The sequence below is a fragment of the Planococcus sp. TJ-302 genome (genome assembly GCF_058268455.1).
Genome location: NZ_JBZDOI010000001.1, coordinates 2,074,259 through 2,130,176, shown reverse-complemented (window position 1 = coordinate 2,130,176; position 55,918 = coordinate 2,074,259). Strand labels below are relative to the sequence as shown.

At 47.9% G+C, this 55,918-nt stretch carries 65 protein-coding genes and 1 riboswitch (2 of these 66 cut by a window edge); of the genes, 59 read left to right on the top strand and 6 right to left on the bottom strand.

Annotated elements, in window-relative coordinates:
* The 4 genes from AC4EHB_RS10350 to AC4EHB_RS10335 all read left to right on the top strand — a co-directional run.
* Positions 1-261 carry the end of a PP2C family serine/threonine-protein phosphatase gene (locus AC4EHB_RS10350; RefSeq protein WP_490981405.1) on the top strand. It extends 543 nt beyond the left edge of the window, so only the last 261 of its 804 coding nucleotides appear in the window; its start codon lies off the left edge, out of view; it ends in the stop codon at positions 259-261.
* Between the two features lie 16 nt (positions 262-277).
* Positions 278-847, top strand: coding sequence for a GNAT family N-acetyltransferase (locus AC4EHB_RS10345; protein WP_490981404.1), 570 nt, complete (start codon positions 278-280; stop codon positions 845-847).
* 422 nt (positions 848-1,269) lie between these two features.
* Positions 1,270-1,692: an SRPBCC family protein gene (locus AC4EHB_RS10340; RefSeq protein WP_490981403.1), complete on the top strand. Its 423-nt coding sequence runs from the start codon at positions 1,270-1,272 to the stop codon at positions 1,690-1,692.
* A gap of 14 nt (positions 1,693-1,706) precedes the next feature.
* Positions 1,707-1,919: a helix-hairpin-helix domain-containing protein gene (locus AC4EHB_RS10335; RefSeq protein WP_490981402.1), complete on the top strand. Its 213-nt coding sequence runs from the start codon at positions 1,707-1,709 to the stop codon at positions 1,917-1,919.
* 55 nt (positions 1,920-1,974) lie between these two features.
* Here AC4EHB_RS10335 and AC4EHB_RS10330 read toward each other — a convergent pair whose 3' ends face one another.
* A complete protein-coding gene (locus tag AC4EHB_RS10330) occupies positions 1,975-3,204 on the bottom strand; it encodes an MFS transporter (RefSeq protein ID WP_490981401.1) in 1,230 nt (409 codons plus the stop codon).
* A 138-nt stretch (positions 3,205-3,342) separates the two neighbouring features.
* On the opposite strand from AC4EHB_RS10330, the gene AC4EHB_RS10325 reads away from it, so the two are divergent.
* Positions 3,343-3,711 carry a winged helix-turn-helix transcriptional regulator gene (locus AC4EHB_RS10325; protein WP_490975466.1) on the top strand — a complete coding sequence of 123 codons (369 nt, stop codon included), beginning with the start codon at positions 3,343-3,345 and terminating at the stop codon, positions 3,709-3,711.
* Positions 3,712-3,772: 61 nt separating this feature from the next.
* On the opposite strand, the gene AC4EHB_RS10320 is transcribed toward AC4EHB_RS10325, so the two are convergent.
* Complete coding sequence (locus AC4EHB_RS10320; protein ID WP_490975465.1) at positions 3,773-4,624, bottom strand: MurR/RpiR family transcriptional regulator; 852 nt, start codon at positions 4,622-4,624, stop codon at positions 3,773-3,775.
* A gap of 128 nt (positions 4,625-4,752) precedes the next feature.
* Between AC4EHB_RS10320 and gnd the strand changes: the two genes are divergently transcribed.
* From gnd to panB, 13 genes are all read left to right on the top strand, one after another.
* Entirely contained in the window at positions 4,753-5,637 is an 885-nt protein-coding gene (gene gnd, locus AC4EHB_RS10315) for a phosphogluconate dehydrogenase (NAD(+)-dependent, decarboxylating) (protein ID WP_490981400.1), read from the top strand.
* Between the two features lie 40 nt (positions 5,638-5,677).
* Positions 5,678-7,018, top strand: coding sequence for a GntT/GntP/DsdX family permease (locus AC4EHB_RS10310; RefSeq protein ID WP_490975463.1), 1,341 nt, complete (start codon positions 5,678-5,680; stop codon positions 7,016-7,018).
* Positions 7,019-7,720: 702 nt separating this feature from the next.
* Complete coding sequence (gntK, locus tag AC4EHB_RS10305) at positions 7,721-9,265, top strand: gluconokinase (RefSeq protein WP_490975462.1); 1,545 nt, start codon at positions 7,721-7,723, stop codon at positions 9,263-9,265.
* Positions 9,266-9,468: 203 nt separating this feature from the next.
* Entirely contained in the window at positions 9,469-10,875 is a 1,407-nt protein-coding gene (locus AC4EHB_RS10300) for a GGDEF domain-containing protein (protein ID WP_490981399.1), read from the top strand.
* A gap of 260 nt (positions 10,876-11,135) precedes the next feature.
* Positions 11,136-11,456, top strand: a complete 321-nt coding sequence (locus AC4EHB_RS10295) for a hypothetical protein (protein ID WP_490981398.1) — start codon at positions 11,136-11,138, stop codon at positions 11,454-11,456.
* Positions 11,457-11,476: 20 nt separating this feature from the next.
* Positions 11,477-12,091 carry a Type 1 glutamine amidotransferase-like domain-containing protein gene (locus AC4EHB_RS10290; RefSeq protein ID WP_490981397.1) on the top strand — a complete coding sequence of 205 codons (615 nt, stop codon included), beginning with the start codon at positions 11,477-11,479 and terminating at the stop codon, positions 12,089-12,091.
* Between the two features lie 6 nt (positions 12,092-12,097).
* Positions 12,098-12,502 (top strand): GNAT family N-acetyltransferase, encoded by a 405-nt coding sequence (locus AC4EHB_RS10285; RefSeq protein WP_490981396.1) that lies wholly within the window; start codon positions 12,098-12,100, stop codon positions 12,500-12,502.
* Between the two features lie 130 nt (positions 12,503-12,632).
* Positions 12,633-13,553, top strand: a complete 921-nt coding sequence (locus AC4EHB_RS10280) for a DMT family transporter (RefSeq protein ID WP_490981395.1) — start codon at positions 12,633-12,635, stop codon at positions 13,551-13,553.
* A gap of 155 nt (positions 13,554-13,708) precedes the next feature.
* A complete protein-coding gene (locus tag AC4EHB_RS10275; RefSeq protein ID WP_490975456.1) occupies positions 13,709-14,338 on the top strand; it encodes a nitroreductase family protein in 630 nt (209 codons plus the stop codon).
* Positions 14,339-14,484: 146 nt separating this feature from the next.
* Positions 14,485-15,027, top strand: a complete 543-nt coding sequence (locus AC4EHB_RS10270) for a GNAT family N-acetyltransferase (protein ID WP_490981394.1) — start codon at positions 14,485-14,487, stop codon at positions 15,025-15,027.
* A 1-nt stretch (position 15,028) separates the two neighbouring features.
* On the top strand, positions 15,029-15,727 hold the full coding sequence (locus AC4EHB_RS10265; protein ID WP_490981393.1) for a Type 1 glutamine amidotransferase-like domain-containing protein: 699 nt from the start codon (positions 15,029-15,031) through the stop codon (positions 15,725-15,727).
* A 3-nt stretch (positions 15,728-15,730) separates the two neighbouring features.
* The gene (locus AC4EHB_RS10260; protein ID WP_490981392.1) at positions 15,731-16,303 is read left to right on the top strand and encodes a GNAT family N-acetyltransferase; all 573 of its coding nucleotides are present in this window, start codon (positions 15,731-15,733) and stop codon (positions 16,301-16,303) included.
* 241 nt (positions 16,304-16,544) lie between these two features.
* On the top strand, positions 16,545-17,378 hold the full coding sequence (gene panB, locus AC4EHB_RS10255) for a 3-methyl-2-oxobutanoate hydroxymethyltransferase (RefSeq protein WP_490975452.1): 834 nt from the start codon (positions 16,545-16,547) through the stop codon (positions 17,376-17,378).
* Positions 17,379-17,663: 285 nt separating this feature from the next.
* Here panB and AC4EHB_RS10250 read toward each other — a convergent pair whose 3' ends face one another.
* Both AC4EHB_RS10250 and AC4EHB_RS10245 read right to left on the bottom strand, forming a co-directional pair.
* Entirely contained in the window at positions 17,664-19,016 is a 1,353-nt protein-coding gene (locus AC4EHB_RS10250; protein WP_490981391.1) for a murein hydrolase activator EnvC family protein, read from the bottom strand.
* Between the two features lie 269 nt (positions 19,017-19,285).
* Positions 19,286-19,738 (bottom strand): universal stress protein, encoded by a 453-nt coding sequence (locus tag AC4EHB_RS10245; protein WP_490981390.1) that lies wholly within the window; start codon positions 19,736-19,738, stop codon positions 19,286-19,288.
* A 230-nt stretch (positions 19,739-19,968) separates the two neighbouring features.
* On the opposite strand from AC4EHB_RS10245, the gene AC4EHB_RS10240 reads away from it, so the two are divergent.
* From AC4EHB_RS10240 to AC4EHB_RS10190, 11 genes are all read left to right on the top strand, one after another.
* Positions 19,969-20,655, top strand: a complete 687-nt coding sequence (locus tag AC4EHB_RS10240) for a Crp/Fnr family transcriptional regulator (RefSeq protein WP_490975652.1) — start codon at positions 19,969-19,971, stop codon at positions 20,653-20,655.
* A 258-nt stretch (positions 20,656-20,913) separates the two neighbouring features.
* Positions 20,914-23,001 (top strand): heavy metal translocating P-type ATPase, encoded by a 2,088-nt coding sequence (locus AC4EHB_RS10235; RefSeq protein ID WP_490981389.1) that lies wholly within the window; start codon positions 20,914-20,916, stop codon positions 22,999-23,001.
* Positions 23,002-23,119: 118 nt separating this feature from the next.
* The gene (locus tag AC4EHB_RS10230; protein ID WP_490975448.1) at positions 23,120-23,557 is read left to right on the top strand and encodes a hypothetical protein; all 438 of its coding nucleotides are present in this window, start codon (positions 23,120-23,122) and stop codon (positions 23,555-23,557) included.
* Positions 23,558-23,746: 189 nt separating this feature from the next.
* Complete coding sequence (locus tag AC4EHB_RS10225) at positions 23,747-24,070, top strand: ArsR/SmtB family transcription factor (RefSeq protein WP_490975447.1); 324 nt, start codon at positions 23,747-23,749, stop codon at positions 24,068-24,070.
* A 135-nt stretch (positions 24,071-24,205) separates the two neighbouring features.
* A complete protein-coding gene (locus AC4EHB_RS10220; protein WP_490975446.1) occupies positions 24,206-25,438 on the top strand; it encodes an MFS transporter in 1,233 nt (410 codons plus the stop codon).
* A gap of 284 nt (positions 25,439-25,722) precedes the next feature.
* Positions 25,723-26,286, top strand: coding sequence for an NADPH-dependent FMN reductase (locus AC4EHB_RS10215; RefSeq protein WP_490975445.1), 564 nt, complete (start codon positions 25,723-25,725; stop codon positions 26,284-26,286).
* A 248-nt stretch (positions 26,287-26,534) separates the two neighbouring features.
* A complete protein-coding gene (locus AC4EHB_RS10210) occupies positions 26,535-27,518 on the top strand; it encodes a ring-cleaving dioxygenase (RefSeq protein WP_490981388.1) in 984 nt (327 codons plus the stop codon).
* A gap of 180 nt (positions 27,519-27,698) precedes the next feature.
* Positions 27,699-27,881: a hypothetical protein gene (locus tag AC4EHB_RS10205; RefSeq protein WP_490975443.1), complete on the top strand. Its 183-nt coding sequence runs from the start codon at positions 27,699-27,701 to the stop codon at positions 27,879-27,881.
* A gap of 47 nt (positions 27,882-27,928) precedes the next feature.
* On the top strand, positions 27,929-28,396 hold the full coding sequence (locus tag AC4EHB_RS10200; protein WP_490975442.1) for a cytochrome c oxidase subunit II: 468 nt from the start codon (positions 27,929-27,931) through the stop codon (positions 28,394-28,396).
* Between the two features lies 1 nt (position 28,397).
* Positions 28,398-30,050 carry a b(o/a)3-type cytochrome-c oxidase subunit 1 gene (locus AC4EHB_RS10195; protein ID WP_490981387.1) on the top strand — a complete coding sequence of 551 codons (1,653 nt, stop codon included), beginning with the start codon at positions 28,398-28,400 and terminating at the stop codon, positions 30,048-30,050.
* Between the two features lie 228 nt (positions 30,051-30,278).
* A complete protein-coding gene (locus AC4EHB_RS10190) occupies positions 30,279-30,833 on the top strand; it encodes a methyltransferase family protein (RefSeq protein WP_490981386.1) in 555 nt (184 codons plus the stop codon).
* 106 nt (positions 30,834-30,939) lie between these two features.
* On the opposite strand, the gene AC4EHB_RS10185 is transcribed toward AC4EHB_RS10190, so the two are convergent.
* Positions 30,940-31,425 (bottom strand): peptide ABC transporter substrate-binding protein, encoded by a 486-nt coding sequence (locus tag AC4EHB_RS10185; protein WP_490981385.1) that lies wholly within the window; start codon positions 31,423-31,425, stop codon positions 30,940-30,942.
* An 87-nt stretch (positions 31,426-31,512) separates the two neighbouring features.
* Between AC4EHB_RS10185 and AC4EHB_RS10180 the strand changes: the two genes are divergently transcribed.
* The 18 genes from AC4EHB_RS10180 (at position 31,513) to AC4EHB_RS10095 (ending at position 43,881) form a co-directional block, all read left to right on the top strand.
* Entirely contained in the window at positions 31,513-32,025 is a 513-nt protein-coding gene (locus tag AC4EHB_RS10180; RefSeq protein WP_490981384.1) for a GNAT family N-acetyltransferase, read from the top strand.
* Positions 32,003-32,287 (top strand): hypothetical protein, encoded by a 285-nt coding sequence (locus AC4EHB_RS10175; RefSeq protein ID WP_490981383.1) that lies wholly within the window; start codon positions 32,003-32,005, stop codon positions 32,285-32,287. Before AC4EHB_RS10180 ends, AC4EHB_RS10175 begins: the two co-directional genes overlap by 23 nt.
* A 2-nt stretch (positions 32,288-32,289) precedes the next feature.
* Entirely contained in the window at positions 32,290-32,817 is a 528-nt protein-coding gene (locus AC4EHB_RS10170) for a DinB family protein (protein ID WP_490981382.1), read from the top strand.
* A 199-nt stretch (positions 32,818-33,016) separates the two neighbouring features.
* Positions 33,017-33,205 (top strand): DUF3934 family protein, encoded by a 189-nt coding sequence (locus AC4EHB_RS10165; protein WP_490975435.1) that lies wholly within the window; start codon positions 33,017-33,019, stop codon positions 33,203-33,205.
* Between the two features lie 143 nt (positions 33,206-33,348).
* Positions 33,349-33,771, top strand: coding sequence for an organic hydroperoxide resistance protein (locus AC4EHB_RS10160; RefSeq protein ID WP_490981381.1), 423 nt, complete (start codon positions 33,349-33,351; stop codon positions 33,769-33,771).
* Positions 33,772-33,791: 20 nt separating this feature from the next.
* Complete coding sequence (locus tag AC4EHB_RS10155) at positions 33,792-34,232, top strand: MarR family winged helix-turn-helix transcriptional regulator (protein ID WP_490975433.1); 441 nt, start codon at positions 33,792-33,794, stop codon at positions 34,230-34,232.
* Between the two features lie 15 nt (positions 34,233-34,247).
* Positions 34,248-34,724, top strand: coding sequence for a glutathione peroxidase (locus AC4EHB_RS10150; protein WP_490975432.1), 477 nt, complete (start codon positions 34,248-34,250; stop codon positions 34,722-34,724).
* 132 nt (positions 34,725-34,856) lie between these two features.
* A complete protein-coding gene (locus AC4EHB_RS10145; protein WP_490975651.1) occupies positions 34,857-35,447 on the top strand; it encodes a cysteine hydrolase family protein in 591 nt (196 codons plus the stop codon).
* The gene (locus AC4EHB_RS10140) at positions 35,440-36,195 is read left to right on the top strand and encodes a class I SAM-dependent methyltransferase (protein WP_490975431.1); all 756 of its coding nucleotides are present in this window, start codon (positions 35,440-35,442) and stop codon (positions 36,193-36,195) included. Before AC4EHB_RS10145 ends, AC4EHB_RS10140 begins: the two co-directional genes overlap by 8 nt.
* Entirely contained in the window at positions 36,192-36,902 is a 711-nt protein-coding gene (locus AC4EHB_RS10135; protein WP_490981380.1) for an alpha/beta hydrolase, read from the top strand. Before AC4EHB_RS10140 ends, AC4EHB_RS10135 begins: the two co-directional genes overlap by 4 nt.
* A gap of 15 nt (positions 36,903-36,917) precedes the next feature.
* A complete protein-coding gene (locus AC4EHB_RS10130) occupies positions 36,918-37,388 on the top strand; it encodes a GNAT family N-acetyltransferase (RefSeq protein WP_490981379.1) in 471 nt (156 codons plus the stop codon).
* Between the two features lie 4 nt (positions 37,389-37,392).
* The gene (locus AC4EHB_RS10125; protein WP_490981378.1) at positions 37,393-37,800 is read left to right on the top strand and encodes a GNAT family N-acetyltransferase; all 408 of its coding nucleotides are present in this window, start codon (positions 37,393-37,395) and stop codon (positions 37,798-37,800) included.
* A 174-nt stretch (positions 37,801-37,974) separates the two neighbouring features.
* Positions 37,975-38,155, top strand: a riboswitch (cobalamin riboswitch).
* 156 nt (positions 38,156-38,311) lie between these two features.
* Complete coding sequence (locus tag AC4EHB_RS10120) at positions 38,312-38,797, top strand: acyl-CoA thioesterase (protein ID WP_490981377.1); 486 nt, start codon at positions 38,312-38,314, stop codon at positions 38,795-38,797.
* A gap of 1 nt (position 38,798) precedes the next feature.
* Positions 38,799-41,084 (top strand): ribonucleoside-diphosphate reductase subunit alpha, encoded by a 2,286-nt coding sequence (locus tag AC4EHB_RS10115; protein WP_490981376.1) that lies wholly within the window; start codon positions 38,799-38,801, stop codon positions 41,082-41,084.
* A gap of 12 nt (positions 41,085-41,096) precedes the next feature.
* A complete protein-coding gene (locus AC4EHB_RS10110; RefSeq protein WP_490981375.1) occupies positions 41,097-42,143 on the top strand; it encodes a ribonucleotide-diphosphate reductase subunit beta in 1,047 nt (348 codons plus the stop codon).
* Entirely contained in the window at positions 42,124-42,579 is a 456-nt protein-coding gene (locus AC4EHB_RS10105; RefSeq protein ID WP_490981374.1) for a flavodoxin domain-containing protein, read from the top strand. The genes AC4EHB_RS10110 and AC4EHB_RS10105 overlap by 20 nt, the downstream gene beginning before the upstream one ends.
* Positions 42,580-42,923: 344 nt before the next feature.
* Positions 42,924-43,667, top strand: a complete 744-nt coding sequence (locus tag AC4EHB_RS10100) for an SDR family NAD(P)-dependent oxidoreductase (RefSeq protein ID WP_490981373.1) — start codon at positions 42,924-42,926, stop codon at positions 43,665-43,667.
* A 49-nt stretch (positions 43,668-43,716) separates the two neighbouring features.
* A complete protein-coding gene (locus AC4EHB_RS10095; RefSeq protein ID WP_490981372.1) occupies positions 43,717-43,881 on the top strand; it encodes a hypothetical protein in 165 nt (54 codons plus the stop codon).
* Between the two features lie 309 nt (positions 43,882-44,190).
* On the opposite strand, the gene AC4EHB_RS10090 is transcribed toward AC4EHB_RS10095, so the two are convergent.
* A complete protein-coding gene (locus AC4EHB_RS10090) occupies positions 44,191-46,137 on the bottom strand; it encodes a YjhG/YagF family D-xylonate dehydratase (RefSeq protein ID WP_490981512.1) in 1,947 nt (648 codons plus the stop codon).
* A gap of 261 nt (positions 46,138-46,398) precedes the next feature.
* On the opposite strand from AC4EHB_RS10090, the gene AC4EHB_RS10085 reads away from it, so the two are divergent.
* The 12 genes from AC4EHB_RS10085 to AC4EHB_RS10030 form a co-directional block, all read left to right on the top strand.
* On the top strand, positions 46,399-46,761 hold the full coding sequence (locus AC4EHB_RS10085) for an iron chaperone (protein ID WP_490975421.1): 363 nt from the start codon (positions 46,399-46,401) through the stop codon (positions 46,759-46,761).
* A 292-nt stretch (positions 46,762-47,053) separates the two neighbouring features.
* Complete coding sequence (locus AC4EHB_RS10080) at positions 47,054-47,512, top strand: LytTR family DNA-binding domain-containing protein (RefSeq protein ID WP_490975420.1); 459 nt, start codon at positions 47,054-47,056, stop codon at positions 47,510-47,512.
* Complete coding sequence (locus AC4EHB_RS10075; protein ID WP_490981371.1) at positions 47,509-47,916, top strand: DUF3021 domain-containing protein; 408 nt, start codon at positions 47,509-47,511, stop codon at positions 47,914-47,916. The genes AC4EHB_RS10080 and AC4EHB_RS10075 overlap by 4 nt, the downstream gene beginning before the upstream one ends.
* A 224-nt stretch (positions 47,917-48,140) precedes the next feature.
* A complete protein-coding gene (locus tag AC4EHB_RS10070; protein WP_490981370.1) occupies positions 48,141-48,767 on the top strand; it encodes an anthranilate synthase component II in 627 nt (208 codons plus the stop codon).
* On the top strand, positions 48,742-50,484 hold the full coding sequence (gene pabB / locus AC4EHB_RS10065; protein WP_490981369.1) for an aminodeoxychorismate synthase component I: 1,743 nt from the start codon (positions 48,742-48,744) through the stop codon (positions 50,482-50,484). The genes AC4EHB_RS10070 and pabB overlap by 26 nt, the downstream gene beginning before the upstream one ends.
* 310 nt (positions 50,485-50,794) lie before the next feature.
* A complete protein-coding gene (locus AC4EHB_RS10060) occupies positions 50,795-51,211 on the top strand; it encodes a DUF1259 domain-containing protein (RefSeq protein WP_490975416.1) in 417 nt (138 codons plus the stop codon).
* An 83-nt stretch (positions 51,212-51,294) separates the two neighbouring features.
* A complete protein-coding gene (locus tag AC4EHB_RS10055; protein WP_490975415.1) occupies positions 51,295-52,038 on the top strand; it encodes an SDR family NAD(P)-dependent oxidoreductase in 744 nt (247 codons plus the stop codon).
* A 167-nt stretch (positions 52,039-52,205) separates the two neighbouring features.
* A complete protein-coding gene (locus AC4EHB_RS10050) occupies positions 52,206-53,021 on the top strand; it encodes an SDR family NAD(P)-dependent oxidoreductase (protein WP_490975414.1) in 816 nt (271 codons plus the stop codon).
* Between the two features lie 11 nt (positions 53,022-53,032).
* Positions 53,033-54,085, top strand: a complete 1,053-nt coding sequence (locus AC4EHB_RS10045; protein WP_490981368.1) for a ketopantoate reductase family protein — start codon at positions 53,033-53,035, stop codon at positions 54,083-54,085.
* Between the two features lie 11 nt (positions 54,086-54,096).
* Positions 54,097-54,750: a GntR family transcriptional regulator gene (locus tag AC4EHB_RS10040; RefSeq protein WP_490981367.1), complete on the top strand. Its 654-nt coding sequence runs from the start codon at positions 54,097-54,099 to the stop codon at positions 54,748-54,750.
* A gap of 21 nt (positions 54,751-54,771) precedes the next feature.
* On the top strand, positions 54,772-55,788 hold the full coding sequence (locus AC4EHB_RS10035; RefSeq protein ID WP_490981366.1) for an ABC transporter ATP-binding protein: 1,017 nt from the start codon (positions 54,772-54,774) through the stop codon (positions 55,786-55,788).
* Positions 55,742-55,918, top strand: the start of a protein-coding gene (locus AC4EHB_RS10030; RefSeq protein ID WP_490975410.1) for an ABC transporter ATP-binding protein. It continues 780 nt past the right edge of the window; only the first 177 of its 957 coding nucleotides appear in the window; its start codon is at positions 55,742-55,744; the stop codon falls past the right edge of the window. The genes AC4EHB_RS10035 and AC4EHB_RS10030 overlap by 47 nt, the downstream gene beginning before the upstream one ends.

Here is a 55,918-nt window from a genome sequence, read left to right as displayed (position 1 = left end):
CAGCCGATCCCATGTTACTCTGCTGGAACGAGAGAGTTGCGGCAAGGTGTAAATCGCGTGTTCTTGACGACAGATGGGCTGGTCGAATGTCCAGGCGGAGTTTTTAGGGAGCCGGCAAGTATATATGAGGCAAAGACCGGGAAAGTCGGCGTTGAATTGATGCTAAAGAAGATACAGGAACATGGTGTGCGAGACAGTACGACGATTATTTCCTGGGAAATAACGGTCTTTGAACCGGCTGCGATGGCCAGCGATCAATGAAAGGCGGTAAACGAAGATGGAAATAGAAGATATTTATAAAACAATGCCGACTATGGAAACGGAAAGGCTAATTCTCCGCAAACTGATGATGCAAGACGCGGAAGACATGTTCAACTATGCTTGCGAACCGGCTGTTTCCCGTTTCATGCCGTGGGAAGCGCACAAAACAATAAAAGAAACGAAGGAATTCATCGGATTCATTTTAGCGGGTTATGAAGGGCAGCGAAAATTGACATGGGCAATTGAACTGAAGGCCACAGGCGAAATGATTGGCACCATCGATTTCATTAAGTGGCTGCCGAAGCATGGAAGGGCAGAAATTGCCTATGCATTATCGCGTCAGTATTGGGGGATGGGTTATATGCCAGAAGCTGCAAAAGCTTTGATGGCTTTCGGTTTTAACAATATGGAGCTCAACAAGGTTGAAGCTTCCATACTGTTGGGAAATTGCCAGTCACGCAGCGTTTTAGAAAAAATAGGCATGTCTTTCGAAGGCGTCGCCCGTCAACACTTTAAATTAAGGGATGAATTTGTTGATTTGGCGATGTATTCCATACTGCGAAGTGAATTTTTAGCACCCCAATGATAAACCCAGGGTTTCGAATGAAAACCGGCAAGGAAAGAAGCTCCATCTTCCAAGACTTCAATTTCTACTTTCAACTTGTTCTTCCATTTCGTGTATTGCGGGTCTTCCGGATCCGGCATTTTTGGAGCAATTACCTGAAAAGCTGACCCCAGCTCGCCCTCCAAGGACTGCAGCAATCCTGTACTTCCTTGTTTTTCCCCTTGAGGGCCGGCACTGTGGATGAATAAAACCTGCTTCATGGAAGCCGCCTCCTTTAGTGTCACCATAGTCCCTTTGCTGAGAACAAGAAAAGTCTAGCGCTAAGATGTTTTCACTTTATATTTCTCCATTATTTCGCTTTTCAAACATCCCTTTCCACTTCTAATCCTGATAAAATACAATTAACTAAAGAGGCCATGACTTTATTGACAGGAGTGAATTGCATGATGAATAAGACCAAAATGAAAATAGCTAAACCTGCTCATGATGTATTTGAAGCATTTGCAGATCCCGAGAAAATCGGAAACTTCTGGTTTTCCTCAAGTTCCGAACGGTGGCAACCTGGCAGGGCCATCATTTTGCGATATGAAGAATACGATGCTGAAGGAAAAATCGATGTTTTAGATATGGATCCTGATCGGAAAATTGTTTTTCAGGATGAATCCCAGCATCTGGTCACCATTACACTAATTGAAGAATCGCCCTCTTCCACAATCATTGAAGTCACTGAAGAGGGGTTTGATGAATCGGCACCCCAATTTATAGCTGAACTGGTCGACAATAAAGAAGGATGGGTTTACGCCTTAACGTGCTTAAAAGCTTATCTGGAATACGGCGTCAATTTACGGGCAGCACTCGTCAAATAAGAGGAGCGATTCCAATGGAGAAAATACCTTTAGAAGAGGAACATGATTTTCCTAGAAGCATCGGCAAACCGGCGCAGCGTGCGCTTTTGGCTGCAGGCTATCACCGGCTGCAGGACCTGGCTTCAGCCAAAGAGCAGGATTTGCTCGACTTGCATGGCTTTGGCCCGAAAGCATTGAGCATACTGCGCAAAACTCTTGCAGAACAGGGTTTGGGTTTTAAATCCTAAAACAGCCCACATAAAAAGCCATTCCGAAATCAAGTGATTTCGGAATGGCTTTCTTCTATAATGTGGCTTCGTTTATTGCCGATTCTTTGAAAGTTGATTGCTTCGCCTGTGCTTTGTGTTCAAGCACGCGGCTCCATGCACTCAGCAGCACTGCGCCAAAGACCATGATTGCACCTACCCAGGAAGTATGGATAAGGCCAATCGAATCTGCCACCATGCCTCCGATTACAGCACCGATGGCAATCCCTGCATTGAACGCAGCAATATTGATGGCGGAAGCCGTGTCTACAGCGCTTGGCACGTAGCGTTCAGCAAGCATGACCGCATAAACCTGCAGACCGGGAACATTCATGAACGCGAACAAGCCCATTAATAGGATTGTTATCAAGCCGGCAATTTTGAATGGTGCTGTAAATGACAGTACCAGCAAAATGACAGCCTGGATCAAGAACATGTAAAACAACGCTTTGATCGGATTGCGGTTTGCGAGCTTGCCGCCGATGGTATTGCCGGCAGCAATCGCGATGCCGTAGCCCAGCAGAATAAGCGTCACCGTGCCCGCTTTAAAGCCCGTGACTTCCTGAAGCAACGGGGACAGGTACGTGAAGACGACGAATGTTCCGCCATAGCCAAGAGCGGTGATGGCAAATACCAGCAACAGCCGGCCATTCGTCACCAGTTTGGCCTGGTCACGGAATGTGGTGCGCGCCGCTTTCTTCAAATCAGATGGAACCAGCAGGCTGTTGCCGATAAACGCGATGATTCCGATAACGACAATGGCCATGAATGCGAAGCGCCAGCCGAATTGCTGGCCAAGGAAAGTGCCGAAGGGAACGCCGGTGACGGTGGCTACCGTCAAGCCAGTGAACATTAAGGCGATAGCGCTGGCTCTCTTGTTTTCCGGCACAAGGTCCGCCGCAATCGTTGCGCCGATGGCCATGAAGACGCCGTGCGCCAAAGCGGAAACGACCCGGGCAGCTAAAAGAACAGTGACAGTCGAAGCAGTTGCGGCAATAAGATTTCCGATGATAAAGACGACCATGATCCACAGTAGCAAGGTTTTCCGAGGCATGTTCGATGTCATAGAGGTTAGCACCGGTGCACCAACCATTACACCAAGTGCATATAAGGAAACCGTCAAGCCGGCAGTAGTGACAGAGATACCCAAATCAGCAGCGATCATCGGCAGCAAGCCGACACTGATAAATTCAGTCGTGCCGATTGCGAATGCACTAAGGGCTAACGCCAATAGCGCGAAATTACTTCTTCTTTTATTTAAAGACATTTTTTTCTCCTCCAATAAATTTAATATCGATCCATTTTGTTCGATAAATGTTATTATGAGATATGGAGTTTATAAAAGGAAGTACGTACTTTAAAGTGCTATAGATACTTTTTAGTGCCTATGGGAGGACGGATCGATATGGCGAAGAAGTACAATATCTCGGTGGAAGCGACATTGGAAGTGATCGGAGGCAAATGGAAAACGGTGATTCTCTGCCATTTGACGCACGGCACCAAACGGACGAGCGAATTGCGCCGCCTGATGCCGAACATCACGCAAAAAATGCTGACACAGCAATTGCGCGAGCTGGAGGCGGATGGGGTCATCAACCGCATTGTCTATAACCAAGTGCCGCCGAAAGTCGAATACGAATTGAGCGAGTACGGCTGGAGCCTGCAGGGAATTCTGGATTCACTGTGCAATTGGGGCGAGATGCATATTGAAAGAGTCTACGGCGATAAATTCGAAGTTTTAGAAGAAGGCATCCTGAACGATCATTTGAAATAACCGTTATACACACTACTGAAAAAGAGCCAGTCCCCATAATTTGGGGAACTGGCTCTTTTTCTTATAACCGCTTCTGCGACATCGCTTGGCGCATATCCTGCAAAGCGCTTTTGCCTTCGTCTCCGCGGGCGATCATCAAGTTCGTATAAAGGGCATCGATCAAGCTGAGCTGGGCGATGCGGGAAGAGAGGGCTTCTGAACGGAAGTCGGTTTCCTCTGAAATGGTATAAAGGGCGATATCGGCATCCTTTGAAAGCGGTGATTTGGCAAAATTCGTTACACAAATGATCGTGACGCCTTTTTCTTTCAGCACGCGCAAAATATCAAGCACATCGGTCGTAGAACCGGAATGCGAAATGACGATGGCCACATCGCCTTTTAGTAATTGCGACGCTGCCATCAACTGCATATGGGAATCCAAGTTCATCGATACGAGCAGCCCGAGGCGGATGAACTTGTGATAGCCGTCCATGGCAATCATCGCAGAGCCGCCGCTGCCGAAAAACTCGGTTTTGCGGGCTTTCATGATGGCAAGTACAGCGCGTTCCATGGCGGCTGCATCAACAATCTGCAGCGTTTCTTCGAGCGTATTGATATTGGAGCGGAACACTTTTTCGGTGACGCTCCGCACGCTGTCGCCTTCTTCGATTTGTTCGTGGATGTCTTTCAGGGGCGCTACAACTTCGGCTGCGAGCGAAATTTTAAAAGCCTGAAAGCCTTTAAAGCCGATGCGCTGGCAGAAACGGAAAATGGTCGATTCCGCAAGGCCGAGTTCATCAGCAATCTGATTGATCGTCAGATGAATGATGTTTTTTGGGTCGTTCAAAACATAATCGGCGATTTTCTTCTCTTTATCACTGAACCGCTGGTAGCTTCCGCGGATGGCTGCCAGCGCAAATAGCTGCTCTCTCATAATGCGCCCCTCATTTCTCTATCCATTATTTCTCTTTATTATAGAATAACATGTTGCTTACGGAAAAATATTTGATACAATAAAATAAATACGGAAAAATATTCTTTTTTTAATCAGGAGGTTTTATTATGCAAATCGGAGTTATTGGACTTGGCAAGATGGGCTTGAACCTTGCCTTGAACTTAGCAGACCATGGCCACGAAGTCGTCGGCTATGACAGCCATGCGGTAATTGAAGAAAGCGGTTTCACTAAAGTTTCGTCGATAAAAGAATTGGTCGGCAAGCTTTCAGCGCCGCGGACGGTTTGGCTGATGGTGCCAGCTGGGGAAATCACGGAATCGGTGATGGCGGAAGTGGCCGGATTGCTGGATACAGGCGATTCGATTATTGACGGCGGAAACTCGAATTACAAAGACAGTGTTCGCCGCGCGGAAGAATTGAAAGCAGAAGGAATTTTCTTGTTTGACTGTGGCACAAGCGGCGGAACAGAAGGTGCGCGCCACGGCATTTGTTCGATGATCGGCGGCGATGCCGAGAAATTCAAAGACATCGAACCGTTATTCCAAGGTATTTCAGTGAAAGATGGCTATCTTTACACAGGTGAAGCGGGAAGCGGGCATTTCCTAAAAATGGTCCACAACGGCATCGAGTATGGCATGATGCAGTCGATTGCGGAAGGATTCGAAATCCTGAACAAAAGCAAATTCGACTTTGACTACGAAAAAGTGGCAGGCGTTTGGAACAATGGTTCCATCATCCGTTCTTATTTAATGGGGCTTACGCAAAACGCTTTCTCGAAAGACGAGAAATTAGAAGGCATCCGCGGCGTCATGAATTCATCCGGCGAAGGGAAATGGACAGTGGAAACTGCGCTGGACCTGAATGTTCCCGCACCGGTCATCACATTGTCATTGATGATGCGCTACCGTTCGCTTGAAGACGATACGTTCACGGGGAAAGTAGTGGCAGCATTGCGCAATGAATTCGGCGGGCATGCGGTCGAAAAGAAATAACATAAAATTATTTGGGGATGTACATTAAGGGGGAAACGAAATGTCAGGTTCAACATTGATCATGGTGGCGCTAGCCGGTATTTTTCTATTATTGTTTTTGGTTATCCGCACGAAATTACACGCATTCGTAGCACTTTTGCTCGTCAGTTTACTGGTTGGTATCGCCGCTGGCATGCCACTGGGTGAAGTTATCACATCCATTCAAAATGGGATGGGCGGCACATTAGGCTTTGTCGCTGTCGTCGTCGGACTCGGCGCGATGTTCGGAAAAATGCTTGAAGTATCTGGCGGAGCAGAACGTTTGGCTGCTACGATGATCAACAAATTCGGTGAAGATAAAGCGCAATGGGCGCTTGGCATCACCGGCTTCATCGTTGCCATTCCGGTATTCTTCGATGTCGGTTTCATCATTTTGGTGCCGATCGTCTATGGTTTGGCCCGCAAAACAGGCAAATCGCTTTTGCATTACGGGATTCCGCTTTTAGCAGGTCTTGCTGTTACACATAGTTTCATCCCTCCGACACCAGGACCGATTGCGGTCGCTCAGCTGGTGAACGCTGAACTCGGATGGGTCATCTTATTTGGTACAATTGCAGGGATTCCAGCCATGATCTTGGCGGGACCTATATTCGGCCGCTACATCGGCAAAAAGATCCACCTTGAAATTCCAGATTATATGGAAATCGAAGAACGCGAATACGATAAGGATCTTCCAAGCTTCGGTATGATCACATCATTGATTCTTATCCCGCTTGTATTGATCTTGTTGAACACGGTATCGTCAGTGCTGCTTGAAGAAGGCAATATCGTCCGGGACATCTTCGTCTTTCTTGGACATCCGTTCGTTGCTTTGACAATCGCTACGTTGTTGACATTCTACTTATTGGGCACAAAACGCGGCTATTCGCGCCAAGAAGTACAGGACATTGCGACGAAATCGCTTGAACCTGCCGGAATCATCATCCTTGTTACAGGCGCCGGCGGTGTCTTCAAGCAAGTGTTGATCGACTCTGGCGTCGGTGAAGTATTGGGCGACATGATGGGCGACTCGGCATTGCCGCCAATCGTCCTGGCGTTCCTGATCGCGGCAGCTGTCCGCGTAGCACAAGGTTCTGCAACTGTTGCCATGGTAACAGCCGCTGGCCTGATCACACCGCTGCTTGAAATGGTCGGCATGACAGGGCCGGCGCTCGGCCTGATCGTTATCGCCATAGCTTCAGGGGCAACCGTACTTTCACACGTCAACGACTCCGGCTTCTGGCTGGTCAACCGCTACTTCGGCATGGACGTCAAAGACACCTTAAGATCCTGGACGGTCATGGAAACCATCATCGGCCTAACAGGATTCACCGTAGTCTTGATAATCAGCTTCTTTATCTAATAAAACGGGAAAAGCTAAATTATACTTAAATGGTAAGATAGATGATACCGACATTCCGCAAAACAGCTGCGAAGGTATCGACCCAAGAATTGGGGAGGTACCTTCGCGACGAAGCACGAAATGCTGCAGGAGCACATGTTTTTTGCCGCGGGCGGGCGCCAAGCCTCCTCACTCGCTTCGCCCCTTGCGGGGTCTCGGCTGTCTCGTCGCTGCGCTGCCCCGCAGGCAAGACTTACCCGAAGCCTGCGAGGGCAAGTCTTTGCGACGAAGTGCGCAGCACTGCAACGCACTTTAATGTCTCGAAGCTAGCGCAGCGATGCAACGGTTTTTCATGTCCCGAAGCTAGCGAAGCGTTGCAGGGACAGAGACAGGAGCAGTACGTTTTTCTCCGCTGTTTTGCTTCATATCTGGAGTACAGTAACAACTGAAAAAAATGTATCTTTAAAGTACTTCGAAAAAGAAATGTTTTGTTATTAAGAGAGAACTTTGAATGAAGCGGAAGGCGGCGACTCCAGCGGGAGCAGCGAAGCGACCTGAGCTGAAGGCCCCGCAGGAGCGTTATCGACGAGGAGACTGAAGCCAGGCCCGCGGAACGCGTCCGCCGGAAGCGAAATGAAAAGAGCTAACGAGAATTTCTCAACAACCTGAAAAGAAAAAGGACCAACTCCTTTTTCTTTTTCTTGTATCTAAAGGAGGGCTAGCATGCCTGATCAATCGTATTATTTGGGTGTAGATATTGGAACGACGTCGACGAAAGCCGTGCTGTTCGATAAAAAAGGCACGGTTGTGGAATGTGAGACGGTCCTTTATCCGCTTCATACTCCGAACCAGCTGGTGGCGGAACAGGACCCGGAAGAGATTTTCCGCGCGGTCCTGACATCTGTGCGGGAGACGCTGCGCAAAAGCGCAATCCCCGCGCAATCGCTGGCGCTGGTATCGTTCAGTGCAGCGATGCACAGTCTGATCGCCATTGGCAAGAACGGCGAATTGCTGACGCAGAGCATTACCTGGGCAGATACCAGGAGCGCGCAGTATGCCAAAAAAATCAAAGAAGAAATGGATGGCCATGAGATTTACTTGCGCACCGGAACGCCAATCCATGCCATGTCGCCGCTGTCGAAGCTCGTGTGGCTAAAATCGGAGGAACCCGCGATATTCGAAGGGGCCGAAAAATTCATCGGCATCAAAGAATATGTCTTTCATAAACTGTTCGGCGAATACATCATCGACCATTCACTCGCTTCTGCAACCGGCTTGTTCAACCTGCAGAATCTTGATTGGGATGAGGGGGCGCTCGGCGTCGCCGGCATTACCACTGAGAAACTCTCCCGTCCAGTGCCGACGACCCATGTGCAGACTGGGCTTTCTCCGGAATACGCCACGTTCATGGGCATTCGCCAAAATGTACCTTTCGTCATCGGTGCCAGCGACGGCGTGCTGTCGAATCTCGGCGTCAATGCCATTGAACCGGGTGTCATTGCAGTGACAATCGGCACGAGCGGTGCCATCCGCACGGTTTCGCCGGTGCCGAAAACGGATCCAAAAGGACGGACATTCTGCTACGTCTTGACAGAAGACCATTGGGTCGTTGGCGGTCCGGTCAATAATGGCGGAATCGTCCTGCGCTGGCTGCGGGATGAATTCGCAACTTCTGAGACGGAAACGGCGAAACGCCTCGGCATCGATCCGTACGACGTCCTGACGAATATCGCTTCAAATGTTAATACAGGTGCTGATGGCTTGCTGTTCCTGCCATATCTGACAGGGGAGCGTGCTCCCTTGTGGGATGCCAATGCCCGCGGCTCGTTCTTCGGATTGAGCATCCACCACAAAAAACAGCATATGATCCGAGCGGTGCTCGAAGGAATCGTCTTTAATCTCTATACGGTGCTGCTCGCTGTCGAAGAACTGACAGGAGAGCCGGCGCGCATCCAGGCATCGGGCGGCTTTGCACGCTCTGAGATGTGGCGCCAGCTCATGGCAGATGTTTTCGACAAGCCCGTCATTATCCCAGAAAGCTTTGAAAGCTCTTGTCTTGGGGCGATCGTCCTTGGCATGTACGCAATCGGCGAGATTGAAGATTTCAGCATTGTGTCTGACATGATCGGAGAAACGCATACCCATTCTCCAGACCCGGAAGCGTCTGCGATTTACCGCGAACTCTTGCCGATTTACATCCGCTTGTCGCGGCTATTGAAAGATGAATACGAAAGCATCTCAGATTTCCAGCGCAAACACATACACTGATGGCCTTTAACACGAATCTTCTATCAGAAAAACCCGCAGCCTTTTCCTGGCTGCGGGTTTTTCTGAACTTTTATCTGGAATAATTTTTCCATTAAACTTCAATAAACTACTTTAATAAAATGTCTTTTCAAGGTAAACTAAAGAAAAAACTAAAATAGATAAAAATAACTACTCTTTTTTAATTTAGATAGGAAGTGTGGGCTATGCCAAATAGCAGCTTAGAGCTCTTAAAGCGGGAAGTATCCGACAAAAGGGCTGAAGGGAAATACCGTGAAACCATTGAAAAAGGTTATATTTTACTGGAACAGGCAAAGAGGAGCGGCGATTCGAAGGCCATGCTGGCGGCTTACTTAAATATAGCCGCATCGTATTATTTCATTGGCGATATCGAAGAAGCCTTTAGGTGTATTGAGTCCTATAGGGAAGTATGCGACGACCAAGGCGACGAGTCGGATCATTTAAATTTATACCATGTGCTGTTTCTCTTATATGAATACACTAAAGACTACCCACGGGCAAAAGAAACTTTGCGGAAAACCATCCGGACAGGCCAACAATTACAAAAGCATAAGCTCATCCCTGTGGCGTATGGCAATATGAGCCATGTTTACTTGATGGAACAGCGGTTTGCAGAAGCATTAGAAGCTGCCAACAAAGCGCTGGATTATGCAGAACAGAGCGGAGCATTAAAGCCGATTCGCTGGATGAGGATTAAGATGAACGTCATCAAAGCCCAAATCGGCTTAGGAAATTTCAAGGATTCCGGCGAAGGGCTCGATGAATTATTGAATGACCCGATGCTTGATGATTATATGCCGGAAAAATCGCAATGCTTCAGTATCCAAGGCGCTTGGTACGCTGAACAGAAGCGTTATAAAGAAGCTTTTGCGGCATACACTTCCGCAAAAGAGTCGGCAGAAAGCTATAAAGACATGCAATTACTGCAAAGCATTGAAAAAGAACGCTGCCGTTTATGCGAATTGATGGAAGATATCCAATTGGGCTACGCTGTTCAGAAGCAATATATCCAATTGCTCAACGAAGTCCATCACAGTGAGTTGGCGCTTGCCGCGTTAAAGCTTGATATCAAGCACAATATCGTCGAGTACGAACGAAAGGCCAATACGGATTATCTGACAGGGTTGTATAACCGCAGCTACATAGAAATAACCACCAACAAATGGCTCAAGCAAGCGGCCGCGGCACATGAAAAAATATTGTGCCTTGCTTTTGACATTGACGATTTCAAATCCATCAATGACAGCAATGGCCATCTATTCGGAGATGAGGCCATCAAATTGGTCAGCCAAGCCTGCTCAAAAGTGTTCCGGGAAGAAGATTTGATCGGCCGCTATGGAGGGGATGAATTCGTCATCTTGATCCAAGGAGGTTCGCTGGAAATCGGCGAGAAAAAGGCAATGCAACTCCAGGAGGCGTTGGGTGCCATTGAATTTGAGGGCGAGTCGGCAACTAGGCCGCTAACCATCAGCATCGGCATCTCTGATAACTTGAATGGCAAGGTCCAGAGCTTTAAAGAGTTATTCCACATGGCGGATACTTGCCTATACAAAGCAAAGCAGAATGGAAAAAATCAGATTGTCCTTGCGTAAAGGCAGAATGCCGCGTCATTTACCATTACATCACGTCTCTAACTCAGCGTGATGTTTTCTTTCTCTTCAATTTATCAGAAAACATATTTAATTTAGAGAAAGCTTCTGCTAATATGAAGAGAGTTGATCGCGATAAGCAAGATACAAGCAAGTGTTATTGTGTGAAAGAATAGAGCCGGCTTTGATGCCGGCTTTTTGAGAGGACTTTTCTGCTGGATTCCTTGTAGCGGACATCAGCTTTATCGAGAGGGGAAAAGAAAATGGACAGGCGTTTGTATGCAATGTGGTGGACAGCAGCATTTTTAGTCGTTGCCGGCATCATTCTGAGTCTATCCAGTACAGCTTTCGGCCAGGCGCGCGCGAGTGGATGGTTGAACCGCCAGTACGACAGCGTCGGCGATGGAGAAACTTATCAATTGATCATGGAAACCAATACGCTTGTTTTTGTTGTTTTTGGCAGCATCTTGTTCGGGGCAGGGATTTTGCTGGCGCTCGCCAGCATGGGGCTGCATATTTTCGCAGCCAAGCCTAAGCAAACAACAGAGCTTGATGAACCATTCACGGAAGCAGAAATACATTAATCTGGGAAAGGCTGAGGCAGATGGCGCATATCTTTTTAACTTCAAAAGGTTTTTTTACAGAATCAGTAAAAGATGATTTTCTGCAGCTTGTTGACGGCCGGATTGCTGCTCTAAAAGCAGCAATTATCACGACTGCTTCTTCGAAAAAAGAAAAAAATCCATTTGCCGTAAAAACAAAAGAAGATTTTCTGGAGATGGGTCTTATGACGGTGGATTTCCTGGACATTGAATTTGAAGATGCCCGAAATTTATTGGGATACGATGTGTTTTACATATGCGGAGGCAATCCGTTCCGCTTGCTGCGCGAGTTAAAAGAAAGCGCAGCGGAGGGGGTCATTGAAGAACTGATGGGACGCGACGCCATTTTCATAGGAGTCAGCGCCGGAGCCATGATTTTCGGTCCCCACATCGAAATCGTCAATAGCTTTACACCATCGATGAATACCGTGAACTTAAAAGACTTAAAGGCATTGGGCATTTTTCCAAAACCCATTTTCCCGCATTACGGCCGGGAAGATAAATTTCCCGACAGTACCGGTAAAACGGTGGAACAGCGGATTGCTGAATTCGAAGCGGTACATAATCTGCAAGTACAGCGGCTGACTGACAGCGATGTCCTGTTGATAGAAAGGTGATTATTTGTGGAAACAACTGAAAGTATTTTTATCCAAGTTTTTAAAGACAGCGACTTTCCGGCCATCCAGCGCATGAACGAATCGGAAGGATGGACAAACCTTGCATCGAAGCCGGACATCGTGAAAGCTGCATGGCAGCATTCGAATGTGGCGTTCGTTGCAGTACAGCAAGGAGAAATTATTGGCTGCATGCGCGGGCTGACAGACCAATTCATCACGCTGTATATCTGTGAATTGCTGATTGCTGAGAATCGCCGAGGTGAAGGCCTTGGCAAAGCATTATTAGCGCATGTCCACGCGCTTTATCCGGAGACGCGCCTGGAAATGCTGGCAAGCAGCACGTCGCAAAGCTATTACCAAGCGCATGGCTACCGCCCATTTTACGGCTTTCGTAAAACGTTCAATGAATAACAGGGTCTATGTAAGCCCAACAGACGGACAGAAAAGGGGGATCCTCCCATTCCGCTCCGTTTTTATTTTGTCTGAAAAGGGGGTATAATTCAGAAAAGCGCAGTTGGCGGAACATGGATGGGGAATAAGTATGAGCCATTTTAAATTATATATGATCCTGGTGGCAGTGATGTTCGCCTGGGGTATGAATGTGCCGGTCATGAAATACCTGACGGCGCAGATGGGGCCGGTGACGATGACGTCGCTGCGCATTTTCCTTGCAGGGGTCATGGTCTTTGCGATTCTTTCGGTTTTCAAGCTTGTCCGAAAGCCGACGAAAGCGGAATGGCCGTTCATCGCAGTGGGAGCGCTGCTCAATGTCGTTATCCATCATTACCTGATTTCCGTAGGAATTTCACTGACGAGCGGAACGAACTCAGGTTTGATCATTGGCTCGAGCCCGATCATGACAGCAGTCTTGAGTTTGCTGCTGCTGCGGCTGACGCCAACAAAATGGCAATGGCTCGGATTCGTCCTGGGCTTTATCGGAGTAGCTGCCACTGTACTGGCGGGCAACGCGCAGGCAAGCACAGCTTCTGCTGGAGATTTATACATATTGCTCGCTATGGTGGCACAAGTGATGAGCTTCATGGTCATCAGCAAGGCATCACGAACACTGGATCCCCGTTTGTTGACGGCGTATATGTTCATCATCGGCTCCGCGGGGATTTTCCTGATCAGCTTGGTGATGGAACCAGGCGAATGGCGCGCCTTCGCGAACATGGATGCCACGTTTTGGCTGATGCTCTTTGGTTCTGGAATCATTGCGACGGCAATTGGGCATATGCTCTATAACCACGTTCTCGGGAAAGTGGGGCCTTCGAAAGCCGCTATCTTCATTAATTTAAACACTTTTTTCGCGCTTCTTGGTTCGGCTGCATTCTTGGGTGAAACCATTACAGGCTATCATCTGATCGGCTTTGTCGTCATCGTTTTTGGCGTGTTATTAGGTTCAGGTGCGGCGGAAGAGCTATGGCGCATGAAAATCAGGTCATCGAAAAGCCAGCATTAAACCGTTCCCAAGGAGCGGTATTTTTGTTTCACGTGGAACGCCTAATCCACCGACATTTCTATAAGCCGAGCAGGTTCGTTGACGCTGCTTCAAAAGGGTGGTAAGTTATATTTATCTACTTACTAAAAGTAAGTGAATTACAAGGAGGCTACACGATGGCAATTGCTGCAGAATCATCCCTATATAAGGTAATGAAAGAAAGAAAATCAGTGCGCGTTTACGACCCTAGCTTCAAAATATCGACAGAGGAAATCGAGGAGCTATTGACCATGGCGACGAGCGCTCCTTCATCGAGCAACTTGCAAGCATGGAATTTTATCGTTATCCAAGACCAGGAAGTAAAAAAAGAGCTGCGTGCCATTGCCAATAACCAAGCGCAGGTCGAAGATTCTTCGGCGATTATTGCGGTACTCGGCAACATTGACGCGTACAAGAATGTTGAAAAAATCTATACACAAAATGTCGAGGAAGGCCATATCGACGAAGCGATCAAAGAACGCACGATTGCCAATACGTACAAGGTTTATCCGAATGCCCCGGTCGAAGCACGCATGAATATCGCTTCTTATGATGCAGGCCTTGTGTCGATGCAGCTGATGCTGCTTGCCAAAGAACGCGGATATGACACGATTCCGATGGGCGGATTCGACAAAGTGAAGTTTGCCGAACATTTCAGCCTGCCGGAACATCTTTTCCCGATTGTCTTGATTGCCATCGGCAAAGCAGCGGCTCCAGCTTTTGGAACTTCCCGGCTGCCACTGGAAGACGTTGTGCGCTTCATCTAGAATTTTGGTTTTCAGGCCGTCGAAAAACTCTCGGCGGTCTATTTTTTTTTGCGTTTTCCGAGGGCAGGCAGTGTTTTGAGTTGAAAAGGCAGGAGTGCCGGGCCTCTACGGCGAAATGGAATAGGAGAAGAAAAGGGGGATGCAACATGGGATTTACAGCATTGGAAACAGAACGGCTCCAGCTTGCTGAAATTGGACAGCAGCATAAAGAGTGTATTTATAGTATCTTTTCGCATGACGATGTGATGCAGTATTATGGAACTGATAAATTTACGGATCCGGAGCAAGCCGCCGCAATTATTCAGTCATTCAGTAAAGGGTTCGACAGCGGCATGGCGACTCGCTGGGGAATCATCTTGAAAGAAAGTGGTGAACTTGTCGGCACCATCGGCATCCATAACTGGAACAAGCGCGTGGGAAAAGCGGAAATCGGCTATGAATTGCATCCGGATCATTGGCGCAAAGGCATTGCGAAAGAGGCGGTCCATGCAGTATTGGACCATTCTTTCAATGAGTTGGGGATCTTTCGGATGGGCGCGGTCGTTTTTCCGGAGAATGAGATTTCTCTTGGCATGTTGGAAAAGATCGGGTTCCAGAAAGAGGGGCTGCTGCGCGCTTATTTGCGTCAAGGCGGGCGCCCGCACGATAGCTTCATGCTTTCTTTATTGAAAACAGAATGGAAGGTGTAGGATGAAACAGATTATTGCAATGGGCGGCGGCGGGTTCTTGATGGAACCTGAAAATCCGTTGCTCGACAAGTACATATTGGCGCAATCACCGAAAGGGAACCCTAAAATCTGCTTTATCCCGACAGCTAGTGGAGATTCGGATAAAGCCATCAACCAATTCTATGATTTTTTCGGCAATCAAGCATGTGTTCCATCCCATCTGTCGCTGTTCAAGCCGCCGGCAAGGGATTTGGAAGCGTTTGTGCTGGATAAAGACATCATCTATGTAGGCGGAGGCAACACCAAAAATCTGCTGGTGCTTTGGAAGGAATGGGGGCTGGATGTGATTCTTCGCAAAGCCTGGGAGCAAGGCATCGTCCTCTCGGGAATCAGTGCCGGTTCGCTTTGCTGGTTTGAAGATGGCGTGACGGATTCATATGGCGATAAGCTGGAGCCGATTCAGCCGCTCGGTTTTCTGGCAGGCAGCAATTGCCCTCATTATGACGGCGAGGAAGAACGGCGTCCGGCTTATCAGCAATTGGTAGCGTCGAAAGCAGTTAAAGGCGGAGTGGCGGCAGATGACGGAGTAGCACTTCATTACATCGGACAGGAATTGGTGCGGGCTGTCAGCTCACGACCTTCTGCTAAAGCATACCGTGTGGAGTACAAAGGAGAGCTGAAAGAAACGGAATTGCCGGTGGAATTTCTAGGGGAGGACTGACCCATGAAGAGCAGAATAGAGTCGCCTGACAAGGTGCTCCAGACCGAGCGCCTCGACATGCGCATGTACCGGGATGAGGATTTTGAATTTCTCTGTTCGCTTCTTGGTGATCCGCGGGTAGTTCGCTTTATCGGCGACGGTGAAATCCGAAACCGCAGCCAAGCTTACGAATTTCTTTATTGGATTTACCGTTCATACAAAGAAGCGCCGGAAACCGGTTTGCGGCTGCTGGTACGGCGTGAAGACGGAATAGCGGTCGGGCATGCCGGTTTGGTCCGGCAGACGGTTGACGGGGCCGAAGAGCTCGAAATCGGCTATTGGATCGCCCCGCAATATTGGGGGTTGGGCTATGCCAAGGAAGCGGCTGCGTCAATCCGCGATTATGGCATCAAAGGGTTGGGAAGAAAACGGTTTGTGTCGTTGATCCAGACTGAAAATAGCGCTTCCCGAAAAGTGGCGGAATCGATTGGCATGAGCTTTGAGAAAGCAGTGGTTATGGGCGGCAAGGAAGTTTTTGTGTACTCGTTGGATGTGTCAGAAATGGGAAATCAGGAAACTATTCGTAAACGGAATTAAAGGAAGAATTCTGAAATCTGAAGGTCCCCACTCAATTCAGCTTTCTGCTATAGTGGAAATAAGGGCAGTATCCTAATCGAACTGCACCGGTTTCACCTGGAAGACCACAAACAAATAAGTTCGCCTTGATCTTTAAACGACAGGGACGGAGAAAACCAACTGCTCATTTCCTGCCCTCCTGTCCATTTTCATAACAGGAGGGCTTTTAATCGGTTTTCTCCCCGAAAGGAGAGAAAAGTAAATGAAGAATACAGCATCGTTATTGAAAATGAAAAAAGAGGGCGAGAAAATCGCCATGCTGACGGCATATGACTATCCATCGGCCAAACTTGCGGAAGAAGCTGGAGTCGAAGTGATTCTAGTGGGCGACTCACTGGGCATGGTCGTGCTGGGCTACGATTCAACGGTTAAAGTGACGATTGAAGATATGATCCACCACGGTAAAGCTGCTCGTCGCGGCGCACGCGACACATTCCTGGTAGTCGACATGCCATTCGGCTCGTTTCATGGCGATCTTCACCAGACGCTCCAGAATGCCATCCGGATTTTCCAGGAAACAGGAGCGGAAGCGCTGAAACTCGAAGGTGCAGATGAAGTGGTGGATGTCATGCGGCTAATGACGCGCACCGGCATCCCTGTTGTGGCGCATCTTGGGCTATTGCCGCAGACGGCGGGTGTTTTGGGCGGCTTTAAAGTGCAAGGCAAGACTGCGCATGCCGCGCAAAAACTGATTGAAGACGCGAAAGCGTGCGAGGCTGCGGGAGCCTGTCTGCTCGTTCTCGAATGCATTCCATATCAGCTAGCCCGCGAAGTAACTGCGGCTGTCTCGATTCCAGTCATTGGCATCGGGGCAGGGGCCGACACCGATGGCCAAGTGCTTGTCTATCACGATACCTTGAAATACGGTTCGCACCATTTGCCGAAATTCGTCCGTTCATACGCGGAAACCGGCGAAATGATGAAAAACGGCTTAAGTGCCTATGTTGCGGAAGTCAAAGCCGGGGTGTTCCCGGCAGAAGAACATCGCTTCACGATGAAAGAAGAAGAACTGCAGCAATTATACGGCGACAAATAAAAAAAGCGTGTATGTGCCCCTTTAATATATGCGCTTTTGAACTTGGATTGTGGCGTGACGCTGTTTTGTTAGTACCGGTTAAATTTCAAACAGTTCATGTTGACGAACGGTTAATGCATGTTGATTTTCAGCCAATGTATGTTAAATCCGAGTTAACGCCTTTCAAAGAATTTTTAATGCCTGTTAACGAAACAGAATTCTAACACACTGAAGCGCAATGAAAAGGATTGAGTTAATACACTCAAACAAAAAAGCCTGCCCCGAAAGGGACAGGCTTTACTTTATTTATCGGATATAAGGTGATGGGTTAACTGCGTTTGAGCGCGCACCGTTCCAAGATCCAATATGGATTTCAAAGTGAAGGTGAGGACCGGTCGAGCGTCCTGTGCTTCCCATTGCTCCAATGAATTGGCCTTGTGAAACAGCTTGCCCAACAGATACGCCTACAGAATTCATGTGTGCATACGCTGTTGCGTACGAGCGCCCGTTAATCGAGTGCGTCAGGATGACTACGTTGCCGTAGCCGCCCATGTTGCCGGCGAATGATACATAGCCGCCGGCTGCAGCAACGATCGGTGTACCAGTTGCGTTTGCGATATCAAGCCCCAAGTGGGATTCAGCTCCTGCACCGATATCACGTCCACCGTACCCTGATGTAAATCTGCCAGCGGCCGGTTTGATGAAGTTCGCGCTGCCTACTGCAGGCGCTGGTGCTGATGCATATGAAACAGCTGGTGTTGAGCTTTTCGCTGAAGCTGCCGCCGAAGCTGCTGCTTTTGCTGCTGCCGCCGCAGCCTGGGCTTTACGCGCTGCCGCTTCTTCGCGTTGGCGCTTCAACTCAGCTTCTCTTGCCAATTTGGCAAGGCGAGCTTGTTCTTTTTCAATTTTAGATGCGAGACCTGCACCAATAGTCATTTGCTTATCGTGTTCCGATTCCAAAGACGATTTCTCTTTAGCTAATCGCGCTTGTTCTGCTTTCAGGTCCGCTTCAAGCTGGGCCTGCTCTTTTTTCTGGCCGTCCAGTGAAGTTTTCAACTGGACAAGTTCAGCTTTGCGCTGCTCCTGCTCCGCCAATTTCGTTTCTACTTGAGCTTTTTGCTCAGCAAGCAGCTTTTTGTCAGCTGCTTGTTCACGCATGATTTCACGGTCAGCTTCGATTAACGTATTTACTGCTGAAAAACGGTCAATAAAATCAACAAAGCTGTTTGCGCCAAGCAATACATCTACGTAATCTACAGATCCGCCGCTCATTTGAATAGCGCGGGCACGTTCTTGCAATAATTCAGTACGCTCATCGATTTTGCGCTGCAATTCTACGATAGAAGCCTGCAATGCATCGATTTCAGTTTTGGTTTGGTCGATTTGAGCTTGGACATCGGAGATTTTAGCTTCAGTTTCCTGAACTTTTTTGTCCAATTCCATAATTTTTCTCATAATTGTTTCAAGTTTTGTCTCATTTTCCGCGATTTCGTTAGCTTTCTCACGGATCCCAGAGTTCAACTCGCTTTGCTTTTGCTGCACTTCCTGTTGTTTGCTTTTTAGCTCTCCCAATGAATCTGCATTAGCTGCAGGTATGAAAATCGATAGAGCCAACACTGCGGCAGTTGCGCCGGCAGTAAGTTTAGATAGTAAATTCACTTCTTGTTTCCCCTCTCTCATTTCCTCGTGTCTATAGGTAAAAGAATAATCATCTATATTAAAAAAGTAAAAATCTATGATAAAAACCGCTCTAAAAAAGCCAGCAGAAGTATTGTACCATCATAAGGCCTAAATTTTTATTACAATTGCGTATCAAATGTTTTAGGAAAGTATGACAAGGGTAAGAAGAAAAGTTATACCTTTTTGAGAACAATAAAAAAACTCCTTCTTAAAATAAATAAAGAAGGAGTTTTTTAAATATTCAAATGTTATTCTGAAATTGCATCTTCTGATCTTACAATCAGTACGTCTACTTTTGCAGTTCGTACAATCCGTTCAGAAACACTGCCGAGGAAGATGCGTTCCGCAGCACTTACGCCTGTTGCGCCACAGATGATTAAATCCGCTTTCAGGCGGCTAGCAATTTCTCCTGGAATTTTCGCTTTGGCATTGCCCAATTCAACAACAATATTGATGTTCTGGACGCCGTCAGTTACGGCTTCTTTTTTATATTGATCCAGCAATTCATGCGCGGATGCTGTAGCTTTATCTGCGAACTCACGCCCATATGCTTCAAGTGAGCCGAATGATGTGTCGATGATGCTGACCAAGTTCAACGTAGCATTGTTTCTGGCTGCAATTGCCACCGATTTTTTAAAAGCCATTTCGGCTTCCTTCGAGCCGTCTATGGCTACAAGAATATTATGGTATTTCAATGTCATAATGAATTCCTCCTTCTCTGTCTTAACTAATCTTCGCTAAACAGAGGTGCAGTTCCTGCTTATTAAACAAGGTTTTATGCAGAATGTGTCAAGGAGGAAACGCATCTTCAAATAGCAAGCGATGTCAGAAAATTCAGTTCGAAAAAAATGGGTAATTATGTTATGCTAGCAGCAATAGATTAGGGAAAAGGCCGGCCGACAAGGGGGCGTGTTTTTTGGAAGAACGAATGATGGAAGGGAATTTGACTTCTCAATTGACGGAGCTTCATACAATCCGCCACAGCATCAAGGAATATAAAAAAGGGGCTTATCTTTTTCAAGAAGGCGATGCCATCAAAGGCGTCTATATTGTGCAAGCGGGAAAAGTCCAAATTGGAAAAGTGACGCCGAACGGCCGTGAACTGACACTGCGCATTTGCGGGCCCGACCAATTGGTGGGAGAAGTGACCGTTTTTTCGAATCGTTCTATTTATATGCTGGATGCGAAGGCGCTAGAAGATGTTGTCTGCATGAAATTTGCCATTGAAGACTTGGAAGAGGCACTGCTGGAAAACGCCAAACTGGCGGCTGCTTTCATGAGATGGATGGGAGTCGACCAGCAGAAAACACAGACCAAGTTCCGTGATTTAATGCTGCACGGCAAAAAAGGGGCGCTTTACTCCACACTTATTAGGCTCAGCAATAGCTACGGCTTGCCAAAAGATGACGGTGTGCTAGTCGATATGGTTTTGACGAATCAGGAACTGGCGAATTTCTGCGGCATGACGCGGGAAGTAGTCAACCGCATGCTAAATGACTTGAAGAAAAAACAAAAAGTGTCTTTGGTGGAAGGAAAGATATTGATCCATGACATTTCATTTCTAAAAGATGAAATCAATTGCGAAAATTGCCCGATTTCATTCTGCAAGATCGATTGACCATAGAGAACTAGTTCCTCAATGAAACGTTGCCAATATGGAGTACCAAAAAATACTTAAGGGCCCCCGGCTTATTGTTGTGCAGACGACGATAGACGGGGGTGTTTTAATGTGTTCATCTTATAACCACTGCGATGCAGCATTTCTGACGTGAAAAAAACAGAATTTTCTCCATACTTTCTCGATAGTTTCAATTTATATTGAAGAGACAAAAATCAGTATCCACGGTGAAAAAATCTTTCCAAGAGGTGAAACCGAATGGCAAAGCATGGAGAACACCACCGTCCTGAGCAGCATTCTATGGACCAGCACGACATTTCAAAGATGCAGCCGCACAGCGAACCGGCCAGCCACCCCAAAAAAACGCAGCCAGAGCATGGCAATAACGGGCATCATGCCCACCAAGGACACGGCGACATGGTGGAAGACTTCAAGAAACGCTTCTATCTATCGTTGATCCTTACCGTCCCGATTTTGGCATTGTCTCCAATGATTCAGCATTTCATGGGAGTCGATTGGCGCTTCGACAACGATCTCTATATTTTATTCGCGTTATCATCTATCGTCTTCTTTTACGGCGGTTGGCCATTTTTGATTGGCGGAATCAATGAACTGAAAGAAAAGAATCCCGGCATGATGACCTTGATTGCGTTGGCCATCACAATTGCCTACAGCTACAGCACCGTCGTGGTCTTTGGATGGGCAGGCAACCAGCTGTTCTGGGAGCTGGCAACACTCGTCGTCATCATGCTACTGGGGCATTGGATTGAAATGCGTTCGATTTTGGGCGCTTCCAATGCATTGGAGCAGCTCGTTAAGCTGATGCCGAGTGAAGCACATCAATTGGACGAACACGGCCAAGTCCAAGACGTGCCCTTAGCTGAAATCCGAAACCATGATCGGGTGCTGGTCAAACCGGGCGAAAAGATACCAGTTGACGGGTTGATTATGGAAGGAAAATCAACTGTAGATGAATCGATGCTCACAGGGGAATCCATTCCAATTGATAAAGTGGCAGGTGAAGAAGTCATTGGGGGTTCGGTGAACAAGGAAGGCTCGCTAATCATTCGAGTAGAAAAGACGGGGGAAGATTCTTATTTATCCCAAGTGATCAAGATGGTTAAAGAAGCGCAGGAATCCCAATCCAGAACACAGGATTTAACGAATCGCGCCGCTAAATGGCTGTTTTACCTGGCGTTGGCTGCAGGAATTGTGACGCTGTCCGCTTGGCTGGCACTGGGGTATGCGTTTGACATCGCAATTGAACGGATGGTGACTGTCATGGTCATTGCGTGTCCCCATGCGTTAGGGTTGGCAGCACCGCTGGTTGTTGCGGTATCAACTTCTATTTCTGCAAAACAAGGACTGCTGATCCGGAACCGGGCAGATTTCGAAGGAGCGCGGAATTTAGATGCCGTCGTATTTGATAAGACTGGTACTCTGACGCAAGGGGAGTTTGGCGTCACAGATATTGTGCCAGCCGGCAATTATACCGATGAAGAAGTCTTGCAGCTGGCTGCGGCAATCGAACAGAACTCGGAGCATCCGATTGCCACGGGCATCGTGAATTCCGCCAAAGCAAAAGGGCTGTCGATCGGAAAAGTGAGGGATTTTAGATCGATTACCGGAAAAGGAATCCAAGGAAGACTGGACGGCCAGATAGTTAATGTCGTCAGCCCTGGTTATGTGAACAATAATGGGCTTAGCTATAATAAAGAGAAGTTTAATCGGTTGTCGGAAGAAGGAAAAACAGTGGTCTTCGTGCTCGTGGAGGAAGAGCTAGCGGGTATGGTCGCCCTGGCAGATATCGTCCGTGATACGGCCAGAGAAGCAGTGTCCGCATTAAAAGAAAAAGGTATTCATTCAATCATGCTGACAGGCGACAACCAGAAAGTGGCGGACTGGGTAGCGAAACAAGTGGGCATCAACGAAGTATACGCGGAGGTGCTGCCGAACGACAAAGCCCAGCAAATTCAGCGGATCAAAGACAGTGGGCGAAGAGTTGCGATGACTGGAGATGGCGTTAACGATGCACCCGCACTGGCGACAGCCGATCTGGGAATTGCTATCGGTGCGGGTACGGACGTGGCGATGGAGACTGCCGATGTGATACTCGTCAGAAGCAATCCGAACGATGTGGTTGCGCTGATCGATCTTTCGAAAAAGACATATCGGAAACTGGTACAGAATTTATGGTGGGCGACCGGCTATAATATTGTCGCAATCCCTTTGGCAGCAGGGATTCTAGCTCCATGGGGGATTATCATCAGCCCGGCAATTGGTGCTGTCTTTATGAGTTTAAGCACGGTGATTGTCGCAATTAACGCTCAGCTTTTGAAGGCTTAGTGAAAGTGAATTGACACACTAGGTTTATTTCCAAATAAGTGGAACGCTTTGTCTTCCTGTTGCGTATACAAAGGTATAGCAGCTTTTCGGCAACAGGAAAACAAAGGGGGAGACGGTTTTGAAAAGATTTCTATATTATTTCATCTGGACATTAGTGATCGGATTTGTTCTGTACGCGGGGATGCAGTTTCAGCAACAGGTAGCTGAAAGAGCACAAATGACATTTAATCCTTTTCTGCTGCAAACATACATCGCGCTGTTTCCTGTAGTTATGGGTTTGCTGATCCGCACACCCAAATTCATTCTGCAAATGAAAAAAAGAAATCCTTGGAAATTTGACTGGGTTATCTTTGCTGCGATTGGATTGCCAGCACTTTATATTGTATTAATGACTTTCGTGCCCTTCTCGCCAATAGGTGAAGGGTGGCTTCGCATTCCTGATATTATTTACTCGGGCGGAACGACTGTCCCGACGATTGCAGGCTTAGTTTTTGGATTTATGGTATTGGATGGATTCAAGGATACAGGCTCTGTAAGATCTAAAGAGAGTTTGTGAGAGAAAATGCTCCCCATCTTTAAATATACTTGACGTTCAGTTCGATTGTATTGGTGCTTAGAAAATCAGCTTATAGCCTCAAAAACCGACTTTCCTTGCAACCCAGGGATGGCCGGTTTCTTTGTTCAATTCATCCTCTTCGAATCAAACGCTTTGACATATCGAATAAAGCCGATATAAGATAGGCGCATGGATAATTTAAATGTTTTAGATGTTTTCAAAGCGTTGTCAAATGAAACCCGTCTTAATATTTTGAAATGGCTCAGAGAACCGGAAAAGAATTTCCCGGCACAGCAAGCGCATCTGCCGAAGGAGGTAAGCATCGAGGGCGGCGTTTGTGTAGGGGATATTCAAGAAAAGGTGAATTTATCTCAATCGACCGTTTCCCATTATTTGTCGCTCATGCAAAAAGCAGGTTTGCTGGAAGCAGTGCGCTACGGGCAATGGACTTATTACAGACGAAATGAAGAGACATTGGCGAAAGTTGCTAAATTCATCAACGAAGAAATTTAACGCAGCGCCGTGTCTTTTTTTTGATTTCCCATATCGATATTTTTAGATATATCTATATGAATGTGATTCACATTCGAACTTATTGGAAGAATGTTCTTCCACAAGATTTAAAGAAGAAATAGGAGTGAGTTTTTCATGGACACAGCAGTAAAAAAAGAGTCGTTAAGCACGAAACAGAAAATATTAGCTTTTACATTAACACTTTTAACATTTGTCATGGGGACGAGTGAATTTGTAATCGTCGGCCTTCTGACTGAAGTTTCGTCAGATTTAAATATTAGCCTTGCTGTGGCTGGCACCTTGGTATCGGGCTTTGCCATTGCTTATGCAATCGGGACGCCTATAGTTACAGTGTACGTCAGCCGCTTTCCGAAATATCCGCTGATGCTGATTTTGATTTCTTTGTTCATTATCGGTAATGTCATCAGCGCTTTATCGAGCACATATGAGCTTTTGATCTTTTCCCGGGTTATTACGGCTGTAGTCAGTGGTGTATTGGTTGCGCTGTCGATGAGCATTGCCAGCGACATCATGCCGGAAAGCAAGAAAGGTCCCATTATCGCTTTGATTTTTGCCGGATTCACAATTTCCAACGTCATTGGCGTCCCTTTGGGCACGTTAATTGGGCAGCTGGGCAATTGGCAGCTGACGTTCTGGTTCACCACGCTTTTAGGGGTGATTAGTTTGATCATGGCGATCTTTATCCTGCCGAGAAAGCTGAAAGTACAAAAAGGATCGGCTAAGGAACAGCTAAGCTTGCTTGCCAATCCGCGGATGATTCTGGCATTCTTTATCCCGACATTTTCAATTGCCGGAACTTACACGATTTATACGTATATCACGCCGATACTTGAAGAAGGCTTGGGAATTGCGACAAGCTACGTGAGCGTGATTTTATTGGCATACGGCGCATTTTCAATCCTCAGCAATGTACTGGCAGGGAAAATAGCCAGCCATAATGGTGTAAGCAAACTTCGCTATGTGTTTATTGTCCAAGCAGTTATTTTAGGCTCTTTATACTTTACAATGGGATCCACGCTTGCTGGACTCGTCAGCCTAATGGCAATGGCGGTCATGATTTATGCCATGAATGCAACGATCCAAATGTATTTAATGAACTTGGCAACAGTGTATTCACCTGGGGCCAAAGATTTTGCGTCGTCCTTAACCCCAGTAGCCGTTAATATCGGCATTGCGCTGGGTGCCACGCTTGGCGGATATGTGGTCGCGAACGGAGGGTATGTCCATCTTTCGTGGGTCGGCGGCTTAAGCGCATTGATCGCTTCAGGCTTAGCATTTATCAGTTACCGAATGGATGCGAAAGAAGATTTCGCGGGTTCTGGCGTAGAAGAAGGCTTTGAAGTATAGAGTTTGTATTTATATAGAAGAATCAGGAGAGGAGAAACTTGTTATAAAGTTTCCCCTCTCCTTTTATTGTGAATACATTTTTCCAAAATCAATTCGAACTATTTATTGACTGTAATCAATTTATATTGAATGGTTCAACTTTTAAAAAGACCGACCCACTTCATTTCGGACTATTCAGTCTTTTCGGTTGAAACTCTCAATTTTTTCACTTATGATGAAAGTGCATCAAAGAGTGAAAGTCTCGAAATCGAAGCATGATCACAATTTGAGGAGGAATCAGTTATATGACGAAAATCGGCATTATTACTGGCAGTACACGACCAGGGCGCAACAGTCTGCAAGTGGCACAATGGGTCAAAGAAATTGCAGACAAGCGCGGAGATGCAGAGTACGAAATAGTGGATTTGAAAGAATTCAATTTGCCGATGTATGCGGAACCGATTTCGGCTGCGTACAGCCAGGATTACAAAACGCCTGAAGCGATTCCCTGGGCTCAAAAAGTCGCCGAGCTTGACGGCTATGTGTTCATTACTCCTGAATACAACCATGGTGTTACGTCAGCGTTGAAAAACGCCATCGATTACTTGTATATAGAATGGAACAATAAAGCAGCGGGCATTGTCAGCTACGGTTCATCTGGCGGCGTCCGGGCGGCGGAATCGCTGCGTGTCATTCTGGCTGAATTGCAGGTGGCAAGTGTGCGCACGCATCCGGCGATGTCGTTATTCACTGATTTTGTCGATATGCACGACTTCAAACCGGCGGGTGTGCATGAAAAGTCGGTCGCCGTAATGTTGGATCAAGTCAATGCGTGGACAAACGCGCTGCAGCCACTGCGGAATAAATAAAGAAATCGTTAAAACAACCCCCATGCCAGCAAAAGAAGATTCCGGATTTCTGGATTCTTCTTTTTTTCGCTTAAGGATTCAAGTTGTTGACGCTTTGGAAATTACATGGTATTATTATCTCGAATTAAAGATAATTTATTCGCAAAAAAGTTACACCATTCCAAACGATTATTTCGGCTTAAATTTTTTTAATCATATATCTCGAATTCGAGATATTAACCTATACTTTATTTGAAGGAGAGATTTTCATGAATGAATTAAAAGGGATCCACCACGTAACAGCGATCACCAGCAGTGCCGAAAAGAACTATGAGTTTTTCACCTATGTACTGGGCATGCGCCTGGTCAAGAAAACAGTGAACCAAGATGACATCCAGACCTATCATTTGTTCTTTGCGGATGACAAAGGTTCAGCAGGCACTGACATGACGTTTTTCGATTTCCCAGGCATACAGAAAGGGACGCATGGCACGAACGAAATTTACAAAACAGCGTTCCGCGTCCCAACCGATGAAGCTTTGAGCTACTGGATCAAGCGGTTTGATAAATACGAAGTAAAGCATAAAGGAATCCAAGAAGTTTTCGGCAAAAAAACCATTTCGTTCTCGGATTTTGACGATCAGCAATATATGCTTATTTCTGACGAGCATAACGAAGGTGTTGCAGCAGGAACTCCGTGGCAGAATGGACCGGTGCCGCTTGAATTCGCGATTACAGGGCTTGGTCCAATTCACATCCGTATTGCGGAATTCGAACAATTAAAAGAAGTTTTGGAAAAAGCGATGCTGATGCGAGAAATCGCTAAAGAAGGGTCGCTGCACCTTTTCGAGGTAGGCGAAGGCGGCAACGGCGCGCAAGTGATCGTAGAGCACAATAAATTGCTGCCTCCTGGCCGCCAAGGCTTCGGCACCGTCCACCATGCAGCGTTCCGGGTAGAGGATACCAATGTCTTGAAAGAATGGATTGATCGCATGGAAACAATTGGGTTCAACACATCTGGCTATGTTGACCGATTCTTCTTCGAATCGCTGTACGCACGTGTGGCACAGGGCATCCTTTTCGAGTGGGCAACAGACGGACCAGGATTCATGGGCGACGAGCCGTATGAAACGATGGGTGAAAAATTATCCTTGCCGCCATTCCTGGAAACGAAACGCGAAGCAATTGAAAAAATGGTGCGCCCGATCGATACGGTGCGCAGCACAGTTGCTATTGAAAAAGAGTACCTTTAGAAATAAAAAGAATATGCTTTCTGTCTCCAAACAAGCCGATCCTACATGGATCGGCTTGTTTTTTTGTCCAAAATATGAAAATACACCTAAAAAATGATACAGGTGTGATATTTATCACAATGTCTTCGGTGCCAAAGCCTTAATCTGTAAACAAGAGATAAATACAAGAGGTGAGAGCGGATGAGCAAGAATTATGAAGAACATCAGGATATGGATTCAAAAGAGACATTGGTGAGTAAGCTTGTTGTAGACGAAGAACATCAAGGTGTGAATTTAAAAGGGACATTAGTGAGTGTGTTATTTGTAGGCGTCATCATCGTTGTGATGTGGATCGTTGTCTACATGATGTACGTTGCACGATAAGGTGCCAGGCAAGCGGCATAAACGGATGGAAAAAGGAGAAGATGGATATGCATTTACACAAGTACGAAAAAATTTGGCTTATTTTCGGGATTGCTGCGCTCATCGTATTTTTGAGCATTGTAGGCGTCAGTGCCTTTTCCCATGGCCATACCCCTTCAGGCGGAATGGATACGATTGATCCTGAAAAAGTGAATGAAACCGCGCCATTTGATAATCCAGGCGTGTCTCAGCTGGATGACGATACCTATCAAGTGACAATCGTGGCTATGGCTTTCGGCTATAACGCGCCCGAAATGAAGGTGCCAGCCGGTAAAGAAGTGATTTTCAAAGTGACCAGCACAGATGTGGTCCACAGTTTTACAATCGACAACACAAAAGTCAATATGATGGTCGTTCCCGGCCGGATTACGACGAAATCCTACACATTTGATAAACCTGGAAAGTATTTGATTCTTTGCAACGAATACTGCGGTACGGGCCATCACATGATGTTCAGCGAAATAGAGGTGTACTAAGATGATTGCTGTAAAAGACAGAAAAATCGCATTGGCGAATATCGGCGTCGCTTACGCGGCCTTCCTGATCGGGACATTGGCTGGACTGCTGCAGGTGTTTATCCGAAATGACGCATTGCAATTGCCGGCTTGGTTGGATTATTATCAAATTTTAACCGCCCATGGCGTATTATTAGCACTTATATTTACGACATTTTTCATTTTTGCATTCTTTACAACGGGCATGAGCAAAAGCATCGGCACATTCGGACCGAAAGTGCGCTTGTACTCATGGGTCGGCTTTTGGGTGACATTGCTCGGTACGGTCATGGCGACAGTGATGATCGTTTCTGGCAAAGCTTCCGTTCTTTATACATTCTACGCACCATTGAAAGCGAGTGGCTGGTTTTATGTAGGATTAGCGCTCTTCATCGTCGGAACTTGGATCAGCAGCTTTGCATTGATTGGGCATTACATGGTTTGGCGCAGCAAAAACAAAGGGCAGTTCAGCCCATTGTTCGCATTCATGACCATTACGACCATCGTCATGTGGCTCATCTCTTGCTTGGGCGTCGTAGCAACCGTCTTGTTCCAATACATTCCTTGGGCATTTGGCTGGAGGGACACGATCAATGTGGAACTCAGCCGCTCCCTGTTCTGGTATTTTGGCCATCCGCTTGTGTATTTCTGGCTGTTGCCGGCATATATGGCATGGTATTTAATCGTGCCAAAATTGCTTGGCGTCAAAGTATTCAGTGATTCACTGGCGCGGCTGTCCTTCCTTCTGTTCATTCTCTTTTCCATTCCGGTCGGCTTCCACCATCAGCTGACTGAGCCAGGGATCTCGAACTTCTGGAAATTCCTGCAGGTCGTTTTGACGTTCATGGTCATCGTGCCGTCATTGATGACAGCGTTCACGATGTTTGCGAATTTTGAAATTTCAGGCCGCAAAAAAGGCGCGACTGGCTTGTTCGGCTGGTTCCGCCTGCTTCCTTGGAAAGATATCCGTTTTACGTCGATTTTCATCGCGATGGCATTCTTCATCCCCGGCGGTGCCGGAGGTATTATCAATGCTAGCTTCCAGCTGAATGAAGTCGTCCACAACACGCTTTGGATTGTCGGCCATTTCCACATCACTGTCGGCACGCCGGTAGCGATGACGTTCATGGGCTTGACGTTCTGGCTGATTCCATACTTGACTGGGCGCCAGTTCACAAAATCGATGCAACGCCTTGGATTTGTCCAAATTATCACTTGGACGATCGGTATGCTGCTGATGTCAACGTCGCAGCATATCCTGGGGCTGCTAGGGGCGCCTCGACGCACTGCCTATTCCAGTTACAATAACCATCCTTCCGCATTGGAATGGTTCGATGGCATCCTGACCAACCACGTCACAATGGCAATCGGCGGTAGCATCCTGTTCTTGTCGGCAATGATCCTGATGTATATCGTCATCATGACCATGTTCCTGTCGCCGAAAGCAGAACGTCCGGAAGATTTCGTCGAGTTTCCGTTAGCTGAAAGCGATAAAGAAAACACACCGAAGTTTTTGGAGAAATGGACTATCTGGATCGGCATTGCATTTGCACTTATTTTCATCGCGTATGCCATCCCGATTGGCGACATGATTCAAAATGCACCTCCTGGTTCTAAAGGATTCATAACTTGGTAAGGAGTTGAGGGCAATGTTCACAATGGTATTATCATTAATGGCGATTTTCATCGTGTTCACCGCGATGCTGGTTGATTTATCAGCGACTGAAGAATAAAAGACAGGCTTTCTTTCCAACTACTAGGGAAGAAAGCCTGTTTTCTTTTGTACAATGAGGCTGCGATTTGTGTTACATCAAAATCTTCTATATATTTTAGGCAAAGAGACAGAAAGTAAGGAGCTTTGATAATGACATTCATTGATATAATTTTTGGTGCTGTCAGTTTGGTATGGATCGGTGAGTTCGTGTTTTTCCGCAACCGCCGCGCCGGGGCGAGCGACCCATTGGAGAAGCGCTCGTTTTTCCTGATTCTCACCGCGCTCGCCGGCACGATTGTGCTTGCGATGCTGCTTCAGGAGCAGCAAGGCGCCGGTTTCGCGGAGTGGATGAAAGGAGCAGGCGCGCTGTTTTTTGCGGTCGGCGTGTTTTTGCGGATCTGGGGGATTGTCCACTTGAAAAACCAGTTTACACGTTACGTCACAGTTCGGGAAGGCGACCAAATCGTCAGTACCGGACCATACCGACGGCTGCGCCATCCCCTTTATACCGGGCTGTTTTTTATCACGCTTGGCATGGCGCTGTATTTCACCAGCATCATCGCAGCAATTGTTGGTGGGGCTGCAATGGCATGGGCATTGCTGAAGCGCATGGATTATGAGGAAGCGCTCTTGATTGAAAAGTTTGGTGAAGATTATGTACGCTGGATGAAGCGGCGCGCGCGGCTGATTCCTTATTTGTATTGAAATCTTTATGAAAAAGCTTGAAGTAAAAAGCAAAATTGTGAATGTCTAATAGCATAACAAAAGAGCTGATTCCTATCATTGGGGATCCAGCTCTTTTTGCATACGGTCAACTGACCCATGTCTTTTTGGATTCTTGTATTTTCCACAGGCTGCCATCGAATTCCAGCGTGCTTTCAACTCCCACTGCACCCACTCCCGATTTCATTTTGCCGCCAATAAACGTTACCGAGCCGTTAAAATTGTATTTCATTTCTTCGATAGTCAAGAGGATACCATCCAAGCTTCCCGATTCTTCATCGTAGATGCCTTGTGCTTTCAATTCATCGAATGAAGCATCCAGGGCATCGACCCCGTATTTCGTTTCCAATGAACGCAAAATGCTTTTTTTGTCTTCAGCGTCCAACTCGGTGAGCGCCTCCATGTCAACCGCTATATAATCCATCGATTGGTTTAATCCCGGATCGGTTTCAATCATCAACTTGAGCGCAAGGCTATAAGCGCCTTCTAAATGTTCCGCCGTGCCTTCCCTTTGTCCGCAGCCGAAAAGGGAAAAGTAGGAGATAAAAGCCAATGATGCTAAAAAAGTTTTCACACAATTCTCCCCCTTTTATTTTATAGACGGTAAACTATTAATAAAGTTACAATTATTCCCTAATGTTCCAAAAGAGGAGGGGTTTTGGTGGAAGTGACATTAAAAAAAGCAGATGAGTCAGATGCTCCTGCTCTCTTGCTTATGCAAAAAAAGGCTTTCTGGCCGATGCTCGAGAAATACCAAGATTACGGCACCAGTCCGGCTATGGAAACAATCGCGCGAACCCAAAAACGAATTGCCGACCCGTCCGGCGGATTTTTCAAAATTGTAGCGGATAGCAACTGGGCAGGTGCGATGTGCATCCGGCAAGGAAAAGAAGAGGCAGTTTGGATCGGGCCGATCTTTATCGATCCTGCTTTCCAAGGAAAAGGCATCGCCCAGCAAGCGATGATGGCAGCAGAAAAGCTCTTTTCCCATAAGGGAGTTTGGAAGCTGGCGACCTTGTTAGAAGAACAGGGCAATTGCTATCTGTATGAAAAAATGGGCTATTCTCGAATTAGCAGCTGCGTTCCGATAAACGACAAAGCTACGCTGGTTTATTACGAAAAGAATAGACTTTTGGAGGAGAAAGAAAGCCATGGACTACCTGAAACTTTTTAGCTGCCAAATGCTGCTTTTCGCGCTCGGGGCGGCAACGAGCTTTTTATTCGACCATTATATTAGCCCGCCGCTTACAGGCATCGATCTACTGGCTGGCATACTGGCAATTCCATGCTTTTTCCTATACTGGGAAGCGGTCAGAAAAGTGCACGAGCATTTTAGCGGAATCACGCTGCCCGCCAAAATTCTTTTGGCAATTCCGGCTTTTGCAGCTGGGACATTTGCGGCAGGCTGGATCACTTATTTACTTGGGGGGATTTAGAGATGGACTATGCAGTAAAACCGGCTTCTGGATATAAAGGCAAAATAGGGGAGTTGGTGTTCATGCTGGAGCATGTGCGGGAAGGGACGCTGCAGGCAATTTCGGGCTGGGACACGGAACAGCTGGATTTCATCGGACATGATAAGGGCAATTCCACTGGTGCGCTGCTGGCGCATATCGCAGCGATTGAAAAGGTCCATCAGCTCATCTCGTTTGAGAACCGAGATTTCAATGCTGCTGAGCTGAAAGAATGGGGGACGGCAATTGAGCTGGGAGCGAAAGCCCGTGAAGACATCTGCGGTTTTCCGCTGGCCGATTACACCGAAAAGCTGGCGCTGGTCAGGGCTGCTACGCTGCGCGGGCTGAAAGCGAAAGACGACAGCTGGCTTTATGAGGAGCGCCGCTGGCCGAACGGCGTTCCGTATAATATGTATTATTTGTGGTTTCATGTGCTGGAGGATGAAATCAGCCACCGGGGACAGATACGGGCGATCAATGGCCGTTTTATGGAAAAGGGCGGAATATCCTGAAGAGCATCATGCACTTGAGGAGAAAGAGAAGTCTGCCTACGTTTTGAATGTGTTCGTGAAAACGGACTTCCATGCGTATCTGCAAAAGAATGCTCTTCCTGGTCCATTTTAGATGCGCAGGGGGTGTAGAAACCGCCTGAACCTGTTATGATAAGGTGAATTCCCTCGCATTGCTGGGGAAAGTACGGGAGTGATAAACATGAGCAAAGATAAAGCAAAAAGTGGTACTGGAAGAGGCACCGGCAAAAAAGGCTGGACGCGCTGGGAAAAAGGCGCCAACAAAGCCAAAAGCAATAAGCCTTATAAGAGTAAGCAAAATAAGCAAGCTGAAGTGGCGAAGGCCGACAGCACCAATAAAAGCGAACCGTCAGAATGGATTGACGGGTAAGCCGGCATAGATCGAGGCATATCGGGACAATTCCGATATGCCTTTTTTTATTTTTTGGTCCTGGCTGAGTCTTATCATTTTACATCGCTCACGATATAGTTTATTGTACATCGTAAGCGATATAAATTTGGAGGCGAAATGAAATGGCAAAAGCATTATATGAAACGACTATCATCAACACAGGCGGCAGACAAGGTGAGGTATACTCAGAAGACAATATCTTCTTTATGGACGTGGCAAAGCCCGCGGCCCTTGGCGGAAAAGCGACAACTGCGACAAATCCGGAACAATTATTTGCGGCAGGCTACAGTGCATGCTTCAACAGTGCGCTTGAATTGGTGCTTGAACAAGCGAAAGTGGACGTGGAAAAAACTGAAGTAAAAGCGACGATTTCTCTTCTTGGCGACAAAGAGAACGGCGGCGTTAAGCTGGCGGCTAAACTTGAAGTGGACATTACCGGCCTGGATGAAGCACAGAAAGAGCTTTACGTGGAAAAAGCCCACCAGACCTGCCCTTATTCCAAAGCCATTAAAGACTCGATTGACGTCCAAATCATTATTCTATAAGAAAAGCATGGGGTGGATACATGAATAAACCATCAAAATTAGACCAACAATTATGCTTTGAAGTGTATAAGGCGTCCAGCAACTTTATAAAAATGTATGCACGCGTCCTGGATCCTTTTGGGCTGACGTTCACCCAATACTTGGTACTTCTTGTGCTCTGGGAAGAAGACCGGTTGCTGACGAAAGACATCGGCGGGCGACTTGGTTTGGGGATCGGCACGCTCAACCCGACCATCAGCCGCATGCTTGAAAACGGCTGGCTTCTGAAAGAGCAATCGACAGAAGACAAACGCGCCTTCATCATTTCATTGACTGAAAAAGCGAAAAATAACAACAAGCCGATAGAAGCGGCAGTCGCCGAAAAACTGGTGAGCTGCAATTTCCTTGAAGACGTCAATGCCATCGCATTGATGAAAAACTTGAAAGAATTGAACGCATTTTTCAACGAAATGGATTTATAGAAGGAGCGATCGACCATGGGGATATACGATATTGAAGTGACGGATGCAAGCGGTGAAACGCACAAGCTCGAAGAATACGAAGGCAAAGCGATGCTGATAGTCAACACAGCGACGAAATGCGGCTTGCGCGGCCAGTTCGACAGCTTAGAACAATTGTATAAGAATTACAGCGAGGAAGGGCTCGTGGTCCTTGGTTTCCCTTCCGGCCAGTTCGGCCAGGAGCTGGGCGAAGCGGAAGAAGCGGAGCAGTCGTGCCGCATGACTTATGGCGTGACGTTCCCGATGCACGAAATCATCAAGGTCAACGGCACGGATGCGCATCCGCTGTTCAAATACCTGACGGACAACACGAAAGGTTTTCTTAGCAGCGGCATCAAATGGAATTTCACAAAATTCCTGATCGACCGCGAAGGCAATATCGTCAAGCGCTACGCGCCGAAAGACAAGCCGGAGACGTTCGAAGATGATATCCGCAACATCCTGAATAAGTAATGAGAGAACCGCCAATTCAACAAGGATTGGCGGTTTTATTATGCTGCCGTAAGGACGGAGTTGGTGGATAAAAAAGGAATTTCGGCGATGGAAGAAGAAACAATAGAAAACGGCAATTTCAGGAGGGGCTATATGGACTTTAATAATACAGCGTTGGTGATCGTGGATGTGCAAAAAGCATTTGCAGATCCGAAATGGGGGGAGCGCAATAATCCGGATGCGGAAAAGAATATTGAAAAGTTATTACACCATTGGAGGCAAGAAGGCGGCAGCGTCGTGCACATCCAGCACCGTTCGTCGGATCCGGAATCGCTGTTCTATCCGGAAAAGGACAGCTTTGAACTGATCGAAGCGCTGCAGCCCAAAAAGGATGAAGCAGTGATGGAGAAAACGGTGAACAGTGCGTTCATCGGGACAGGGCTGGAAGATTATTTGCGCAGCAAAAGGATCGATGCAGTGGTGATTGCAGGGTTGACGACACCCCATTGTGTATCGACGACAACCCGGATGAGCGGCAACTTGGGCTTCCGGACATATTTGGTGTCTGATGCCACAGCAGCTTTTGCGCTGGTTGGCCCAGACGGTATCCGCTACGATGCCGAAACGGTCCACGCATTAACTTTGGCAACACTGCACGAGGAGTTTGCGGAAGTAGTGACGGCTGCGGAATTGCTAGGGAAGGGTCGGAAGGCAGTTGAACAGGAGGAAACCGGAAGTGGATGAACAGGATTTTTATGAGAAGCTCGGAAAAGCAAACGGTTGGGATTTCAGCGCGGTAAAAAGCGAGTTGGAAGGCGTGGCCTGGGATTTTTACAGTGAGGCCGCCAAATATTCGACACCGTGGAGCATCGTTCTCGATATTGGAAGCGGTGGAGGAGAAAATGTGATGAAGCTGGCGGAATCTTGTGCTTTTGTCGTCGGAATCGATTTGTCTGAAGCGATGGTGGAAACCGCGCGTGCCAATTTGGAAGAAGCAGACTACGAGAATGTCCGTTTTTTGAAGATGGCCGCGGAAAGCCTCCACTTCCCTGTTGGCTTTTTTGACATGGTCACGAGCCGCCACTGCCCTTATGATGCAGCTGAAGCAGCGCGAGTGCTGAAAGCAGGAGGTATATTCCTGAGCCAGCAAGTGAGCGAAAGGGACAAAGAAAACTTGAAGCAGGCATTCGGCCGTGGCCAAGCCTTCGGCCGAACTGATGGAACATTGAAGGAACGATACATAAAAGAACTGAGCGATGCCGGGTTTACGGATATTAAAAGCTACAGTTATGATGCTGCTGAATATTACCAGGAGCCGGAAGACTTGCTGTTTCTGCTGCAGCATACACCGATCATCCCGAATTTCGGGGAAGAGCCGCAAGATCTGGAGAAGTTCAACAAGTTCATCTTACAGAATCAAACTTCAAAAGGCATCTGCACCAATTCCAAGCGTTTTCTGTTAAAGGCGTACAAAAAGGGGCTAGTGGGATGAAAAGAATGATGGCTGGCGAACTTATTTACCATTTAATAGAGCCAACTGAAGAACCGTGGAAGACAGTGATTTTGTTTCACGGCTGGGGCGGAAAGGTCGAGAGCTGCCGGGCCTACGCGGAAACATTATCACGCCAAGGCTTCCGGGTGGTTGTGCCAGAAATCGTCTACAACGATTCCCGAAAACCGGTCAAAAATCCTTTTGAAATGGAAACAGTCCAAACTTATTTCTGGAAAGCAATTTTGGAAAGCATTGAAGAATTCGGCGCGCTTCAGAAAGTCCTCGGTGTGCCCGAAACCGAAATCGTCTTGGTCGGCAACTCGATGGGCGGTTTTATCGCCGCCGGTATTTTTGCGCGCCATCCGCGTGTTGCAGGTTTCGCGAGTATCAATGGATCCGGCGCATTCATACTTACGGAACAGATTTTCCGCGAACGCCAAGGCCGCTCTCCGATGGATCCGGAAATGGCAGCGCTGCTGAAAGGGTTCGATCCCATGGAAGCGCGTCCGGGCCAAGGAGCTGTGCTGCTCATCAATGGAGAACTGGACCGGACAGTGCCGCTTGAAGGACACGCGGCCTATTACCGGTATTTGAAAGAAACGCATGAGCACGAAAATGTGGATAAAAAGATTGTGGAAGGGGCCGGCCACCAGTTTACTCGAGAGATGGAAAAGGACGTAGCCAACTGGCTGGCTGAATTCTGCTAGAGGCGGGGAAGTTAGATGGAATTTACAAAACAGAAAATGGATAAAGCAAGCGCGATGATGATATTGCAGTGGAATTACGAAGAGCCGTATGATTTCTACAATAACGAAACGACAGAAGAATCGCTCAGCGAACTTTTGGACGGTTCATATGAAGCTGTCTTCGCGGACGGAACATTAGTCGGCTTTCTGTGTGCAGGAGGACCCGCTCAAGTTCCGAAAGGCATCGCGGAAAGCGCTTATCCGGAAGGGTTCATCGATATCGGCCTCGGCTTGGATCCCGAACTGACGGGGCAAGGCAATGGGCATCGTTTCTTCGGCTACACGGCATCCGCTATCCAAAGCGAGCATCCGGGGCTTCGCCTGCGGTTGACCGTAGCGGAGTTCAATGCGCGGGCGATTCATCTGTACAAGAAATTTGGCTTCACGGAAGCTCGGAAGTTCAGTACGGATTCCGCTGTCTTCATCACAATGGAACAGCAGGGGTGACCAGATGGAAGACGTGACGGCGTATATGATCCGCGAAGAGGTGGTGCGCTTGCTGTCTTACGCGGCGAGCGCAGAACGGGCTGCGGATGAATACAATCAATACATCGCTTCCCAAACAATGCAGCTTTATGGATTTGCAGACGGCGACAGGGTTGTCGGCTGCGTCGGCATCGCATTTATCCAACCAGGAGAATTAGAAATCAGGCATATCGCTGTTTTGCCGTCCGCCAGAGGCAGAGGCTATGGCAAAGCGATGATCGAAGCAATTCAGGAAAAACTGGATCCCACCTCCATTGTTGCCGAAACCGATTGGGAAGCTGTCGGCTTTTACCACAGCATCGGATTTAGCGTGACAAGCCTCGGAGAAAAGTATCCAGGAGTTGAACGTTTTAGGTGCCGATTGGAAAAATGAACCCGCCAATCTAAACAAGCTTGTGACAGCTTTTTCTTATCAACCATAATGTAACGTGAAGGTTGAGAAGCTTAGAATTCAGCTTTTGAAACAGAGCTTGTAAAAGAGAGGAAAGTGGTTTATAGTGTGAAAATACGATATTTAGTGTATTGTATACATTTAAACACCATATATAGTAACACCAATAATAATGGTGCCTGAAAAGGCTTAATAGGGAATCCGATGAAAAACCGGAGCTGTACCCGCAACTGTAAGTGCTGACGAAAGCTATGGCAATCCACTGTCCAACGGACGGGAAGGACATAGCGGAGGATGACGCACTAGCCAGGAGACCTGCCATTGTTATTAGTTAAGATCTTCTCCGGGAGCTGGGAAGGATAACGAAGAGACTCTGCGCGGTGCAGCCGGCTTTTTCTGCTGTTCCGAAGATTATTCTGCGTTTACAAACCCATCCTCTCCCTGAGAGGATGGGTTTTTTTATTTGGTAAATTGAATTTTGGAGGCATGCCACATGGCGAAACACATTGCAGCAAACATATCGAGGACGATTCAGACCAGACTGGTGCTGCCGCCCGACACAAACCACATGGGTACGATTTTCGGCGGCGCGGTGCTCAGCTATATCGACGAAATCGCGGCGATTGCAGCGATGAGACACAGCGGCAAAGCCGTCGTGACCGCATCTATCGATACCGTCAACTTCCTGTCGTCTGCCCGTGTCGGCGACATCTTGTTGCTTGAAGGCGTCGTCGTATCAACTGGCCGGACATCGATGGAAGTCTATGTCAAAGCCGAATGCCAGAGCGTGGAAAACCGGACGAAAACCTTGACGACAACCGCGATCCTGACAATGGTCGCCGTCGACGAAACCGGCAAGCCGTCGCCGGTCGAAGGTGTCGTGCCGGAAACCGACAGCGAAAAGCAATTGTTCCAGAGCGCCCAAGAACGCAAAGAGCGGCGCATGAAAATCAACGAATTTGCAAAGGAGTTGTGCTGATATGAAAATTGTAGAGGATACAGGATTGGAAGGCGTTTTAGCGGCGCTGGAACGTGCACAGGAGAAGTTCGGGCTGCAGACCGGTGAGCTTGCCGGCAAACTCCCTGCATTGGGCACTGCGAAGGCGAGAAAAGAGCAGGCAATCGGCTATGCATTGGACCGTATCTCAATGGAGGAACCGGATTGGACCTTCGTAGCGGCGCACTTATACCTGAATGACTTATACGAAGCGGCCGCTGCCAGCCGAACCTACGACGCGTCTTCGAAATACGGCGATTTTTATGGCTTGATTCGCCATCTGACGGAAATCGGCATTTATTCCGGCGATTTGCTGGAAAGCTATGCGCAAGAGGAAATCAGCGCGCTCGGCAACGAAATCGATGCGGAGCGGGACCTGCTGTTCACGTATATCGGCTTGTTCCTGCTGGCGGACCGTTATTTGGCGAAGGATTACGAAGGCGCAGTGTTTGAGCTGCCGCAGGAACGTTTTATGGTCATCGCCATGGCGCTGATGCAGAACGAACCGCAAGAAAAACGCCTGGGATTGGTGAAAGAAGCGTATTGGGCGATGAGCAACCTGTATATGACCGTAGCGACACCGACGCTGTCGAATGCCGGCAAGAGCTTTGGCCAGCTGTCGTCGTGCTTTATCGATACGGTCGATGATTCACTCGACGGCATTTACCTGAACAACTGGGACATCGCTCGCCTCAGCAAGGATGGAGGCGGCATCGGCGTTTATTACGGCAAGGTGCGGGCAATGGGGTCCGATATAAAAAAATTCAAAGGCAATTCGTCCGGCGTCATTCCGTGGATCCGGCTCGTCAACGACACCGCAGTAAGCGTCGACCAGCTGGGCCAACGCCAAGGAGCAGTAGCGATTTATCTGGATGTGTTCCACAAAGACATCATGAACGGCTTTTTGGATCTGAAGACGAATAACGGCGACGAGCGCCGGAAAGCGCATGATATTTTCACCGGTGTCGCGATTCCGGATTTGTTCATGGAAAAACTGAAGGAAACCGATGATCAGGGCCGCAGCACCGGCGAATGGCATACGTTCTGCCCGCATCAAGTGAAACAAACGATGGGCTGGCAAGACGAAGCCGGGAATGCGCTCGGGCTGGAAGACTTTTACGACGAGACGGATGTAAAGCATTTCTCCGCGAAATACGAAAAAGCGGCAGCGCATCCGTTATTGCCGCGGAAAACGTACCGGGCAATGGACATCATGGCGCGCATCATGGTGTCTCAGCTTGAAACCGGCACGCCGTATATGTTTTACCGCGACGAAGTCAACCGCCAGAATCCCAATAAGCATTTGCGCGGCAAGGGGCTCACATCGATTTACTGCAGTAATTTGTGCAGCGAAATCACGCAAAACATGTCGGCGACGACGATTACGAAAGAATACACCGATGAAGACGGCAATCTTGTGATGATCCGGAAGCCGGGCGACTTCGTCGTCTGCAATTTGTCGTCGATCAATTTGCCGCGCGCGGTGAAGGCGGAAGTGCTGGAGAGGCTGATTCCGATCCAGATGCGCATGCTCGACAACGTTATCGACTTGAACACAATTTCCGTCGGACAGGCCGAGGCGACGAACAAGAAATATCGCGCGGTAGGAAGCGGAACTTTCGGATGGCATCACCTCTTGGCGCTCGAAGGCATCCACTGGGAAACAGAAGAAGCCGTCGCGTTTGCGGATAAACTATACGAAGAAATCGCCTACCACACCATCCGCTCTTCCATGGAGCTCGCCAAGGAAAAAGGCGCGTACCGCGAATTTAAAGGCTCGGAATGGCAGACGGGGGAGTATTTCGAACGCAAATATTACAGCAGTGACCGGTGGAATCGACTGCAAAGCGACATTACCCAAAATGGCGTCCGCAACGGCTGGATGATGGCGGTTGCGCCGAATTCGTCGACCGCGAAAATCGGCGGCTCGACCGATGGCATCGATCCGCTTTATGCTGTGGAATACGCCGAAGAAAAGAAAAATTTCAAATTCAAAGTGACGGCGCCGGATCTCGACCACCGCACCTACGAGTATTACCGCCGCTCGCGCCACGTGCTCGACCAGAAGTGGAGCATTCGCCAGAACGCCTCCCGCCAACGCCACATCGACCAGTCGATCAGCTTTAATTTCTATGTGCCGCATACGATCAAAGCAAAAGAGCTGCTCGGCCTGCATCTCGAGGCGTGGGAACAAAACTTGAAGACGACGTATTACGTGCGCAGCACATCCCAGGCAGAAATTGAAGAATGTGAAGCTTGCCAAAGCTAAGGAGGAACCGCCATGACGATCCACGCACCGCTGAAAAAAATCAAATTGCTCAATCCCGAGCAGCCCAATAAATCCACCGGCATCCTGAACGGCCAATCGTCCGGCTTGCTCAACTGGAACGACATCGCGTATCCGCAAATGTACGATATGTACCAGACGCTATTGTCGAACTTCTGGAAAGCGCAGGAAATCAATATGCAGGACGACATCAAGCAATGGGATCTGCTCAGTGCGACTGAACAGGATGTCTTCATGCGCATCAATACGCAGCTGGCATCGCTCGACAGCCTGCAGACGCCGACGATGAGCCAGGTCCTCGACTATGTCACGGATTCCAGCTTCAAAGCGATTTTTGCGGTGATTTCCCAGCAGGAAGCGGTCCATAACGAATCGTATTCGTATATATTGAGTTCGCTCGTATCGATCAGCGAACAAAATGCCCGCTTCGACCAGGCGAAAAGCGATCCGATTGTCCGCAAACGCAACGAATTGATTTTGGATGCCTACGAAGCGTTCCGCGAAGACCCGACGCCGCAGAAGCTGTTTCGCCTCAGTGTCAATTCCATCAACTTGGAAGGCATTTATTTCTACGCCGGCTTTGCGTTCTTTTACCATTTGGCGCGCCAGCAGAAAATGCTCAAGACCAGCACAATGATCAGCTATATTCAGCGCGACGAAATGCAGCACGCTTATTTCATCGCACAGTTTATCCGGATTTTATTGACGGAAAACCCGGAACTGAATTCGGACGACAACATTGCCTACGTTTACGAAGCGGTTGGGGAGGCGGTTGAACTTGAAAAGGAATGGGCGCGCTACATCCTGGCCGATATCGAAGGGCTCGACCTTGCCGAATTCGAGGGCTACGTCGAATACTTGGCCAATAAACGCCTGCGCCAACTCGGGCTCGATAACCTCTACGCCGAGCGCGACAATCCGATGCCATGGATTCAAGTGTTCGGGGACGGCATGATGAACGACACGAAATCCGATTTCTTCGAACAAAAATCCCGGACCTACTCGAAAGTGTCGCAGTCGAATGGCTTCGACGAATTATAAACCGAGGATTGCCATCGTCTATGCTTCGGCCACTGGAAACACAAAAGCTGTGGCGGAAATCTTGCAGCAGATTTGTCGTGCAAAGCGCTTGTCCGTAAGCATTTACGCAATAAACGACTTTGCGCTCTCACAACTCTCACGTTACGATGCAGTTATCGTCGGCACTTACACATGGGGCAGCGGCGAGATCCCGAAAGAGCTGCAAGGCCTGTTCACCGCTTTTGAAGAACTCGGCAACAAAAGGCTGGTGACGGCGGTGTTCGGCACAGGCGACAGCTGTTACGCCGAATTCTGCGGCGCGGTGGACCGATTTCGGGATATGCTTTTTGTACATACCGATTTGGCAGCTACGCTAAAAGTGGAGTTGATGCCGCAAGACAAAGACTATGTGCGGTGTGAGAAATTGATAACAAACATTGCAGCCAGAGTGCTTTGACATTTTCTCAGCACAGCATAAGGGGAATAAACAGAGAACCCGCCTCTCTAAAGAAATGCTTAAAAGTGCCTGCTGGTATCCCAAATATGACGATGTTCAAAGAGCTTTAACGAATTATAAAAACAGAAGCATGCATTGCAAAAAGGGTCTTTCATTTGAAAAGCCCTTTTTTTATGGAGATTTCTCCTCAAAAGCATATTGATGAAAGCGCGAAACTGATAAATTGTTTAGCACGTAATGGGAGAATTAATTTAAATAAAAAATCTTCTTTTAAAGTCCGAAAATTCAGATTAATACTGTTAAGATAACTAATATAAGCGAACTTAAACTAAGGAGGGATTGAAATGGATTTAGCAGGAAAGGTGGCAGTTGTTACTGGCTCGGCGTCTGGGATTGGCTTAGCCACCGCAAAAGCGTTCCTTGCAAAAGGTTCTAAAGTGGTTGTCGCTGATATTAATGCGGAAGGTGGAAAGGCTGTTGCAAAGGAACTTCAAGACACTGGCGAAGAAGTGATATTTATCGAATTCGATGCTTCCCAAGAAGATTCCGTAGCAAATCTCATAGCAAAGACGGTAGAAGCGTTTGGACGGATTGATATTATGGTCAATAATGCTGGAGTTCGTGCACTCAGTGAAACGCATATGCTTTCATATGAAGATTACCGGAAAGTAATTGCGGTTAACCAAGATGGAGTCTTCTTTGGTTCGAAACACGCCATCCGCGAAATGCTGAAAACCGGAGGCGGGGTCATTGTCAACACAGCATCTATCTTGGGCACGGTAGGCGAAGCAAGTGCTTTTGCGATCACTGCTTCTAAAGGGGCGGTAAACTTAATGACGAAATCTTTGGCTCTTCAATATGCAGACAAAAACATTCGAGTAAATGCCGTAAGCCCTGGCTATATTGAGACAGCTATGTCAAATCGCAGTACATTAAGTCCTGAAGCTTATGAAAGAGCCGTTGCCAAACATCCGATCGGACGCTTAGGGCGGCCCGAAGAAGTGGCTCACGCCATCATCTTCCTTTGTGAAAATGATTTTGTAACAGGAGCGACAATAATGGTTGATGGTGGATACACAGCTCAGTAATGGGGTAAAGAACTAGTAGCAACTAATCTTCTAATGGGAGGACGAGTTTATGGCAATCGATAAATGGTGGAAAGTCGGTGCAGCGGCATTGCTGTCCGTGAGTATGCTAGCAGCTTGTGGCAATGGTGGCGATTCAGAAAATAATAACAATAACGACTCCGAACAAATGAATGACAACGAAGACGGCGAAGAGGAAGATGATGACGACGATTGAAGTTTCATGGTGAAAAGCAGGAAGCTGATTAATGGCGTCCTGCTTTTTTGTAGGGTGAGGCGACTTTACTTGCAGCAAACAGAAGTTTTTTTTGCATCAAAGCTAAGAAAATCCCAATACATGAAATTAAATTCCTTGAACAGTATTCAAGTATTGGAGAAAGGGAAAGAACACGCTCGTTATTACATTGAAGAAACGATACTTGATAAATAGGCTGCCAATCAAGACAAAGCCCATTTCTATTATAGAAATGGGCTTTTAATGTGCAGTATTTAACTTTTGAAAATGCAGTCCTTGTATTTATTGAAATTAATTGTTCACCAAGCTTTTACGGGCTAAGGCTTCTTCCCCAGCTTTTAGAACTTCGATAATCCGGTCGACGTCATAGACGCTGCCTTTCCATGTTCCGCCGCTGGCGTTTTGAAGGGCAGCCCAGAGGCGTGTGTCGTCCGGCAAGTTTGCTGCTGGCTTAATATCGGGATTTTGTTCGCGTTGTTGGAGAACTTCCGCGCCTTGTTCTGGCGTCAGCTCTGATTCACCGGTTCCGAGAAAATGCAAATGGCCTTCCAGTTTAAGGGCGTCAATCCGGACTTCGATGACATCACCGTCCCGCAATTTGCCGATGGGTCCGCCTGCCAAGCCTTCAGGTCCGATATGGCCGATACAAGCGCCTGTTGAAACGCCTGAGAACCGGGCGTCGGTTAACAAAGTAACATATTTGCCATAAGACAAATGCTTGAGGGCAGAAGTTAACTGATAGGTCTCTTCCATGCCAGTGCCAAGCGGTCCACAGCCGGAAACAACCATGATATCGCCTTTATGGATTTCCCCGTTTTTAATCGCGGCAATTGCTTTTCGTTCACTTGAAAAGACTTTAGCGATATTTTTGTGATAATAAATGCCGTTTTCATCAATCACTTCCGGATCGATGGAAGTGGATTTAATGATGGCGCCTTCTGGTGCAATATTGCCGACCGGGAAAGTGATCGTTGAACTCATGCCGCGGGCTTTTGCCTGCTGAGGGTTCATGATGACTTCTTCCGGTTGAATGCCGTCCGCTTCGATTAAACGCTGTTTCATTTTCACTCGGCGTTCTGATTTTTCCCACCATTCCAGATTTTCACCGAGCGTTTTGCCAGTAACCGTCAGCACGGTCAAATCAAGCAAGCCTAAATCTCTCAAGTGAAGCATAACTTCCGGAACTCCACCTGCAAGAAATGCGCGGATCGTTGGGTGGTAGTCGGGTCCGTTTGGAAGGACACTGACAAGCCGCGGAGTATCCCGGTTCACTTGAATCCAGTCTTGAATTGTCGGAGTGGTGCATTTCGCCGCATGCGCAATTGCTGGAATATGCAATAGCAGGTTCGTCGATCCGCCGAATGCTGCATGGACGACCATAGCGTTGCGGATGGACGCATCGGTAATTATGTCCTTAGTGGTAATTCCGTTGTTTTCCATGTACATGACAGCTCTCGCTGATTGTCTCGCCATTTCTTTCCAAATTTCTTGGCCGGAAGGAGCTAATGCTGCGTGAGGAACGGATAATCCCATTGCTTCGCTGACTACCTGCGCTGTTGCAGCAGTACCAAGAAACTGGCATCCGCCTCCGGAAGTGGCGCATGCTCGGCATCCAAGCTCGGATGCTTCTTTAAGCGTTAATTCGTTATTTGAATAGCGGGCACCGATGGTTTGGATTTTCCCGGCATCTTCGCCGAAAAGCGGTGGCAAAGTAACACCGCCTGGAATGATGACAGTCGGAAGGTCATGCATCGAAGAAAGTGCAAGCATCATCGCCGGGAGCCCTTTATCGCAAGTAGCTATGCCGATAACTGCTTTTCGAGTCGGCAGCGAACGGATCAGCCGGCGAAAGACAATTGCCGCGTCATTGCGGTATGGAAAAGAATCAAACATGCCGTCTGTTCCTTGGGTACGGCCGTCACAAGGATCACTGACATAAGCCGCGAAAGGCATGCCCTGTGCTTTTGTCACTTCGCGGGCAGCTTCTTTCATTAACAAATCCACTTCCCAATGGCCGGTATGATAGCCTAAAGCAATTGGCTCCCCGTTGCTTTCTTTCATGCCGCCTTGCGTACTTAGCAGCAGCACTTCTTTGCCAAGCACTTTACTCGGCTCCCATCCCATCCCGACGTTTTGTGACAAGCCGAACAAATCGCCGCTTGGGGAATTGCGCAGCATTTTATCGGTCAATGGCAGACTGCCCTGAGCGCCTAGTGCTGTTGTTTTAATATCATACATATCGTCAGTAATTTTTAGCAGCACATCGTCTAAAGAATAATCCAATCAAATCTCTCCTCTTTAAAACGCTTACAATACTGAATAGTTATAAGCTGTTTGTAATTTCTTAAAGTATATCGTATTTAGTCAGAAAATTGGAAATTAACTTAAAAATTCATGCTCATTTATTTCCAACAAGCAAGAGTAGAGGAGAATCGGGGAAAAAGAGGTAAAATGCAGATAAGAAGTATCCGAAAATCCAGCAGGAGGAAAGGAGAGCTTATGGGTATCCAGACGATCGACGATTACATCCGGCAAGCACCAGAAGACGTACAGGAAATTTTACGGACGCTGCGGCGCGTCATCCAGGAAGAGGCGCCATCCGCTCAGGAGGCCATCAGTTATCAAATGCCGACATTTGTGCTGAATGGCAATTTGGTACATTTTGCAGCATTTAAGAACCACATCGGATTTTACCCTGTGCCAAGCGGTATCACGGCTTTTGAGCAAGAGCTGGCTTCATACAAGCAAGGAAAAGGGTCAGTCCAGTTTCCGCTTGACCAGCCGATGCCATATGACTTGATTCGCAGCATTGTCCGATTCCGAGTGGCTGAAAATCTTGAAAAAGCAAAAGCGAAAAAATGACTGGGCGAGCTGAAGAACATACACTTCATGAAAATTTTCCACGAACAGACAGGCCAGCTGTATTTCCAGCTTGCCTGTTTTTTATGTGGAAAGCGAGTACACCCTTTATTTCATCTGCGCTCGATTCTCCTGCAGGTGAGTTGCCGTTTTCTGCAGCTTACAACGTAAAATCAGCGTGTAGGCCGAAAAGGCAGGACGCTGAAGGCATTTGGTTTTATTCTTAATGTATAGCGGATGGCTTGAAGACAGCCGGAGGTGGACCGATTAAACTACAGAGAAGGAGGTGCGCCAAATGAAAGTATCATTGGACATCGATAGCCGGTTTGAGGAAACGAAAGTGATCATTGAGTGTAAGGAAATGGATGACTCCATTAAAAGCATCGTCGATTTTATAAAAGGGCAGGATACCCGTTTTTTGCTTGGACGGGACGGCGATATGCAGCATATCCTGAAGCCTGCTGAAATCCATTATTTCCATACGAATAACGATACCGTAGCGGCGGTGACGGCTAAAGGTGAGTTTCGCCTGAAGGAAAAACTGTATGAATTGGAAGAGGTTCTGCCGCCCACCCAGTTTATCCGGCTCTCGAAATCGGTCATTGCCAATCTGGAGGAATTGAGCCGTTTTGAAGCTTCTTTCAACGGGACGCTATGTGTCTATTTTAAATCAGGAGCGAAGGAATACGTTTCCCGGAATTACGTTCATGCCATTAAGGAATCTTTGAAGATGAACAGGAGGAAAGGGCAATGAAAAAATTTTTGATCCGGAGCATGATGGGCATATTTTTTGGTTCTTTTCTCAGCATCATCATGACCTACACAGTTGTTTTGAGCGGGCAGGAAACCTTGGACAGCGGTTTGTTTTTGAAGAACTCGCTGGGCACCATTCTTTGCGGCTGGTTTTTCACAGCCAGCACGCTGTATTTTGAAAACCATAAATGGACGCTTCGGCGCCAAACGGCAATGCATTTTGCGACCGTCACCGTGTTGTACTTCGTTTTGGCGTTCGGCATCGGCTGGTTCCCTTTCACTGTGCCAAGCTTTTTGCTGATGCTCGCAGTATTCCTGATTTTTTATGTATTGTTCTGGACCGCTTTTTATCTATACTTTAAAAACCAGGCGAAAAAACTGAACGCAGAATTGAACAATGAATAAAAGCGAAAACCAGCCGCTGCGGCTGGTTTTTTTGATTGGCGGGCGACTTTACTTGCGGAATCACGGCGATACTTGCGGCAAAATGAAGCATATTTGCAGCAAACCCAGCTTTACTTGCACCACGCGATATCTCGTATTCCTAGCAGTCCGACAATAATAATTCTCTTAACTTTTCGAAGCAGGTATAATAAAAGCACTTGAACTATAGAAAAATGAGGTGCGCCATGATTGTCGTTATCGATAACCACGATTCATTCACATATAATCTTGTCCATTATTTCCACCAGTTCGATCCGGATGTGCGGGTTTTTCAAAATGGCCAAACGGGCGCGGCGCAACTGAAAGAGATGGCACCGGATCTGCTGGTGCTGTCGCCGGGGCCGGGACGCCCTGTCCAGCAAGGTGCTACGCGTGAAGCATTAGAGTCGCTGAGTGGCATGATTCCCATTCTTGGCGTATGCCTGGGACACCAAACGCTAATTGAACATTTCGGAGGAAGGATCATCAAAGGGCAGCAACCGATGCACGGCAAAGTTTCGCTCATCACGCATAACGGAAGCGGCTTGTTTGCAGGCATCTCTTCTCCGGCGAAAGTGACGCGCTACCATTCGCTGATTGCTGACAATGAAACGATGCCAGCTTGCCTGAAGGTGACGGCGCTCAGTGAAGACGGTGTTGTGATGGCGGTGCAGCACCGGGAATTGCCGGTCGCTGGCATCCAATTCCACCCTGAATCGATTTTGACAGCTGACGGGTTTGCGATGCTGAAAAACTGCTATGACGAGGCGATTGCCTGGAAATTTGCAAAGCAGGGAGGTGTGGGAAATGAACAACCCTTACCTAGTGTATGAGTTTCAGAATGCAGAAGGAAACATAGAGCCACTCGTCTTTACGGAACCTGTAAAGGTGCTGGAAACTCACCATCTACAGGAAATCCCGGGCATAATGGAAGAAATTGAAAAAGCGCTGACGGAAGGTTTTTACGCGGCGGGTTATGTATCCTACGAAGCGGCGCCGGCATTTCAAGCGGAAATGGAAGTAAGGACAGACGCAGAAATGCCGCTCATCTGGTTTGGCATTTTCCGACAGCCGAAAGCGTTGGGGCCGGAGCCTGCAGCTGAGCCTTACGCAGTGTCCCATTGGCGGATGGCGAGTTCAGAAGAACAGTACAAAAAGGGCATTGCGCACATTAAAAACGCCATCGAAGAAGGGCATACGTACCAAGTAAACTACACGGAGCGGCTCCATGCGTCGTTCAGCGGCAGCGACCGTTCGTTTTACCGTCAGCTTGCCCGCAATCAGCAGGCGGGCTATGGCGCATATTTGAACCTGGGCCGATATCGGATCTTGTCGGCTTCCCCGGAGCTGTTCTTCCGCGTGCAGGATGGCCGGTTGACGACAAAGCCGATGAAAGGGACAGCGGCAAGAGGGCGCAATTTGGCTGAAGACCGCGAAAAAGCGCACGTGCTGCTCGCTTCAGAAAAAGAGCGCGCGGAGAATCTGATGATTGTCGATCTGCTGCGCAACGACATGAGCCGGCTGGCCGAAAAGGGCACGGTTCTGGCTTCCAAGCTGTTTAAAGTGGAGGCTTATCCAACAGTGCTTCAGCTGACGTCGACCATTGAAGCGGACCTCGCTCCCGGACTTACGGTGGCTGACTGGTTCCGAGCTCTGTTTCCGTGCGGTTCGATCACCGGAGCGCCAAAAATCAGTACGATGCAGTTTATCGCGGCGCTTGAACAATCGCCACGCGAAGTGTATTGCGGCGCAATCGGTTTTATTACCCCTGAAAAAAATGCGGTGTTCAGTGTTCCGATCCGCACGGTCGTCGTTGATGCTGAAAAAGGAAATGCGCAATACGGCGTTGGGGGCGGCATCACGTGGGATTCGACTTCCGAAGGGGAATTCGAAGAATTGTACGCCAAAGCAAAAGTGCTGACAGCACAGCGGCCGGAGTTCAGTCTGCTGGAGTCGCTGAAACTTGAAAATGGCGTCTTCCCGCTCTTGCCCTACCATCTCAACCGGTTGGAGGCATCCGCCAAATACTTTAATTTCCCGGCAGATCTGGGGAAAGTAGAGCGAAGACTGATGGCATGCGCCGAGGCTCATCCCCGAGGCCTTTATAAAGTCCGGCTGCTTGTGGACCAAGCGGGTGGAGCAGTTGTCGAAGCCCAGCCGGTGCAGCCAACTATTGGCCCTCTGAAAGCGAGACTTGCCAAAGAGCCGGTCGATTCGTCCAACCCGTTCCTCTTCCATAAGACGACGCATCGCAAAGTTTACGATGAGGCCCAGCAAGATGCGGGCACGGCGTTCACCGCGCTACTATGGAATGAAAACGGCGAGCTCACGGAATTCACAATCGGCAATCTGGTTGTCGAAAAGGACGGCCGTTTTTTCACGCCGCCGGTTGAAAGCGGGCTGCTTGCCGGTACATTCCGGCAGCAGCTGCTCGACAACGGCAACATTGAAGAACGCATTGTCCACAAAGACAGCCTCGCAGAATGGGACGCCATCTGGTTTATCAATGGCGTCCGTGGCTGGGTGGAAATAGACAATGGAATTTCATGAAAAGCGCAATAAATTAGTATGTAAATCAACTGAAAATCAAATGGTTGATATTTATTGTATAACTAATTAGGTATATTAGCTTTACTTTCTATCCAGTGTTGTGTATTCTTCGGGTAGAAGTAAAACATCTGCACTTGCGGATGCCATAAGGCGGCCTACGAAGTTTTGCATGTAAAGTGGATGAATGTTCCGGACAATAAGTGCCGGAAAAAGCGCCAACAAGAATGTAATAATTCTTTTTGGCGTTTTTTATTTTTTAAAACTGCCGCCGGCATTTCAGATGCATGACAAGCGAAAGGATGGGTCACTTATGCAACACATCGAAGAACTTGCAGAAAAAGTGGGACATTTGCTGGAAGCGGACGCTGAAATTGAAATGGATCGCTGTTTGATCAGGAAGGTCCGGACGCTTGAGATACAGTCTAGCCAGAATTGCTTTGTGTGTAAATTGGATATGGAGATATCGTTCGGGCAACTAAAGGAAGATGGGACGGCGGTCAATAAAGCGGAAGTGTATTTGCTGCCAGAAGAATTCACACATTTTCTGAAAATCCTGCGGAGCCATCCGATCCCATTGCCGACGGATTATTCCCAGTGGCTTGATGAAGATCCGAACTTGATATGCGTATATATGGAATCGAAAGAGCCGCCGGAACATTTTGCGGAACGGCTGGCTTCTGCGTTAACATTGTTGAATCAAGTAGACCGGGAAATGTTTTTAATGTAAAACTCTATAGAATATTAAATATTCTGAAAACAACTGCTATAATGGGGTGGTGAGAAATGTTAAAACACGAGGGGGCAAATCGAATGGATTTACAAGGCAAAGTGGCAGTGGTGACAGGCGGTGCATCGGGCATCGGGCTTGCAACTACAAGAGCGTTCCTTGCCAAAGGAGCGAAAGTAATAGTAGCTGATTTCAACGAGGAAGGCGGCCAAGCCGCAGTTGAGCAGCTAACTGAACACAGCGGAAGCGTATCTTTTTTAAAAGTGGATGTGGCACAGGAAGAAGCCGTTCAAAATTTAGTGGCGGAGGCTGTCAGCCAATTCGGCCAGCTCGATATTATGGTCAATAACGCGGGTGTCGGCTCCTTAAGTGAAACCCATGAGTTGACTTACGAAGATTACCATAAAATCATCGCGGTTAATCAGGACAGCGTCTTTTTCGGTTCCAAGCATGCAGTGCGGGAAATGATGAAAACCGGCGGCGGAGTCGTCATCAACACTTCTTCTATCCTCGGAAGCGTTGGGGAAGGGGCTGCTTTTGCGTATAACGCTTCCAAAGGGGCAGTCAATTTGATGACGAAATCACTCGCTCTTCAATACGCCAGCAAGAATATCCGCGTCAACGCAGTCGCTCCCGGATATGTCGAGTCAGGCATGGTTAGCCGCGATGCGCTCGGGCCGGAATTCTATGATGCCCTGGTGGCAAAACACCCGATCGGCCGTCTCGGCCAGCCGGACGAAATCGCGCATGCCATCGTTTTCCTCTGCGAAAATGAATTCATGACAGGCACGACCATTTTGGTCGACGGCGGATATACAGCACAATAATAGCAGAAGAGAGAGAGCCTGAATCGAGGCTCTCTTTTTTTGGTTTTTATATCCGACAATAAGTTAATATTATAAGGATAAAATATTAAATCTAAATATTCTAAATAGTATTGCAAATAAAAAGTAATAAGAATATACTATAAAAAATCAGCAAGGGAGGGATTGCAATGAATCAAAGTGTTAACAGTTTACAGTTAACTTTTGAAAATCGAGTCGCAATCGTCACAGGAGCGGCACACGGAATCGGGCGGGCCATTTGCCGGGAGCTCGCTATTCGGGGGGCAGCCGTGGCGGCAGCTGATATTCTTGGGCATTCCCTCTTGGAAACGAAAGAAGAAGTGGAAAGAGCGATCGCTGCGTCCGCTTCCGCTGGATCAATCAATACATATATATGCGACGTTACAGACTCCGACGCAGTCAACGGCTTTGTCGAAAAAGCTGCAGCCAGCTTTGGCAAAATTGATATCCTCATCAATGTTGCCGGAGGCGTAGCTGGACAAGTCCACCAGGCCATTGATGAGGTTTCAGATGAGCAATGGGACAAGGTTATCGATATTAACCTCAAATCGGCTTTTTATATGGTGCGGGCAGTGGCGCCGCATATGAAAAAAGAAGGCTACGGCCGGATTGTCAATATTTCGAGCGGTGCAGGCCGCAGCAGCAGTTTGACCGGCATACAGGCTTACACCAGCGCAAAAGCAGGGCAGATCGGCTTTTCCCGTCAGATGGCCAGGGAACTGGGCCACTATGGCATAACCGTCAACAATGTGGCCCCGGGATTTGTCTTATCCAACCCTTCCACTGAAAGGCAATGGGGTGCAATGAATGGCACCCAGCAGGAGAATCTGATCGAATCCATTTCACTCAAAAGGCTGGGCACACCGGAAGATATTGCCCATCCGGTTCTCTTTTTCGCATCAGACTTTTCCCGTTATGTAAGCGGCCAAGTGATTTCGGCCGATGGTGGACTACAACTTTTCTAGGAGGGCACATAATGGCAATTACGATTATCGGAGCCGGAGCAATTGGGGGAGTCCTTGGCGCATACCTTTTGCGTGCGGGGGAAGAGGTCATATTCTGTGACGTCGCTGAAGCACACGTCAACAAGATCAATTCAGACGGGCTAACGATCGAAGGCCTGGAGGAAACCTTTACAGTGAAAGCCAAAGCTTTCACTCCAGAACAGCTCGTCGAAAACCGCCAGCTGCTGAGCACGGTTTTCCTGTGCGTCAAAGCTCATCACACTGAAAAAGCGCTCGCGCCTTTACTGCCTCTTTTGACTTCTTCGTCCGAAGTGGTGTCATTGCAGAACGGACTTTGCGAACGCCGGATTTCGAAAATGATCGGAGCCGAACGCACAATCGGCTGCTTCGTCAATTTTTCGGCGGATTATATCGAGCCAGGAAAAATCCTTTACGGCGGCGTTGCTTCCCTTTACTTGGGTGAATTGAACGGGCGGATTTCACCGCGCATCTTGGCATTGAAAGACAAACTTCAAGTATGGGGTCCTGCGGAAGTGACTGGCAATATTTGGGGATTTTTATGGGGCAAGATGTCGTATGCTGGGTTGTTATATGCAACAGCTCTTGTCGACGAAACAATGGCTACAGTGGTGCGGCGGCGTGAGTTTCGTGGCATGCTCATGGAATTATGTGCTGAAATCTTAGAAACAGCCGACCAAGAAAGCGTGAAGCCGCTCGGTTTTGATGACTGGGAACCGTCCTTGGTTTATCCCCGCGAAAAAAGAGACCCGGAAAAGCTGGACGCTCAGCTGGAGAAACTGGCCGGACGGATGGATGCAAATAAAAAGCAGAAAAGCGGGATATGGCGGGATTTGGCTGTCCGCAAACGCAAAACAGAGGTAGATGCCCAGTTGGTGCCGATTCTGGAAATCGGACAAAACCACGGCATCGAAATGCCGCTGCTGGCAGCATTGATTGAAGCCATAAAAGAAATTGAATTCGGCATTAGGCCGATGGGATGGGCGAATCTATACGAAATGCAGGAGATATACGAGACATTGCCGGCAAGAGCGAGCCGGCTATAGGAGTGAAAGAGATGATTATCCCAGACCAAAGAACCTTATCGGACGATGTAGCAAAAATTATCAGGAAAATGATCTTGAACGGTGAAATGCAGGCGGGAAGCTGGATCAACCAAGCGCAGCTCGCAGAAAAATTCAGTATTTCAAGAGGGCCGATTCGAGAAGCGTTAAAGCTTCTGCAAAATGAGGGATTGATCAAACACGAGACCAATAAAGGGACTTTCGTGGCGACTTTGTCTCAGCAGGATGCCTTTGAAATCTATACCTTGCGCGCCTTGCTGGAAGGGGAAGCGGCGCAATTGGCATTGCCGCATTTGACGGAGCAGGATATGGCCGATCTGGAAGGCTATATTGAACAGTTTACGGAAGCTATGCAAGACCATGACATTGAACGGCAAGTCCAATGCGACATCTTGTTCCATGGCAAAATCGTATCGGCATCGAAGCATAATCGGCTTATTAGTATCCATAAGCATCTCGATACGCAGGTCGGCGTCATGTATTTGACCGTAGCAAATCAGGTGCCGATGAGAGTCGAGCAAGTGGTTCAAAATCATCGGATTTTGCTGGAAGCGCTCCGCACTCGCAACAAAAAGAAAATCCAAAAAGCATTTTCGGATCATTACACGGCTGCGCTGAAGGATTTGTCGAAAATACCATCAACCTAAGACTGAAAAGGCGGTGGAAGTATGCTGTTGGATGTGAAAAATATGTCGCTATCGCTGAAACGGGCGGGAAAATATTCGCCGATTCTTGAAGGGGTCTCTTTTCAGGTAAAGCAAGGCGAAACCTTGGGGATTGTCGGGGAATCGGGCTGTGGGAAAAGCATGACAGCATTGTCATTGATGCAGTTGCTGCCGGATAAAGCACGCCTCACGGGCGAAGTGGATTTGCAAGGAGAATTGATTTCCGTTTATTCCAAACGGCGGCTTGAAAAAATTAGAGGCAACCAAATGTCGATGATTTTCCAAGATCCGCTGACCTCGCTGAATCCGCTTCAAACAATCGGCACACAAATCGAGGAATCGCTAATCCTCCATATGAGAAAAAGCAAGGAGGAACGGCGGGGCAGGGTACTAGGATTGCTGAAGTCCGTTGGCTTGCCGCGTGCGGAAGAACTGATCGATGAATATCCGCATCAGTTGTCCGGCGGCATGCGCCAGCGGGTGATGATTGCGATTGCAATGGCGTGTGAACCTCAGCTGTTAATCTGTGATGAGCCGACAACAGCGCTCGATGTAACCATTCAGGCCCAGATTCTGGAATTGATGAACGAAATTAAACAGCAGACGGACATGGGCATTATTATGATCACCCACGATATGGGCGTCGTGGCCGAAGTGTGCAACCGGGTGCTGGTCATGTATGCCGGCAAAATCGTCGAAGAGGCGCCGGTCATTGAATTATTCCAAAACCCGAAGCATCCTTACACGCAAGGGCTCTTAGCATCGATACCAAAGCTCGGCGAGCGCAAGAAAAAGCTGGGATCGATTCCAGGCACTGTCCCAACGCCAGGAAGCATGCCGGTGGGTTGCCGTTTTGCCGATCGCTGTCCGCATGTAATGGACATCTGCCGAAATGTGACACCTGCGATGATCCGCATCAAAGAAGATCATCAAACTGCCTGCTGGCTCTACGAGGAAAAGGAGGGGATGGCGAATGGCACTGCTGGAAGTAACGAACTTGAAACAGCATTTCACCACTAAAAAAGGTTTTTTGGGTGAAAAGACGATCGTTAAGGCAGTAGACGGCGTATCGATCACAATTGAGGAAGGCAAAACATTGGGAGTGGTCGGAGAATCAGGCTGCGGTAAATCCAGCCTTGGCCGTTCGATT

Coding starts and splice junctions, on each gene's coding strand:
- AC4EHB_RS10035 (WP_490981366.1), top strand. CDS start 54,772: ATGCTGTTGGATGTGAAAAATATGTCGCTATCGCTGAAACGGGCGGGA.
- AC4EHB_RS10160 (WP_490981381.1), top strand. CDS start 33,349: ATGGCAAAAGCATTATATGAAACGACTATCATCAACACAGGCGGCAGA.
- AC4EHB_RS10345 (WP_490981404.1), top strand. CDS start 278: ATGGAAATAGAAGATATTTATAAAACAATGCCGACTATGGAAACGGAA.
- AC4EHB_RS10170 (WP_490981382.1), top strand. CDS start 32,290: ATGGACTATGCAGTAAAACCGGCTTCTGGATATAAAGGCAAAATAGGG.
- AC4EHB_RS10265 (WP_490981393.1), top strand. CDS start 15,029: ATGAAACAGATTATTGCAATGGGCGGCGGCGGGTTCTTGATGGAACCT.
- AC4EHB_RS10215 (WP_490975445.1), top strand. CDS start 25,723: ATGACGAAAATCGGCATTATTACTGGCAGTACACGACCAGGGCGCAAC.
- AC4EHB_RS10275 (WP_490975456.1), top strand. CDS start 13,709: ATGGCAATTGCTGCAGAATCATCCCTATATAAGGTAATGAAAGAAAGA.
- AC4EHB_RS10045 (WP_490981368.1), top strand. CDS start 53,033: ATGGCAATTACGATTATCGGAGCCGGAGCAATTGGGGGAGTCCTTGGC.
- AC4EHB_RS10105 (WP_490981374.1), top strand. CDS start 42,124: ATGGCTTCGACGAATTATAAACCGAGGATTGCCATCGTCTATGCTTCG.
- AC4EHB_RS10195 (WP_490981387.1), top strand. CDS start 28,398: ATGATTGCTGTAAAAGACAGAAAAATCGCATTGGCGAATATCGGCGTC.
- AC4EHB_RS10260 (WP_490981392.1), top strand. CDS start 15,731: ATGAAGAGCAGAATAGAGTCGCCTGACAAGGTGCTCCAGACCGAGCGC.
- AC4EHB_RS10280 (WP_490981395.1), top strand. CDS start 12,633: ATGAGCCATTTTAAATTATATATGATCCTGGTGGCAGTGATGTTCGCC.
- AC4EHB_RS10100 (WP_490981373.1), top strand. CDS start 42,924: ATGGATTTAGCAGGAAAGGTGGCAGTTGTTACTGGCTCGGCGTCTGGG.
- AC4EHB_RS10225 (WP_490975447.1), top strand. CDS start 23,747: ATGGATAATTTAAATGTTTTAGATGTTTTCAAAGCGTTGTCAAATGAA.
- AC4EHB_RS10340 (WP_490981403.1), top strand. CDS start 1,270: ATGATGAATAAGACCAAAATGAAAATAGCTAAACCTGCTCATGATGTA.
- AC4EHB_RS10090 (WP_490981512.1), bottom strand. CDS start 46,137: ATGTATGATATTAAAACAACAGCACTAGGCGCTCAGGGCAGTCTGCCA.
- AC4EHB_RS10055 (WP_490975415.1), top strand. CDS start 51,295: ATGGATTTACAAGGCAAAGTGGCAGTGGTGACAGGCGGTGCATCGGGC.
- AC4EHB_RS10270 (WP_490981394.1), top strand. CDS start 14,485: ATGGGATTTACAGCATTGGAAACAGAACGGCTCCAGCTTGCTGAAATT.
- AC4EHB_RS10220 (WP_490975446.1), top strand. CDS start 24,206: ATGGACACAGCAGTAAAAAAAGAGTCGTTAAGCACGAAACAGAAAATA.
- AC4EHB_RS10050 (WP_490975414.1), top strand. CDS start 52,206: ATGAATCAAAGTGTTAACAGTTTACAGTTAACTTTTGAAAATCGAGTC.
- AC4EHB_RS10205 (WP_490975443.1), top strand. CDS start 27,699: ATGAGCAAGAATTATGAAGAACATCAGGATATGGATTCAAAAGAGACA.
- AC4EHB_RS10155 (WP_490975433.1), top strand. CDS start 33,792: ATGAATAAACCATCAAAATTAGACCAACAATTATGCTTTGAAGTGTAT.
- AC4EHB_RS10235 (WP_490981389.1), top strand. CDS start 20,914: ATGGCAAAGCATGGAGAACACCACCGTCCTGAGCAGCATTCTATGGAC.
- AC4EHB_RS10330 (WP_490981401.1), bottom strand. CDS start 3,204: ATGTCTTTAAATAAAAGAAGAAGTAATTTCGCGCTATTGGCGTTAGCC.
- AC4EHB_RS10150 (WP_490975432.1), top strand. CDS start 34,248: ATGGGGATATACGATATTGAAGTGACGGATGCAAGCGGTGAAACGCAC.
- AC4EHB_RS10120 (WP_490981377.1), top strand. CDS start 38,312: ATGGCGAAACACATTGCAGCAAACATATCGAGGACGATTCAGACCAGA.
- AC4EHB_RS10290 (WP_490981397.1), top strand. CDS start 11,477: ATGGCGCATATCTTTTTAACTTCAAAAGGTTTTTTTACAGAATCAGTA.
- gnd (WP_490981400.1), top strand. CDS start 4,753: ATGCAAATCGGAGTTATTGGACTTGGCAAGATGGGCTTGAACCTTGCC.
- AC4EHB_RS10245 (WP_490981390.1), bottom strand. CDS start 19,738: ATGACATTGAAATACCATAATATTCTTGTAGCCATAGACGGCTCGAAG.
- AC4EHB_RS10080 (WP_490975420.1), top strand. CDS start 47,054: ATGAAAGTATCATTGGACATCGATAGCCGGTTTGAGGAAACGAAAGTG.
- AC4EHB_RS10125 (WP_490981378.1), top strand. CDS start 37,393: ATGGAAGACGTGACGGCGTATATGATCCGCGAAGAGGTGGTGCGCTTG.
- AC4EHB_RS10200 (WP_490975442.1), top strand. CDS start 27,929: ATGCATTTACACAAGTACGAAAAAATTTGGCTTATTTTCGGGATTGCT.
- AC4EHB_RS10145 (WP_490975651.1), top strand. CDS start 34,857: ATGGACTTTAATAATACAGCGTTGGTGATCGTGGATGTGCAAAAAGCA.
- AC4EHB_RS10070 (WP_490981370.1), top strand. CDS start 48,141: ATGATTGTCGTTATCGATAACCACGATTCATTCACATATAATCTTGTC.
- AC4EHB_RS10115 (WP_490981376.1), top strand. CDS start 38,799: ATGAAAATTGTAGAGGATACAGGATTGGAAGGCGTTTTAGCGGCGCTG.
- AC4EHB_RS10110 (WP_490981375.1), top strand. CDS start 41,097: ATGACGATCCACGCACCGCTGAAAAAAATCAAATTGCTCAATCCCGAG.
- AC4EHB_RS10320 (WP_490975465.1), bottom strand. CDS start 4,624: ATGAGAGAGCAGCTATTTGCGCTGGCAGCCATCCGCGGAAGCTACCAG.
- AC4EHB_RS10300 (WP_490981399.1), top strand. CDS start 9,469: ATGCCAAATAGCAGCTTAGAGCTCTTAAAGCGGGAAGTATCCGACAAA.
- AC4EHB_RS10310 (WP_490975463.1), top strand. CDS start 5,678: ATGTCAGGTTCAACATTGATCATGGTGGCGCTAGCCGGTATTTTTCTA.
- gntK (WP_490975462.1), top strand. CDS start 7,721: ATGCCTGATCAATCGTATTATTTGGGTGTAGATATTGGAACGACGTCG.
- panB (WP_490975452.1), top strand. CDS start 16,545: ATGAAGAATACAGCATCGTTATTGAAAATGAAAAAAGAGGGCGAGAAA.
- AC4EHB_RS10175 (WP_490981383.1), top strand. CDS start 32,003: ATGGACTACCTGAAACTTTTTAGCTGCCAAATGCTGCTTTTCGCGCTC.
- pabB (WP_490981369.1), top strand. CDS start 48,742: ATGAACAACCCTTACCTAGTGTATGAGTTTCAGAATGCAGAAGGAAAC.
- AC4EHB_RS10210 (WP_490981388.1), top strand. CDS start 26,535: ATGAATGAATTAAAAGGGATCCACCACGTAACAGCGATCACCAGCAGT.
- AC4EHB_RS10085 (WP_490975421.1), top strand. CDS start 46,399: ATGGGTATCCAGACGATCGACGATTACATCCGGCAAGCACCAGAAGAC.
- AC4EHB_RS10295 (WP_490981398.1), top strand. CDS start 11,136: ATGGACAGGCGTTTGTATGCAATGTGGTGGACAGCAGCATTTTTAGTC.
- AC4EHB_RS10190 (WP_490981386.1), top strand. CDS start 30,279: ATGACATTCATTGATATAATTTTTGGTGCTGTCAGTTTGGTATGGATC.
- AC4EHB_RS10335 (WP_490981402.1), top strand. CDS start 1,707: ATGGAGAAAATACCTTTAGAAGAGGAACATGATTTTCCTAGAAGCATC.
- AC4EHB_RS10130 (WP_490981379.1), top strand. CDS start 36,918: ATGGAATTTACAAAACAGAAAATGGATAAAGCAAGCGCGATGATGATA.
- AC4EHB_RS10325 (WP_490975466.1), top strand. CDS start 3,343: ATGGCGAAGAAGTACAATATCTCGGTGGAAGCGACATTGGAAGTGATC.
- AC4EHB_RS10075 (WP_490981371.1), top strand. CDS start 47,509: ATGAAAAAATTTTTGATCCGGAGCATGATGGGCATATTTTTTGGTTCT.
- AC4EHB_RS10165 (WP_490975435.1), top strand. CDS start 33,017: ATGAGCAAAGATAAAGCAAAAAGTGGTACTGGAAGAGGCACCGGCAAA.
- AC4EHB_RS10135 (WP_490981380.1), top strand. CDS start 36,192: ATGAAAAGAATGATGGCTGGCGAACTTATTTACCATTTAATAGAGCCA.
- AC4EHB_RS10240 (WP_490975652.1), top strand. CDS start 19,969: ATGGAAGGGAATTTGACTTCTCAATTGACGGAGCTTCATACAATCCGC.
- AC4EHB_RS10095 (WP_490981372.1), top strand. CDS start 43,717: ATGGCAATCGATAAATGGTGGAAAGTCGGTGCAGCGGCATTGCTGTCC.
- AC4EHB_RS10060 (WP_490975416.1), top strand. CDS start 50,795: ATGCAACACATCGAAGAACTTGCAGAAAAAGTGGGACATTTGCTGGAA.
- AC4EHB_RS10040 (WP_490981367.1), top strand. CDS start 54,097: ATGATTATCCCAGACCAAAGAACCTTATCGGACGATGTAGCAAAAATT.